The sequence below is a fragment of the Pseudomonas sp. YH-1 genome, assembly GCF_051990045.1.
Lineage (GTDB): Bacteria > Pseudomonadota > Gammaproteobacteria > Pseudomonadales > Pseudomonadaceae > Pseudomonas > Pseudomonas nicosulfuronedens.
On sequence record NZ_CP178184.1, the window covers coordinates 3,127,501 to 3,183,067 of the forward strand.

The 55,567-nt window shown below is 65.2% G+C and carries 49 protein-coding genes, 2 tRNA genes, 3 rRNA genes and 2 pseudogenes (1 of these 56 cut by a window edge); 34 read left to right on the plus strand and 22 right to left on the minus strand.

What is annotated here, in order from left to right:
• The first annotated feature begins 44 nt into the window (after positions 1–44).
• From ACKI1H_RS14650 to rrf (ACKI1H_RS14670), 5 genes are all read left to right on the plus strand, one after another.
• Positions 45–121 (plus strand) — tRNA-Ile (locus tag ACKI1H_RS14650).
• Positions 122–149: 28 nt separating this feature from the next.
• A tRNA-Ala gene (locus ACKI1H_RS14655) sits at positions 150–225 on the plus strand.
• 229 nt (positions 226–454) lie between these two features.
• Positions 455–3,346, plus strand: a 23S ribosomal RNA gene (locus ACKI1H_RS14660).
• 134 nt (positions 3,347–3,480) lie between these two features.
• Positions 3,481–3,596 (plus strand): 5S ribosomal RNA (rrf, locus tag ACKI1H_RS14665).
• A 105-nt stretch (positions 3,597–3,701) separates the two neighbouring features.
• Positions 3,702–3,817, plus strand: a 5S ribosomal RNA gene (gene rrf, locus ACKI1H_RS14670).
• Between the two features lie 207 nt (positions 3,818–4,024).
• Here the strand turns inward: rrf (ACKI1H_RS14670) and ACKI1H_RS14675 are convergent.
• The 6 genes and pseudogenes from ACKI1H_RS14675 to ACKI1H_RS14700 form a co-directional block, all read right to left on the minus strand.
• Positions 4,025–4,484: pseudogene (locus ACKI1H_RS14675) on the minus strand (GNAT family N-acetyltransferase).
• 118 nt (positions 4,485–4,602) lie between these two features.
• Positions 4,603–5,820 carry a beta-ketoacyl-ACP synthase I gene (fabB, locus tag ACKI1H_RS14680; protein ID WP_138525223.1) on the minus strand — a complete coding sequence of 406 codons (1,218 nt, stop codon included), beginning with the start codon at positions 5,818–5,820 and terminating at the stop codon, positions 4,603–4,605.
• A 10-nt stretch (positions 5,821–5,830) separates the two neighbouring features.
• The gene (fabA, locus tag ACKI1H_RS14685) at positions 5,831–6,346 is read right to left on the minus strand and encodes a 3-hydroxyacyl-[acyl-carrier-protein] dehydratase FabA (protein WP_017517389.1); all 516 of its coding nucleotides are present in this window, start codon (positions 6,344–6,346) and stop codon (positions 5,831–5,833) included.
• A gap of 231 nt (positions 6,347–6,577) precedes the next feature.
• Positions 6,578–8,494: an ATP-binding protein gene (locus tag ACKI1H_RS14690; RefSeq protein WP_440468708.1), complete on the minus strand. Its 1,917-nt coding sequence runs from the start codon at positions 8,492–8,494 to the stop codon at positions 6,578–6,580.
• Complete coding sequence (locus ACKI1H_RS14695) at positions 8,491–9,411, minus strand: ABC transporter substrate-binding protein (RefSeq protein WP_440468709.1); 921 nt, start codon at positions 9,409–9,411, stop codon at positions 8,491–8,493. Before ACKI1H_RS14695 ends, ACKI1H_RS14690 begins: the two co-directional genes overlap by 4 nt.
• A 1-nt stretch (position 9,412) precedes the next feature.
• Positions 9,413–11,521, minus strand: coding sequence for a TonB-dependent receptor plug domain-containing protein (locus tag ACKI1H_RS14700; protein ID WP_440468710.1), 2,109 nt, complete (start codon positions 11,519–11,521; stop codon positions 9,413–9,415).
• A 181-nt stretch (positions 11,522–11,702) separates the two neighbouring features.
• On the opposite strand from ACKI1H_RS14700, the gene ACKI1H_RS14705 reads away from it, so the two are divergent.
• The 11 genes from ACKI1H_RS14705 to ACKI1H_RS14755 all read left to right on the plus strand — a co-directional run bounded on the left by ACKI1H_RS14705 (position 11,703) and on the right by ACKI1H_RS14755 (position 21,556).
• Positions 11,703–12,725: an NAD(P)H-dependent glycerol-3-phosphate dehydrogenase gene (locus ACKI1H_RS14705; protein WP_440468711.1), complete on the plus strand. Its 1,023-nt coding sequence runs from the start codon at positions 11,703–11,705 to the stop codon at positions 12,723–12,725.
• Positions 12,726–12,737: 12 nt separating this feature from the next.
• The gene (locus ACKI1H_RS14710; RefSeq protein ID WP_440468712.1) at positions 12,738–13,094 is read left to right on the plus strand and encodes a DUF4389 domain-containing protein; all 357 of its coding nucleotides are present in this window, start codon (positions 12,738–12,740) and stop codon (positions 13,092–13,094) included.
• On the plus strand, positions 13,091–13,555 hold the full coding sequence (sixA, locus tag ACKI1H_RS14715) for a phosphohistidine phosphatase SixA (RefSeq protein WP_138525218.1): 465 nt from the start codon (positions 13,091–13,093) through the stop codon (positions 13,553–13,555). Before ACKI1H_RS14710 ends, sixA begins: the two co-directional genes overlap by 4 nt.
• Before the next feature lie 256 nt (positions 13,556–13,811).
• A complete protein-coding gene (locus ACKI1H_RS14720) occupies positions 13,812–15,479 on the plus strand; it encodes an AMP-binding protein (RefSeq protein WP_440468713.1) in 1,668 nt (555 codons plus the stop codon).
• 15 nt (positions 15,480–15,494) lie between these two features.
• On the plus strand, positions 15,495–15,920 hold the full coding sequence (locus ACKI1H_RS14725) for a hotdog fold thioesterase (protein WP_138525216.1): 426 nt from the start codon (positions 15,495–15,497) through the stop codon (positions 15,918–15,920).
• 197 nt (positions 15,921–16,117) lie between these two features.
• Positions 16,118–16,921: an AraC family ligand binding domain-containing protein gene (locus tag ACKI1H_RS14730; protein WP_440468714.1), complete on the plus strand. Its 804-nt coding sequence runs from the start codon at positions 16,118–16,120 to the stop codon at positions 16,919–16,921.
• Between the two features lie 45 nt (positions 16,922–16,966).
• A complete protein-coding gene (locus ACKI1H_RS14735; protein ID WP_440468715.1) occupies positions 16,967–17,614 on the plus strand; it encodes a LysE family translocator in 648 nt (215 codons plus the stop codon).
• A gap of 177 nt (positions 17,615–17,791) precedes the next feature.
• Positions 17,792–18,592 (plus strand): alpha/beta fold hydrolase, encoded by an 801-nt coding sequence (locus ACKI1H_RS14740; protein ID WP_440468716.1) that lies wholly within the window; start codon positions 17,792–17,794, stop codon positions 18,590–18,592.
• Positions 18,593–18,601: 9 nt separating this feature from the next.
• The gene (locus ACKI1H_RS14745) at positions 18,602–19,462 is read left to right on the plus strand and encodes an alpha/beta fold hydrolase (protein WP_138525212.1); all 861 of its coding nucleotides are present in this window, start codon (positions 18,602–18,604) and stop codon (positions 19,460–19,462) included.
• A gap of 176 nt (positions 19,463–19,638) precedes the next feature.
• Positions 19,639–20,433 (plus strand): DUF4892 domain-containing protein, encoded by a 795-nt coding sequence (locus ACKI1H_RS14750; RefSeq protein ID WP_440468865.1) that lies wholly within the window; start codon positions 19,639–19,641, stop codon positions 20,431–20,433.
• A gap of 67 nt (positions 20,434–20,500) precedes the next feature.
• A complete protein-coding gene (locus tag ACKI1H_RS14755; RefSeq protein WP_138525210.1) occupies positions 20,501–21,556 on the plus strand; it encodes an AI-2E family transporter in 1,056 nt (351 codons plus the stop codon).
• Positions 21,557–21,871: 315 nt separating this feature from the next.
• On the opposite strand, the gene ACKI1H_RS14760 is transcribed toward ACKI1H_RS14755, so the two are convergent.
• The 5 genes from ACKI1H_RS14760 to ACKI1H_RS14780 form a co-directional block, all read right to left on the minus strand.
• Positions 21,872–23,152, minus strand: coding sequence for a CynX/NimT family MFS transporter (locus ACKI1H_RS14760; protein ID WP_440468717.1), 1,281 nt, complete (start codon positions 23,150–23,152; stop codon positions 21,872–21,874).
• 61 nt (positions 23,153–23,213) lie between these two features.
• Positions 23,214–23,861, minus strand: coding sequence for a FadR/GntR family transcriptional regulator (locus ACKI1H_RS14765; RefSeq protein ID WP_138525208.1), 648 nt, complete (start codon positions 23,859–23,861; stop codon positions 23,214–23,216).
• Between the two features lie 123 nt (positions 23,862–23,984).
• Positions 23,985–24,770, minus strand: a complete 786-nt coding sequence (gene xopAW / locus ACKI1H_RS14770; RefSeq protein WP_440468718.1) for a XopAW family type III secretion system calcium-binding effector — start codon at positions 24,768–24,770, stop codon at positions 23,985–23,987.
• Between the two features lie 108 nt (positions 24,771–24,878).
• The gene (locus ACKI1H_RS14775) at positions 24,879–26,006 is read right to left on the minus strand and encodes a sensor histidine kinase (protein ID WP_440468719.1); all 1,128 of its coding nucleotides are present in this window, start codon (positions 26,004–26,006) and stop codon (positions 24,879–24,881) included.
• Entirely contained in the window at positions 25,987–26,742 is a 756-nt protein-coding gene (locus ACKI1H_RS14780) for a response regulator (protein ID WP_081520662.1), read from the minus strand. The genes ACKI1H_RS14775 and ACKI1H_RS14780 overlap by 20 nt, the downstream gene beginning before the upstream one ends.
• A 321-nt stretch (positions 26,743–27,063) precedes the next feature.
• Between ACKI1H_RS14780 and kdpF the strand changes: the two genes are divergently transcribed.
• From kdpF to ACKI1H_RS14810, 6 genes are all read left to right on the plus strand, one after another.
• Positions 27,064–27,153, plus strand: coding sequence for a K(+)-transporting ATPase subunit F (kdpF, locus tag ACKI1H_RS14785; RefSeq protein WP_009618573.1), 90 nt, complete (start codon positions 27,064–27,066; stop codon positions 27,151–27,153).
• Between the two features lie 8 nt (positions 27,154–27,161).
• On the plus strand, positions 27,162–28,856 hold the full coding sequence (gene kdpA, locus ACKI1H_RS14790) for a potassium-transporting ATPase subunit KdpA (RefSeq protein WP_138525204.1): 1,695 nt from the start codon (positions 27,162–27,164) through the stop codon (positions 28,854–28,856).
• Positions 28,857–28,866: 10 nt separating this feature from the next.
• Entirely contained in the window at positions 28,867–30,927 is a 2,061-nt protein-coding gene (kdpB, locus tag ACKI1H_RS14795; RefSeq protein WP_440468720.1) for a potassium-transporting ATPase subunit KdpB, read from the plus strand.
• A 203-nt stretch (positions 30,928–31,130) separates the two neighbouring features.
• A complete protein-coding gene (gene kdpC / locus ACKI1H_RS14800; protein WP_440468721.1) occupies positions 31,131–31,679 on the plus strand; it encodes a potassium-transporting ATPase subunit KdpC in 549 nt (182 codons plus the stop codon).
• A 154-nt stretch (positions 31,680–31,833) separates the two neighbouring features.
• Positions 31,834–34,491, plus strand: coding sequence for a DUF4118 domain-containing protein (locus tag ACKI1H_RS14805; protein ID WP_440468722.1), 2,658 nt, complete (start codon positions 31,834–31,836; stop codon positions 34,489–34,491).
• Between the two features lie 40 nt (positions 34,492–34,531).
• On the plus strand, positions 34,532–35,224 hold the full coding sequence (locus tag ACKI1H_RS14810) for a response regulator (protein WP_026078833.1): 693 nt from the start codon (positions 34,532–34,534) through the stop codon (positions 35,222–35,224).
• A gap of 72 nt (positions 35,225–35,296) precedes the next feature.
• On the opposite strand, the gene ACKI1H_RS14815 is transcribed toward ACKI1H_RS14810, so the two are convergent.
• The 3 genes from ACKI1H_RS14815 to ACKI1H_RS14825 all read right to left on the minus strand — a co-directional run bounded on the left by ACKI1H_RS14815 (position 35,297) and on the right by ACKI1H_RS14825 (position 36,974).
• Positions 35,297–35,623, minus strand: a complete 327-nt coding sequence (locus ACKI1H_RS14815; RefSeq protein WP_440468723.1) for a type II toxin-antitoxin system RelE/ParE family toxin — start codon at positions 35,621–35,623, stop codon at positions 35,297–35,299.
• Positions 35,620–35,856 (minus strand): type II toxin-antitoxin system ParD family antitoxin, encoded by a 237-nt coding sequence (locus ACKI1H_RS14820; RefSeq protein WP_017517363.1) that lies wholly within the window; start codon positions 35,854–35,856, stop codon positions 35,620–35,622. The genes ACKI1H_RS14815 and ACKI1H_RS14820 overlap by 4 nt, the downstream gene beginning before the upstream one ends.
• A gap of 80 nt (positions 35,857–35,936) precedes the next feature.
• Positions 35,937–36,974 carry a patatin-like phospholipase family protein gene (locus tag ACKI1H_RS14825; RefSeq protein WP_138525199.1) on the minus strand — a complete coding sequence of 346 codons (1,038 nt, stop codon included), beginning with the start codon at positions 36,972–36,974 and terminating at the stop codon, positions 35,937–35,939.
• 108 nt (positions 36,975–37,082) lie between these two features.
• On the opposite strand from ACKI1H_RS14825, the gene selD reads away from it, so the two are divergent.
• Positions 37,083–38,117 carry a selenide, water dikinase SelD gene (gene selD, locus ACKI1H_RS14830; RefSeq protein WP_440468724.1) on the plus strand — a complete coding sequence of 345 codons (1,035 nt, stop codon included), beginning with the start codon at positions 37,083–37,085 and terminating at the stop codon, positions 38,115–38,117.
• Positions 38,117–39,217, plus strand: a complete 1,101-nt coding sequence (gene mnmH / locus ACKI1H_RS14835) for a tRNA 2-selenouridine(34) synthase MnmH (RefSeq protein WP_440468725.1) — start codon at positions 38,117–38,119, stop codon at positions 39,215–39,217. The genes selD and mnmH overlap by 1 nt, the downstream gene beginning before the upstream one ends.
• A 215-nt stretch (positions 39,218–39,432) precedes the next feature.
• Here the strand turns inward: mnmH and ACKI1H_RS14840 are convergent, their stop codons facing one another.
• Positions 39,433–39,780, minus strand: coding sequence for a GFA family protein (locus tag ACKI1H_RS14840; RefSeq protein WP_138525196.1), 348 nt, complete (start codon positions 39,778–39,780; stop codon positions 39,433–39,435).
• 151 nt (positions 39,781–39,931) lie between these two features.
• Here ACKI1H_RS14840 and ACKI1H_RS14845 point away from each other — a divergent pair, with 151 nt between their 5' ends.
• Positions 39,932–40,210, plus strand: a complete 279-nt coding sequence (locus tag ACKI1H_RS14845) for a hypothetical protein (RefSeq protein WP_138525195.1) — start codon at positions 39,932–39,934, stop codon at positions 40,208–40,210.
• Positions 40,211–40,286: 76 nt separating this feature from the next.
• A complete protein-coding gene (locus tag ACKI1H_RS14850) occupies positions 40,287–40,895 on the plus strand; it encodes a flavin reductase family protein (RefSeq protein ID WP_138525194.1) in 609 nt (202 codons plus the stop codon).
• A 24-nt stretch (positions 40,896–40,919) separates the two neighbouring features.
• Here the strand turns inward: ACKI1H_RS14850 and ACKI1H_RS14855 are convergent, their stop codons facing one another.
• The gene (locus ACKI1H_RS14855; protein WP_440468726.1) at positions 40,920–41,294 is read right to left on the minus strand and encodes a hypothetical protein; all 375 of its coding nucleotides are present in this window, start codon (positions 41,292–41,294) and stop codon (positions 40,920–40,922) included.
• 1,239 nt (positions 41,295–42,533) lie between these two features.
• Here ACKI1H_RS14855 and ACKI1H_RS14860 point away from each other — a divergent pair.
• Positions 42,534–42,665: pseudogene (locus ACKI1H_RS14860) on the plus strand (HAMP domain-containing protein); the annotation flags it as partial.
• Positions 42,660–43,523, plus strand: coding sequence for a methyl-accepting chemotaxis protein (locus ACKI1H_RS14865; protein ID WP_425049026.1), 864 nt, complete (start codon positions 42,660–42,662; stop codon positions 43,521–43,523). The pseudogene ACKI1H_RS14860 and the gene ACKI1H_RS14865, both read left to right, overlap by 6 nt.
• On the opposite strand, the gene ACKI1H_RS14870 is transcribed toward ACKI1H_RS14865, so the two are convergent.
• Both ACKI1H_RS14870 and ACKI1H_RS14875 read right to left on the minus strand, forming a co-directional pair.
• On the minus strand, positions 43,491–45,230 hold the full coding sequence (locus ACKI1H_RS14870; RefSeq protein WP_440468727.1) for a SulP family inorganic anion transporter: 1,740 nt from the start codon (positions 45,228–45,230) through the stop codon (positions 43,491–43,493). The genes ACKI1H_RS14865 and ACKI1H_RS14870 overlap by 33 nt on opposite strands.
• A 212-nt stretch (positions 45,231–45,442) precedes the next feature.
• Entirely contained in the window at positions 45,443–46,447 is a 1,005-nt protein-coding gene (locus tag ACKI1H_RS14875) for an NADP-dependent oxidoreductase (RefSeq protein ID WP_081520648.1), read from the minus strand.
• 226 nt (positions 46,448–46,673) lie between these two features.
• Between ACKI1H_RS14875 and ACKI1H_RS14880 the strand changes: the two genes are divergently transcribed.
• Entirely contained in the window at positions 46,674–47,435 is a 762-nt protein-coding gene (locus ACKI1H_RS14880; RefSeq protein WP_081520647.1) for an SDR family oxidoreductase, read from the plus strand.
• Between the two features lie 360 nt (positions 47,436–47,795).
• A complete protein-coding gene (locus ACKI1H_RS14885; RefSeq protein WP_440468728.1) occupies positions 47,796–48,686 on the plus strand; it encodes a bile acid:sodium symporter family protein in 891 nt (296 codons plus the stop codon).
• A 45-nt stretch (positions 48,687–48,731) separates the two neighbouring features.
• On the opposite strand, the gene ACKI1H_RS14890 is transcribed toward ACKI1H_RS14885, so the two are convergent.
• From ACKI1H_RS14890 to ACKI1H_RS14900, 3 genes are read right to left on the minus strand one after another with little or no spacing between them, the layout of a single operon-like run.
• Positions 48,732–49,895, minus strand: coding sequence for an AAA family ATPase (locus tag ACKI1H_RS14890; protein WP_138525188.1), 1,164 nt, complete (start codon positions 49,893–49,895; stop codon positions 48,732–48,734).
• Between the two features lie 48 nt (positions 49,896–49,943).
• Positions 49,944–51,143, minus strand: coding sequence for a benzoate/H(+) symporter BenE family transporter (locus ACKI1H_RS14895; RefSeq protein ID WP_138525187.1), 1,200 nt, complete (start codon positions 51,141–51,143; stop codon positions 49,944–49,946).
• 13 nt (positions 51,144–51,156) lie between these two features.
• Positions 51,157–51,759 carry a LysE family translocator gene (locus ACKI1H_RS14900; RefSeq protein ID WP_138525186.1) on the minus strand — a complete coding sequence of 201 codons (603 nt, stop codon included), beginning with the start codon at positions 51,757–51,759 and terminating at the stop codon, positions 51,157–51,159.
• A 166-nt stretch (positions 51,760–51,925) separates the two neighbouring features.
• On the opposite strand from ACKI1H_RS14900, the gene ACKI1H_RS14905 reads away from it, so the two are divergent.
• The gene (locus ACKI1H_RS14905; protein ID WP_440468729.1) at positions 51,926–52,567 is read left to right on the plus strand and encodes a hypothetical protein; all 642 of its coding nucleotides are present in this window, start codon (positions 51,926–51,928) and stop codon (positions 52,565–52,567) included.
• On the opposite strand, the gene ACKI1H_RS14910 is transcribed toward ACKI1H_RS14905, so the two are convergent.
• Positions 52,564–53,007 (minus strand): MarR family transcriptional regulator, encoded by a 444-nt coding sequence (locus tag ACKI1H_RS14910; protein WP_138525184.1) that lies wholly within the window; start codon positions 53,005–53,007, stop codon positions 52,564–52,566. The genes ACKI1H_RS14905 and ACKI1H_RS14910 overlap by 4 nt on opposite strands.
• Positions 53,008–53,088: 81 nt before the next feature.
• Here ACKI1H_RS14910 and ACKI1H_RS14915 point away from each other — a divergent pair, with 81 nt between their 5' ends.
• The 3 genes from ACKI1H_RS14915 to ACKI1H_RS14925 form a co-directional block, all read left to right on the plus strand.
• A complete protein-coding gene (locus ACKI1H_RS14915) occupies positions 53,089–54,246 on the plus strand; it encodes a PLP-dependent aminotransferase family protein (protein WP_440468730.1) in 1,158 nt (385 codons plus the stop codon).
• Positions 54,247–54,256: 10 nt separating this feature from the next.
• Entirely contained in the window at positions 54,257–54,859 is a 603-nt protein-coding gene (locus tag ACKI1H_RS14920) for a glutathione S-transferase family protein (protein ID WP_138525182.1), read from the plus strand.
• A 368-nt stretch (positions 54,860–55,227) separates the two neighbouring features.
• A protein-coding gene (locus ACKI1H_RS14925) for a bacteriohemerythrin (protein ID WP_138525181.1) crosses the window boundary here: on the plus strand, positions 55,228–55,567 show its 5' portion. 122 nt of this gene lie beyond the right edge of the window; the window shows 340 of its 462 coding nt (coding positions 1–340); the start codon lies at positions 55,228–55,230; the stop codon falls past the right edge of the window.

Sequence of the window (55,567 nt, forward strand, 5' to 3'; positions counted from 1 at the left end):
CATAAGCTCCCACACGAATTGCTTGATTCACTGGTTAGACGATTGGGTCTGTAGCTCAGTTGGTTAGAGCGCACCCCTGATAAGGGTGAGGTCGGCAGTTCGAATCTGCCCAGACCCACCAATTGTTGTGGTGTGCTGCTGATCCGAATGGGGCCATAGCTCAGCTGGGAGAGCGCCTGCTTTGCACGCAGGAGGTCAGGAGTTCGATCCTCCTTGGCTCCACCATTAATCGTCGAAAGCTCAGACATGAATGTTCAGGTTGAACGAACATTGATGTCTGGTCTTTGTGCCAGAACTGTTCTTTAAAAATTTGGGTATGTGATAGAAGTAGACTGAATAATCTCTTTCACTGGTGATTATTCAAGTCAAGGTAAAATTTGCGAGTTCAAGCGCGAATTTTCGGCGAATGTCGTCTTCACGTTCGAGACAATAACCAGATTGCTTGGGGTTATATGGTCAAGTGAAGAAGCGCATACGGTGGATGCCTTGGCAGTCAGAGGCGATGAAAGACGTGGTAGCCTGCGATAAGCTTCGGGGAGTCGGCAAACAGACTTTGATCCGGAGATCTCTGAATGGGGAAACCCACCCGGGATAACCTGGGTATCTTGCACTGAATACATAGGTGTAAGAGGCGAACCAGGGGAACTGAAACATCTAAGTACCCTGAGGAAAAGAAATCAACCGAGATTCCCTTAGTAGTGGCGAGCGAACGGGGATTAGCCCTTAAGCTTCTTTGAATCTAACAGAACGCTCTGGAAAGTGCGGCCATAGTGGGTGATAGCCCCGTATGTGAAAGGTTCTTTGAAGTGAAATCGAGTAGGACGGAGCACGAGAAACTTTGTCTGAATATGGGGGGACCATCCTCCAAGGCTAAATACTACTGACTGACCGATAGTGAACCAGTACCGTGAGGGAAAGGCGAAAAGAACCCCGGAGAGGGGAGTGAAATAGAACCTGAAACCGTATGCGTACAAGCAGTGGGAGCCTACTTTGTTAGGTGACTGCGTACCTTTTGTATAATGGGTCAGCGACTTATATTCAGTGGCGAGCTTAACCGTATAGGGAAGGCGTAGCGAAAGCGAGTCTTAATAGGGCGTTTTAGTCGCTGGGTATAGACCCGAAACCGGGCGATCTATCCATGAGCAGGTTGAAGGTTAGGTAACACTGACTGGAGGACCGAACCCACTCCCGTTGAAAAGGTAGGGGATGACTTGTGGATCGGAGTGAAAGGCTAATCAAGCTCGGAGATAGCTGGTTCTCCTCGAAAGCTATTTAGGTAGCGCCTCACGTATCACTCCAGGGGGTAGAGCACTGTTTCGGCTAGGGGGTCATCCCGACTTACCAAACCGATGCAAACTCCGAATACCTGGAAGTGTCAGCGTGGGAGACACACGGCGGGTGCTAACGTCCGTCGTGAAAAGGGAAACAACCCAGACCGTCAGCTAAGGTCCCAAAGTTATGGTTAAGTGGTAAACGATGTGGGAAGGCTTAGACAGCTAGGAGGTTGGCTTAGAAGCAGCCACCCTTTAAAGAAAGCGTAATAGCTCACTAGTCGAGTCGGCCTGCGCGGAAGATGTAACGGGGCTCAAACCATACACCGAAGCTACGGGTGCATCGCAAGATGCGCGGTAGAGGAGCGTTCTGTAAGCCTGTGAAGGTGAGTTGAGAAGCTTGCTGGAGGTATCAGAAGTGCGAATGCTGACATGAGTAACGACAATGGGAGTGAAAAACTCCCACGCCGAAAGACCAAGGGTTCCTGCGCAACGTTAATCGACGCAGGGTTAGTCGGTCCCTAAGGCGAGGCTGAAGAGCGTAGTCGATGGGAAACAGGTTAATATTCCTGTACTTCTAGTTACTGCGATGGAGGGACGGAGAAGGCTAGGCCAGCTTGGCGTTGGTTGTCCAAGTTTAAGGTGGTAGGCAGAGATCTTAGGTAAATCCGGGGTCTTAATGCCGAGAGCTGATGACGAGTCATCTTTTAGATGATGAAGTGGTTGATGCCATGCTTCCAGGAAAAGCTTCTAAGCTTCAGGTAACTAGGAACCGTACCCCAAACCGACACAGGTGGTTGGGTAGAGAATACCAAGGCGCTTGAGAGAACTCGGGTGAAGGAACTAGGCAAAATGGCACCGTAACTTCGGGAGAAGGTGCGCCGGCGAGGGTGAAGTATTTACTACGTAAGCCCATGCCGGTCGAAGATACCAGGCCGCTGCGACTGTTTATTAAAAACACAGCACTCTGCAAACACGAAAGTGGACGTATAGGGTGTGACGCCTGCCCGGTGCCGGAAGGTTAATTGATGGGGTTAGCGAAAGCGAAGCTCTTGATCGAAGCCCCGGTAAACGGCGGCCGTAACTATAACGGTCCTAAGGTAGCGAAATTCCTTGTCGGGTAAGTTCCGACCTGCACGAATGGCGTAACGATGGCGGCGCTGTCTCCACCCGAGACTCAGTGAAATTGAAATCGCTGTGAAGATGCAGTGTATCCGCGGCTAGACGGAAAGACCCCGTGAACCTTTACTGTAGCTTTGCACTGGACTTTGAGCCTGCTTGTGTAGGATAGGTGGGAGGCTTTGAAGCGTGGACGCCAGTCTGCGTGGAGCCATCCTTGAAATACCACCCTGGCATGCTTGAGGTTCTAACTCTGGTCCGTTATCCGGATCGAGGACAGTGTATGGTGGGCAGTTTGACTGGGGCGGTCTCCTCCTAAAGAGTAACGGAGGAGTACGAAGGTGCGCTCAGACCGGTCGGAAATCGGTCGTAGAGTATAAAGGCAAAAGCGCGCTTGACTGCGAGACAGACACGTCGAGCAGGTACGAAAGTAGGTCTTAGTGATCCGGTGGTTCTGTATGGAAGGGCCATCGCTCAACGGATAAAAGGTACTCCGGGGATAACAGGCTGATACCGCCCAAGAGTTCATATCGACGGCGGTGTTTGGCACCTCGATGTCGGCTCATCACATCCTGGGGCTGAAGCCGGTCCCAAGGGTATGGCTGTTCGCCATTTAAAGTGGTACGCGAGCTGGGTTTAGAACGTCGTGAGACAGTTCGGTCCCTATCTGCCGTGGACGTTTGAGATTTGAGAGGGGCTGCTCCTAGTACGAGAGGACCGGAGTGGACGAACCTCTGGTGTTCCGGTTGTCACGCCAGTGGCATTGCCGGGTAGCTATGTTCGGAATAGATAACCGCTGAAAGCATCTAAGCGGGAAACTAGCCTCAAGATGAGATCTCACTGGGAACTTGATTCCCCTAAAGGGCCGTCGAAGACTACGACGTTGATAGGTCGGGTGTGTAAGCGCTGTGAGGCGTTGAGCTAACCGATACTAATTGCCCGTGAGGCTTGACCATATAACACCCAAACAATTTGTGTGTTGTACGGTGAAGACGTAACGAACCGAAAGTTCGTGTGAACCGCAAATACCTGTCACATACCCGAATCTGGATGAGCGTGTGCATCTGCCACGAGCATCCATAAAGAATTGCTTGACGACCATAGAGCGTTGGAACCACCTGATCCCATCCCGAACTCAGTAGTGAAACGACGCATCGCCGATGGTAGTGTGGAGTTTCTCCATGTGAGAGTAGGTCATCGTCAAGCTCCTATCCCAAGACCCCTGGTCAGCTTCGCTGGCCGGGGGTTTTGCTTATTAGTGTAAGCAACCCGAATTCGGATGAGCGCCAAGGCGAGCATCCAACCGAATTGCTTGACGACCATAGAGCATTGGAACCACCTGATCCCATCCCGAACTCAGTAGTGAAACGATGCATCGCCGATGGTAGTGTGGAGTTTCTCCATGTGAGAGTAGGTCATCGTCAAGCTTCTAATTCCAAAACCCCTGATCAGCGAAAGCTGATCGGGGGTTTTGTTTTTGGGGAAGGGAAAATACTCGCTGTGCCATGGGATGCTTCCGCTTGGCGCGCCGCCCTCTCCCTAACCCTCTCCCTGAAGGGAGAGGGGACCGATTGGCACGGTGAACAGTTCTGGCGTTAGTCGGAGAACGATGCTGTTCGCGAGCAAGCTCGCCCCTACAGCGGGCTGAGGGGCTTGGTCATGATGAGGGTGCGCTCTTCACCGTGGAGTTGTTCGCGCAGCACGCGATAGCCCAGGCGAGTGTAGAAGCTCTCAGCAGTGATGGAGGAGGGGACCAGCAGGGCCTCTATGCTGCGCTCCAGAGCGGCTTTCTCGATTCGGCTCATAAGGGACTGGCCGATGCCTTTGCGTTGCTGCGCAGGGGGCTATGAAGAGGCTGTGCACGACATCGCCATCCAGGGCGCCAGTGCCCACGATCTTGTCGTTCAGCAGGGCGAAAAAGACCAGGCGTTGCTCCAGCAACTCGATCACCCGCCCAGGCGTGAAATTCGCCACCACTGATGCGATAACGCTCTCCGGATAGTCCTGGCTGTTGCTCTCTCGGACGGCCGCTACGATCACCTGGCTGATGGCCTTGGCGTCGTTGCTGTGGGCTTGCCTGATCGTCAATTCCATCCGTGCGCTCCCTGTTATCAGCCCGCTCATCCTGACGGGATCGGTAGCGCGAGGATAGAGCGAAATCGCAGGCAACAAAAAAGGCGCCCTGGGGCGCCTTTCTTGTTTGGATCACCGGTCAGCCGTTGTGGCGTTTCAGGACCAGGGTGGCGTTGGTGCCGCCGAAGCCGAAGCTGTTGCTCATGACGGTGTCGATCTTCGCGTTCTCGCGGGTCTCGCGCAGGATCGGCAGGTCAGCGACCTCCGGGTCCAGCTCGTCGATATTCGCCGAACCGGCGATGAAGTTGCCTTCCATCATCAGCAGGCAGTAGATCGCCTCGTGAACGCCGGCGGCGCCCAGGGAGTGGCCGGACAGGCTCTTGGTGGAGCTGATGGCCGGAGCCTTGTCGCCGAACACTGCACGTACGCCACGGATCTCGGCGACGTCGCCGACCGGAGTGGAGGTGCCGTGGGTGTTCAGGTAGTCGATCGGGGTGTCGACGGTGGCCAGGGCCTGCTGCATGCAGCGGATGGCGCCTTCGCCGCTCGGAGCAACCATGTCGTAGCCATCGGAGGTGGCGCCGTAGCCAACGATTTCGGCGTAGATCTTGGCGCCGCGCTTGAGGGCGTGCTCCAGTTCTTCGACCACGACCATGCCGCCGCCGCCGGCGATGACGAAACCGTCACGCTTGGCGTCGTAGGCGCGGGAGGCCTTTTCCGGGGTGTCGTTGTACTGGGTGGAGAGGGCGCCCATGGCGTCGAACAGGCAGCTCTGGCTCCAGTGTTCTTCCTCGCCGCCGCCGGCGAAGACGACGTCCTGCTTGCCCAGCTGGATCTGCTCCATGGCCTGGCCGATGCAATGTGCGCTGGTGGCGCAGGCCGAGGAGATGGAGTAGTTCACGCCCTTGATCTGGAAGGGGGTGGCCAGGCAGGCGGAAACGGTGCTGCCCATGGTGCGGGTGACGCGGTATGGGCCGATGCGCTTGACGCCCTTCTCGCGCAGGGTGTCGATGGCTTCCATCTGGTTCAGGGTGGAAGCACCGCCGGAGCCGGCGATCAGGCCGGTGCGCGGGTTGGAGATCTGCTCGGGGGTGAGGCCGGAGTCCTTGATCGCCTGTTCCATTGCCAGGTAGGCATAAGCGGCGGCGTCGCCCATGAAGCGGAAGACCTTGCGGTCGATCAGCTCTTCCAGGTTCAGGTTGACCGAACCGGACACGTGGCTGCGCAGGCCCATCTCGGCGTAGCTCGGGTTGTGGCGGATGCCAGCACGGCCTGCACGCAGGTTGGCGGAGACGGTGTCTTTGTCATTGCCCAGGCAGGAAACGATGCCCAGACCGGTGATCACGACGCGACGCATGCGGATACCCTTAGAAGCTGTCAGTGGAAGTGAACAGGCCGACGCGAAGGCCTTCGGCGCTGTAGATTTCGCGGCCATCGACGCTGACGGTGCCGTCGGCGATGGCCAGGATCAGCGAACGATTGATCGTACGCTTGATGTGAATGTTGTAGGTGACTTTCTTGGCGGTCGGCAGGACCTGGCCGAAGAACTTCACTTCGCCCGAACCCAAGGCGCGGCCGCGGCCGGGGTTGCCCTGCCAGCCAAGGTGGAAGCCGACCAGCTGCCACATGGCGTCGAGGCCCAGGCAGCCCGGCATGACGGGGTCGCCTTCGAAGTGGCAGGCGAAGAACCACAGGTCCGGGTTGATATCCAGCTCGGCGACCAGTTCGCCCTTGCCATACTTGCCGCCGACATCACTGATGTGGGTGATGCGGTCGATCATCAGCATGTTCGGGGCGGGCAGTTGCGCATTACCCGGGCCGAAGAGCTCGCCGCGGCTGCAGCGCAGCAGGTCTTCTCGGGTGAAGGCGTTTTGTTTGGTCATGCGAGCTCCTCAAAAATCCTGGATAGCAGGCGTTGTTTGGCTTGTGCCTGCGGCGCCGCGTTCCGTTGTTCTTGTCACGGTGTCATGCGGCAGCCTAGTCATAGACTATTGCCTTTAAGTGAAAGTCACAGCAATCGGCGAACGCTTGTTCACTTTTCGCCAACGCCAGGTTTCCCCGTCGGGACGCAGGCCCCGGGCCGGTCCGCAGTTTGCGGGCAAGCGCTCCGTCGATCAACGACCTGGAGCAACCCAGCGCTGCAGAATCCGCTGCAGCTCCGCGCGTTTGAACGGCTTGGCGAGGTAGTCGTTCATTCCTGCCTCAAGGCACGCCTCGCGGTCGCCCTGCAGCGCGTTGGCGGTCAGGGCGATGATCGGTACCTGCTCGCCGCCCGGTTTTGCACGGATCTGCCGGGTGGCTTCGTAGCCGTTGAGCACCGGCAGGCGGCAATCCATCAGGATGGCCGCGAACTCGCCGCGTTCCGAGGTCCGCACTGCCTGGGCGCCGTCACCCACCAGCGTGACGCGATAACCCAGGCTGCGCAACATAGCTTCTATGACCGTTTGATTCACCGGGTTGTCCTCCACCAGCAGCACGGACTGACCAGTGGCAAGCGCGTCACCGCCGTTCGTCCCGTTGTCTGCGGCACTCTGACGCTCCCGGAAGGGCAGGGGTATCTCCAGGGTGAAGGTCGAACCACAACCCTCCTCGCTGACCGCGCCCAGAGTGCCGCCCATCCGTTCGGCCAGAGTGCGCGCGATGGACAGCCCCAGCCCGGTGCCGCCGTAGCGTCGCGAAGTGGACGAGTCGGCCTGCTGGAAGGCCTCGAACATGTGCTCCAGGCGCTCGCGGGAGATGCCGATGCCGCTGTCCTGCACCGAGCAGCTGAGCCATAGCACTTCGTCGTCCAGCGCCTGCCAGGTGGCTTCCAGGCGCACGCCGCCTTCTTCGGTGAACTTCAGGGCGTTGCCCAGCAGGTTGACCAGGATCTGCCGGATGCGCGTCGGGTCGCCCTGCACCTCGAGGTTATCGAGGCCGTCCTGCACGTTCATTTCCAGTTCCAGCCCGCGCTGCTGGGCACTGTGCTGAAAGACCTGGATCGAGCTCTGGATCAGCTCCAGCAGGTTGAACGGGATGCGCTCCAGTTCCAGTGCGCCGCGTTCGACGCGGGAGAAGTCGAGGATGTCGTTGATCACCTTGAGCAGGTGCTCGGTGGATTCGGTGGCCAGCGCGCTGTACTCGGCCTGCTCCTGGTTCAGCTCGGTGGTTTCCAGCAGCTGCAGCATGCCCAGCACGCCGTTCATCGGAGTGCGCAGCTCGTGGCTCATCATCGCCAGGAAGTCGGATTTGGCGCGGTTGGCCTCTTCGGCTTCCTCCCGCGCGGCCACCAGTTGGGCGATGCTGCGCTCCTGCTCGAGGCTGGCCTGCTGCAGGCCGCGGGCAAGGTTGTTGATGTGCCGGGCCAGGTCGCCGACTTCGCCGTCGTCCGGCACCGGCAAGATGGTGTGGTAGTCGCCGGTCTGGATCGCCTGCACGGCGCGGCCCATGGTGCGGATCGGCGCGGCCAGGCGGCGGGCGAGGCGGCGCGCCAGCAGGTAGGTGAGGATCAGCGCGAACAGCGCAAGCAGGCTGGCCTTGAGCAGGATTTCCTGCTGTCGTTCGCTGAAGGCGTCACTGGCCATCCCGACCACCACGCGGCCGAGATAGTCCCCGCTGGGCGTCGTGGCGGCCGGCAGCATGTCGTTGGAGCTGGCCAGGTCGCTGCCGTTGAGGGCGATGTTCTCGCGCTGGATCGAGGCGTGGAAGATTTCCACCTTGGTGCTCGACTGCGCGGGATCGGCGGCGTGCTCGACGTAGACAAGGATGTTGTCACCGCGGTCGCGCACTTCGATGAAGCGTACGTGGGCGGTGCTCAGGGTCGCCCGCAGCAGGCTCTGCAGCACCGGCAGGTTGCCGGAGATCACTCCGTATTCCGCCGCCGGGGCGAGCTGGTTGGCGATCAGCTGACCGGTGTGGTTGGACTCCAGGCGCAGGTCCTGCAGACGCGAATAGGTGAAATATCCGGTCAGCAGCACGGTCAGCAGCAGCGCCGGGCCGAGACTGATGGCCAACATGCGCGTCTGGATGTTCCAGCTCTTGCGGGAACTCATGGTTTTTCTCCTTCGGCCAGGCGCTGCGCGAGTTCCGCGTCGCCTTGCAGGTCGATACCGAGCGAGCGCGCCACCTGGCGGTTGCTCTGCACCTTGAAGCGTTCGGGGGAGAGGCTGCGGGGCCATTGCTCCGCCGGCTCGTCGAGCAGGGTGTCGAGGGTCTCCAGCCAGTCGCTCTGGTCGCTGTAGGTGCTGGCCAGGCTGCCGGCCTTGACGAAGGCGGCGGTGGGACCGATCAGCGCCCGGTTCTGTGCGTAGGCGCTGAGGAGGATGCCCTTGATGGTCTGCGCGTTATAAAGCTGTTTGTCGTCCAGCCCGAGCAGCAGGTCACTGCGACCGAGCAGTTCTCGCAGTGGGCGACTGTCTTCGGCGCGGGTTTGCAGTTCGCTGACCAGCTCGATGCCGAGCCGTTCGGCGGTGCGCTGAAGCTCCTCCAGGAGGAACTCGCTGCTGGGGCCGACCAGCACGCCGATGCGTTGCGGGCGCGGGCTTAGCTGCAGTGCCAGCTGCAACTGGCGGGCCGGTGGCGGGTCGCTCCACAGCAGACTCAGGTGCGGTGGCTCGCGCTCGCCCAGCACCTGCCGGGCTTCGACACGGCTGACCAGCAGGGTCAGCGCCGGCGGTGCGTCATGGCTGGCCAGGCGCCAGTTCAGCGCGCCACTGCCGAGCAGTAGCAGGCGGGTTTCGCTATCGAGTCTGGCGGCTGGCGGAAGGTTCTCCGGGGACTCCAGCCGCACCTGGTCATGCGGTCGACGTCGCGCCAGCGCTTCGGCGAAGTCTTGCAGCGCAGCGCTCTGTTCGGTGCTGACCAGCAGGATGTCGCGCGCCTGGGCTGGTAGCGCAAACAGGCAGGCGAGCCCAAGGAGCAGGGCAGTGAGGAAGGGGCCAGGGCTCGTCCATGAGCGGCGGGCAGGCATGCTAGAAGTCCACCTCGGCGCTAAAGTAGAGCAGGTGGCGGCTGTCGTAGCGGTTTTCCGGCCAGGTCAGGGGCTCGTCGTCCAGTCGCTGTTGCAGAACCCCGGCCAGTTCCAGCGCCGCGCGACCAAGCGGGATGCGCTTGGCTACGCGCAGGTCGACGCGCTCGAAGCGGTGTTCGTTCAGCGCATCGTCGCCGTAGTAGAAGACCGAACTCGACCAGCCGCGCCCCCAGTCGCGCATCCAGCCGGCCGAGCCGCTGTTGCGTGCGGTGAGGCGCTGGTCATAGCGGCTGCTGGCGTCGTAATCGACATAGGCGTAAGTCAGGCGCACACGGTCCTGCCGCGTCAGGCGCCAGTCGAGCTGAGTCTCGGCGCCGCTGAAGCGGATGTCGTTGTCGTTGGTCGGTTCGAAGTCGGAGACCTTCAAGGGATCGCTGATCAGCCCGTGGATTTCGTCGTAGTAGGCTTTGATGTCGACCGCGAGCCCGAGTTCGTCGAATTGGCCGTTGTAGCCGATTTCCCGCGAACGCATGCGCTCCTGGTCGAGGTCGCCGGGGCCGTGGGCACGAGCGAAGTAGTAGGCGCTGGACTGGCCGTAGACCGGCTCCGAAAGGTTGCGAACCCGGTAGCTCCAGTTCACATCGTTCTCGTACATGTCCGGCGAGCGCACCGCCTCGGAGTACACCGCTCGCAGGCTGTGGCGCGGGGTGATCAGGTAGTTGAGGGCGAGGCGCGGGCTGACCGAGCTGCCGGAGAGCTGATCGTCCTCCACCATCGCGCCGCCCTGCAGCAGCCAATGCGGCGTCAGGTGCCACTCCAGCTGGCCGAACAGGCGCCAGATGTCGTTGTTCACCGCGCCGTCGAAGTAGGTTTCCGAGGTGGCCTGGTCGTGGCGATAGCTCAGGCCGCTGACCAGCCGCACGCCGTCGGCGAGGCTCAGGGTGTCCTGGATTTCGAGGTCGTAGCGGGTCTCGCGGATGTTCTGGTTCACCTGCCCGCAGACCGGTAGATAGGCGCCGGCCGCCAGCTGCTGGACGACCTGCCGGGCCAGCGCCTGTTCCTGCGCAGTGCCGCGGGGAATGCGCGGCAGTGAGTCGGCGAAACTCTGCACGTACTTCGGATCCAGCGCCCACAATTGCGCGAGCTGTGGGCTGAAGGCGACCTGCGCCTCGCATGCGTCGAAATCCTGCAGGCGCTCCCAGTGCTCGGCGTAACCCTGCACGTAGAAGCTGTGCTCGGGGTTGACGTCGAAGGTCCAGCGCAGCGAGCCGGCGTAGTCGCGGGCGGTCAGGTCGGAGTTGTCGTCGCCGTCGGGAATCTTGCCGAAGATCGGCTCGTAGTCGTAGGGCCGCTGGTTGCTCCCTTCCTTGGCGGCGAGCTGCCAGTCCAGGCTGTTGCGCAAGTCAAGGTTGTGGCTGGCCACCAGGTTGAAGCGGCTCAGACGGCGACCGTCGCGGTAGTCACGACCGAACTGGTCGTGGTCGAAGCCGTCGTCTTCCTGGCCGGAAAGAGAGAGCCGGTAATCGCCGGAGCGGTCATGGATGCCCTGGCTGGCGTACCAGTCACGGACACCATTCTGTCCAGCGGTGTACTTCAGTCGCGTGCCCTGGCTGTCGGCGGGGTGGCGGGTGAGGATGTTGATCACGCCCATGAGTGCGTTGGCGCCGTAGCTCACGGCATTGGGGCCGCGGAAGACTTCGATGCGATCGATGTCCTCGATGGCCACCGGGATATCGCTCCAGTCCACCGTGGCCAGGCCCGGACGATACATCGAGCGGCCGTCCACCAGCACCTGCAGGCGCCGCGCTTCGGTGACGTTGGTACCGTGGTAGTTCACCGTCGCCTGGTTGCCCGACAGGTAGCCGACCATCATGCCCGGCACCAGCCGCATCAGTTCCGGAATGTCGCGGGCGCCGGAGGCCTTGATCAGGTCGCGGTCGAGCACCGTCATGCTGCCGGGAACTTCCGCCGGAGACTGTTTCAGCCGGGTCGCGGTCAGAACTTCAGGAACGTCGAGGCTGTCCACGAACAGGTCGCCCGCCACGGCTCTGCCCGCCAGCAAGGCGGCAAGCAGGGAGAGCGGCAGGGGAGCGCGGACGGGACGGTGCACGGAACGGCCTTGTTCTCGGTTTTTATGGGTTCGGTCAATGTCTACGGCTAGACGTTTTCCACACGACGGATGTTAAACGAGGCTGCGCTGATTACCAGTCCGCGATACAGGCTGGCCGCTCGCCGATGCGGCCTTATAATGGCCCAATCGCCGCCCCTGGGCGGCCACCAATGGAACAGACATGACACAGCAGCAACCGATCGCCGTCCTCGGCGGTGGCAGTTTCGGCACCGCCTTCGCCAATCTGCTGGCAGAAAACGGACAGCGCGTTCGCCAGTGGATGCGTGACGAGGAGCAGGCCGAGGCGATCCGTACCCGCCGCGAGAATCCCAACTACCTCAAGGGCGTGCGCATCCATGACGGCGTGGAGCCGACCACGGACCTTGCGGCGACGCTGGTCGAGTGCGAGATGATCTTCGTCGCGGTGCCCTCCAGCGCCCTGCGCAAGGTGCTCGACGGCCGCAGTGAGGAGCTGGCGGGCAAGATGCTGGTCAGCCTGACCAAGGGGATCGAGGCGCAGAGCTTCAAGCTGATGAGCCAGGTACTCGAAGAGATCGCGCCGAAATCCCGTATCGCAGTGATCTCCGGCCCGAACCTGGCGCGTGAGATCGCCGAGCACGAGCTGACCGCCACCGTGGTCGCCAGCGAGGATGAAGACCTCTGCGCCCAGGTGCAGCAGGCCCTTCACGGCCGCACCTTCCGCGTCTATGCCAGTGGCGACCGCTTCGGCGTGGAACTGGGCGGCGCGCTGAAGAACGTCTACGCCATTATCGCCGGCATGGCTGCCGCGCTGGGCATGGGCGAGAACACCAAGGGCATGCTGATCACCCGCGCCCTGGCGGAGATGACCCGCTTCGCCGTCCAGCTCGGCGCCAACCCCATGACCTTCCTCGGCCTGGCCGGTGTGGGCGACCTGATCGTCACCTGTTCGTCACCCAAGAGCCGTAACTATCAGGTGGGCTTCGCCCTGGGCGAAGGCCTGACCCTGGAAGACGCCGTAGCGCGCATGGGCGAGACCGCCGAGGGCGTGAACACCCTCAAGGTGCTCAAGGCCAAGGCCGATGAGCTGCAGGTCTACATGCCGCTGGTCGCCGGCCTCAACGCCATCCTGTTCGGCGGCCGCACCCTGGAGCAGGTCATCGGGGCGCTGATGAGCGGTGAGCCGAAGACCGATGTCGATTTCATTCCCACCACCGGTTTCTGAGGAGGTATCACCATGTCCGCTGAACGTCAGCCCGCTGGCCGTCTAGAGAAGGAGTCCCTGGTCTTGCGCGTCGTCTGGATGCTGGTCTTTGCGCTGGTCTGGTTCGTCGCCGAGATGATCCTCGGCGCCGTGGTGATCATCCAGCTGATCTACCGCATCATCTACGGCGCGCCCAGCGGCAGCCTGATGGGCTTCGGCGACAGCCTGAGCCAGTACTTCGCACAGATCGGTCGCTTCGGTACCTTCCAGACTGAAGCGAAGCCCTGGCCGTTCTCCGACTGGCCAACCGCGCACTCTCCCGAAGGCGAGACTCCGCACGACGTGCCGCCGGCACCGCACCCGGTGCGTGACGAGGAGCCGAAGCTTTGAAGCTCTGGCTGCTGCGCCATGGCGAAGCCGAGCCCCAGGCCCGCCGCGACTCGGAGCGGCGACTGACCGCCCACGGCATCAAGGAGGCGCTCAAGAGCGCTGCCCAACTCGCCGGCCACCCGCTCGATGGCATCCTGGCCAGCCCCTACGTGCGCGCCCAGGAAACCGCTGAACTGGTCCGCGAGGCACTGGGCTTCGAGGGCTCGGTCGGCACCGCACCCTGGCTGACTCCGGATGATGACCCCAAGGATGTGCTGCGCTTCCTCGATGGCCGCAACGAGCAAAACCTGCTGCTGGTCACCCACCAGCCGCTGGTGGGCGCCTTGGCCGGCCTGCTGGTACATGGCAGCCGCAGTGACGCCGTACCGTTCAGCACCGCCACCCTGGCGGAACTGGAGGGCGAAGTGCCGGTAGCGGGGCTGATGGAGTTGGTGTCGCTCTACCACCCACGGCATTCCTGAGTCGTCCGACTCCGAAAAAGGCCCCGAAAGGGGCCTTTTGCATTTCTGTCGCCGGCAAATCGTGCCCGGATGTTTCGGCGCGAGGCCCGTTGCAGAGCGGTCGAAGCCGATCCTTCGGCTAAATCCTACAAAAGTTCACACGACCAGCCTTGTCTGCCGCTGCGCTGCATGGAATATTCAACCAAGCAAGTGCTTGGTTGATCCATCGCTATATCCCTGAGCTACACCTCTGACAAAAAAAACAAAGGAGGGGCACGTGGTTAAAGCAGTCCGATTACCACTCGACCTGTTCTATCAGCGCGAGAAGAGCCACCCGAACAAACGCTACCTGGTGCAGCCGCTCACCGGCGGCGACGTGCAGACCCTGACCTGGGGCGACGTGGGCGACCAGGCCCGCCGCGCCGCCGCCTGGCTGCGCAGCCTGGACCTGCCCGAAGGCAGCCGGGTGGCGATCATTTCGAAGAACTGCGCGCACTGGATAGTCGCCGACATCGCCATCTGGATGGCCGGCCACGTTTCGGTGCCGCTGTATCCCAACCTCACCGCCGACTCCGTTCGCCAGGTGATGACCCACTCCGAAGCGCGGGTGGCCTTCATCGGCAAGCTGGACGACTGGCCGGCGATGGTCGACGGCATTCCCGAAGACGTGCCTACTGTGGCGCTGCCCTTGCACCCGGAAGGACGCTTTGACCATCACTGGAGCGACCTGCAGGCGCAATCGCCGATCCGCGATGATCCGCGCCCGGACGCCGCCACCCTGGCGACGCTCATCTACACCTCCGGTACCACCGGTACGCCCAAGGGCGTGATGCACACCTTCGGCAACTTCGCCTTCGCCGCCAGCCATGCCATCGACCTGTTCGGCGTTGGCGAAGAAGATCGCCTGCTGTCCTACTTGCCGCTGTGCCACGTGGCCGAGCGCATGTTCGTGCAGATGGCGTCGATCTACGCTGGACAGACGATCTTCTTCGCCGAAAGCCTGGATACCTTCGTTGCCGACATGCGCCGCGCGCGGCCCACGGTGTTCTTCGGCGTGCCGCGCATCTGGACCAAGTTCCAGATGGGCGTCTATGCGCAGATGCCGGCGCAGAAGCTCGACCGACTGCTGCGTCTACCGATCATCGGCCGTCTCGTCGGCCGTAAGGTGCTCGCCGGCCTCGGCTTGGATGCTGTGCGTTACGCCTTGTGCGGAGCTGCGCCAGTACCCGAGGCGCTGCTGAACTGGTACCAGCGCCTGGGCCTGAACGTGCTCGAGGTCTATGGCATGACCGAGAACTGTGGTTATTCCCACGTCTGCCGGCCGGGCGAGCAGCGGGTCGGCTGGATCGGCCGCAACAGCCCCGGCGTCGAGGTGCGTATCAGCGACGAGGGCGAAGTGCAGGTACGCAGTGGTGCGACCATGGTCGGCTACTTCAAGGACCCGGAGCGTACCGCCGAGACCATCACCGAGGACGGTTTCCTGCGCACTGGCGACAAGGGCGAGCAGGACGCCGAAGGTCACCTGCGCCTGACCGGTCGCATCAAGGAAATCTTCAAGACCGCCAAGGGCAAGTATGTCGCCCCGGCGCCCATCGAGAACCGCCTGGCCGTGCATTCGCGGATCGAGCAGATCTGCGTGGTCGGCGACGGCCTGATCGCCCCGTTGGGCCTTTGCGTATTGTCCGAGGTGGGCCGCCAGGAAGCCGCCAACGGCTCGCGCAGTCAACTGGAGCAGAGCCTGCAGGAACTGCTCGCGGAGGTGAACGACGCGCTGGACAAGCACGAACGCCTGGCCGGACTGGTGCTGGTCAAGGACGTCTGGACGGTGGACAACGGCTTCCTCACGCCCACCCTGAAGATCAAGCGCAACGTGGTGGAAGGGACCTACGGTCAGCGCTTCAATGAATGGGCGGAGCGCCGCGAGGCGGTGCAATGGCATGAATGACAGAAGGAATGATGAATGACCTGGCGCACCAAGCCCGACCTGGAAAAGCTCAACGCGAACCTGAAGAACACCATTGGTGAAGTGCTCGATATCCGCTTCGAGGCGTTCGACGACGACTCGCTGACCGCCAGCATGGTGGTGGATTCGCGCACCCACCAGCCCTATGGCCTGCTGCACGGTGGCGCTTCGGTGGTGCTGGCGGAAACTGTCGGCTCCACGGCGAGCTATCTGTGCCTGGATACCTCCAAGTACTACTGCGTCGGCCTGGAGGTGAACGCCAACCACCTGCGCGGCTTGCGCAGCGGGCGGGTGACGGCGGTGGCAAAGGCGGTGCACATCGGCCGCTCGACCCACGTCTGGGAAATCCGCCTGCACGGGGATGATGGCAAGCCAAGCTGCATCTCGCGACTGACCATGGCTGTGGTGCCGCTGGAGCGCTGACCAGGCCGTGATCTGGCTCGGACGTAGGATGGCGTGGAGCGAGGCGAGACCCATCAATACCCTGCACCGGCAGCATGGGTATCGCCTAGGCTCCACCTATCCTACAAAAGCGCTCCGCTGCAGCTGCCATGTGATGGGTGGCGACCGCTCGCAATTTTGTCCAAGACCCGCCGTTCCCGCGCCGGTACAGTAGGCCCATGGAACGCATCGAACACCACAGCAGCGGCCTGCCCGGCGTCCGTTTCATTGACGCCGAGTACCGCCGTTTCGCCTTTCCCCGGCATTTTCACCTCGACTACCACGTCGGGCTGATGCTGGACGGCTGCCAGCGCTACACCCATCGCGGTGAGCGCTCGCTGGCCGGGAATGGCGACATCCTGCTGATGAGCCCCGAAAGCATCCACGACGGTTCCAGCGAAGGCGAGGACGGCTACCGCATCCGCGTACTGTCCATCGACCCGCAATGGCTGGACGATGCCTGCCGCGCCTTCAGTGATGGCCGCCAGGGCGCGCCGCGCCTGACTGCTGCGCAGCTGCGCGATCCGCTGCTGCAGACCGAACTGCAGCGCGCCCACGCCCTGATGCTCGGTGGCGAGCGGCTGGCGCAGGAAGGTCAGCTCTGGCAGGCGCTGGCCGCGCTGCTGGAGCGTGCCTCCAGCCTGCGCATTCGCGAGCCGGGGCAGGGTTTTGATGCGCCGACCTGGACGCGCCTGCGCGAGTGGCTGGAATCGCGCCTGGAAACCCCACCGACCCTGGAAGAGATCGCCGAGTTCTGCGACCTCAGCCCCTGGCAGGTGTTGCGCCGCTTCAACCACCAGTGCGGGTTGCCGCCACACCAGTGGCTGACCCAGCTGCGCCTGGAGCGCGCCCTGCCACGGGTGATCAAGGGCCAGCCGCTGGCGGAAATCGCCCTGAGCCTGGGCTTCTACGACCAGGCTCATTTCAGCCGACTGTTCCGCCGGACCTACGGATTGCCGCCCGCTCGACTACGCCAGCGCTGATCCGATCCCACTTCCCGTTCCACTTTCCCACTGGAGAATCCCGCCATGCAGGAGGTTCACGTCTTGCTCATGCTCACTGCCGTGTTCGCAGTCGCCCTGGTCAGCCCCGGCCCGGACGTCGCGCTGGTGGTGCGTACTTCGCTGCACCAGGGCCGCCGCGCTGGCGTGCTCAGCGCCCTCGGTCTCGCCTGCGGCATCCTGGTTCACGGCACCCTGGTGCTGACCGGCGTGTCGCTGCTGCTGGCCCGCTCACCGCTGCTGTTCAGCGCCCTGCAACTGGTGGGCGCGGCGTACCTCGCCTGGCTCGGCGTCGGCGCGCTTCGTGCGTTGCGCAAGCCGGGCGGAGCAGGGCGGATCGACGGCGAGCTGCCGGACTCGACGCTCGGTCCCTGGTTGCGCGGGCTGGCGACCAACCTGTTCAATCCCAAGGCGCTGGTGTTTTTCCTTGCACTGTTGACCAGCCTGATTCCGGCGGACATGTCGGCGCCCGGCAAAGTCGCCGTGGCGGTGATGCTGTTCGGCACCGGCTTCGTGTGGTTCAGCCTGCTCAGCGTGATCCTCACCCGGCCGCTTTGGCAGCAGCGTCTGCTGCGCGCGGTGCCGGCGATCGATGGCGCCTGCGGCTTGGTATTCCTGCTGGTGGCCGGCGGCATCCTGTTCAGCGTGGTGAACCACGCGGCGCATTGGGTTTGACGGTGGTCGGCGGATAACCGTAAACGGTTATGCGTCAAACCGATGTCGAGCAGGGCAAATCCGCCGGAGCGCCATGGAGTTTGGCCGTAGTGCCGTCATTCGCGGGAGCGTGGGTCATTGCCGCGCCCCCGGTGCTGTCGGAAAATCCAGGCTGTCATTCCCCTGAGTTTCCCCAGCATGTCGCAAGCGGTCTTCTTCGCCCACGCCAACGGTTTCCCCTCGGGAACCTACGGCAAGTTGTTCGACGCCCTGGAGCCGGACTACCGGGTCCATCGGCTGGACATGCATGGCCATGACCCGCGCTTCCCGGTGAACGCCAACTGGGAAAACCTGGTGGAAGAGCTGTTGCATCACCTCGAGGCGCTGGACGAGCCCGTGTGGGGTGTCGGCCACTCCCTCGGCGGCGTACTGCATTACCACGCGGCGCTGCGCAAACCCGAGCTGTACCGCGGTGTGGTGATGCTCGACTCGCCGCTGCTGACCTTGGCCGACCAACTGGTGATCCGCGTCGCCAAGCGGCTGGGCTTCATCGATCGGCTAACGCCTGCCGGCCGCACCCTTGGCCGCCGCGAGGACTTCGACGATTTTGCCGAGGCGCTGGAATACTTCGCCGGCAAGCCACTGTTCAAGCGCTTCGACCGCGACTGCCTGGAGGCCTACGTGCGCCACGGGCTGGCGCCGGCGGACGCACGGGGCCTGCGGCTGAAGTTCGACCCGGCTACGGAAATCTCCATCTATCGCAACGTGCCGCACACCGCTCCTGGCCGCGCCAGGCAACTGGCCGTGCCGCTGACCATGGTGCGCGGCCGTCACAGCCGCGTGGTGCTGCCGCACCATGCTCGCCTGATTGGTCGCATCCCCATGGGCGAGAGCCTGTCGCTGCCGGGCGGGCACATGTTCCCGCTGGAGCGCCCGCAGGATACCGCCGCGCTGCTCAAGACCGTCTTCGCCCGCTGGCAACAGCGCGCCAATGTTTAAGGAATCGCCATGACCGCCCAAGTCCAGGAAATCCGCCTGAACCTGCCGCACATCGAACTGGCCGCGCACCTCTTCGGCCCGGAAGACGGCCGCCCGGTGATCGCCCTGCATGGCTGGCTGGACAACGCCATGAGCTTTGCCCGCCTGGCGCCGAAGCTCGAAGGCGTGCGCATCCTCGCCCTGGACTTCGCCGGCCATGGCCACTCCGGCCATCGCGCGCCGGGGGCCAGCTACCTGCTGTGGGATTACGCGCTGGATGTGCTGATGGTGGCCGACCAGATGGGGTGGGAGCGCTTCACCCTGCTTGGCCACTCCATGGGAGCCATCGTTTCGGTGCTGCTGGCTGGCGCGATGCCCGAGCGCGTCGAGCGCCTGGCGCTGATCGATGGTCTCGTGCCCTACACCGGGGAGCCGGAAACGTCGCCGCAGAAGCTCGGCGAAGCCCTGCGTGCGCAACTGGCGCTGCCGAACAAGCGCAAGCCGGTCTACGAAGCCATCGACCGCGCCGTGGAGGCCCGCATGAAAGGTGTCGGCGCGGTCAGTCGCGAAGCGGCGGAACTGCTGGCGTCCCGTGGACTGGTGCCGGTGCCCGGCGGCTACACCTGGCGCACCGACGCGCGCCTGACCCTGCCGTCACCGCTGCGCCTGACCCGCGCCCATGCGCGACAATTCGTCCAGTCAGTGCAATGCCCGACCAGCCTGGTGCTGGCGCAGCAGGGCCTGATGCTGGTCGAGCCGGCTACCCGCGAACTGCTGAAAGACCGGCCCTTCGAGGTCCATGAGTTGCCTGGCCAGCACCATCTGCACCTGGACGACGAGGCGGGTGCCGAAGCCGTTGCGGCGCTCTTCCGACCCTTCCTGCAGGCCTGAGGGAAACACCCGGTAGCGCCCCGCGGCTTGACTAAAGCGGGGCTGGCCGCGACGCTGCACGGATCGCTTCAGGGAGATAGTGCATGCTCGATATCCAGACCGCCGCGCGCCAGGACGGCAAAATCCTTTCGGTTGACGCGCAGAAGGCCCGGATCTCACGGCTCCTTCAGTCCCTGATGTTCAGTGCCGCCATGATGACAGGCGGCACGGCGCTCGCCGCCGACCTGCCCGACAGCCACGACCTGGAGATCCTCCCGCGCTTCCCGCGTTCGGAGATCGTCGACTTCAACCAGGCCTCCAGCCAGGAACGCATCTACCCGCAAGGCTCGATCAGCCGCATCAGCGGGCGCCTGCGCATGGAAGGGGAGGTGCGCGCCATCGGCGATCTGACCGCCGTGACCTACCGCCTGCCCGACGAGGACTCCAGCCAGAGTGCCTTCGCCGCCGCGCGCAAGGACCTGCTCAAGGCCGATGCCACGCCGCTGTTCTGGTGCGAGAGCCGTGATTGCGGCTCCAGCAACCTGCTGGCCAACTCGGTGTTCGGCAACTCGAAGCTGTTCGGCCCGGACGAGCAGCAGGCTTACCTGCTGGTGCGCCTCGCCGCGCCCCACGAGGACAGCCTGCTGGCGGTCTACACCATCACCCGTGGCAACCGCCGCGCCTACCTGCATGCCGAACAGCTGGACAGCACCTCCGCCCTCGGCGAGCTGCTGCCCAGTCCGGCAACCCTGATGCGCCTGCTCAAGGCCAACGGCGAGCTGACCCTGAGCCACGTGCCGGAAGAGCCGGGCGGCGCCTGGCTCGACCTGCTGGTGCGCACCCTGCGCCTGGACACCGGTGTGCGCGTGGAGCTGGCCGGCAAACACGCCGGCGACTGGCGCTCCGCACTGACCGCCCAGGGCGTGCGAGATGCGCGCCTGGAACAGGGCAAGGACGACAACGACGGCCTGCACCTGACCTGGCTGCGCTGATTCGCCTACGCTGAAAGGGTCGAAGCGCTCTACACTGGGCGCCTCACGAGCCTTTTGCGGAGTTCCGATGTTCGACAATGATCGCCTGTTGCTGCGCCTGCTGCTGCTCGGCCTGCTGGGCGCGAGTATCTGGGTGCTGTTGCCGTTCTGGTCGGCACTGGTCTGGGCCGCCGTGCTGGCTTTCGCCAGTTGGCCGCTGATGCGCCTGCTCACGCAACTGCTGGGCGGCCGCGAAGCCGCGGCGGCGGGTGTGCTGACCCTGTGCTGGATCGTGCTGGTGGCGCTGCCGCTGGTGTGGTTGGGCTTCGGCCTGGTGGACCGGGTGCGCGAAGGCGTCGAGCTGGTGAAGAACCTGCAGGTTTCCGGGCTGCCGCCGCCACCGGAGTGGATGGCGCGCGTACCGCTGGTGGGCGACCGTCTGATCGGCTGGTGGTACCAGGCTGACCAGCAGGGTGTGGCGATGTTCTCCGCACTCAAGCCGTACATGGGCGAAGTGGGCAACTGGGCCCTGGCGCGCAGCGCGAAGTTGGGCGCGGGTATCTTCGAGCTGGTGCTCAGCCTGGTGCTGATCTTCTTCTTCTACCGCGACGGCCTGCGCCTGCAGGCCTTTGCCCACGGCGTGCTGGAACGCCTGATCGGCGAGTCCGCGCAGCAGTACATGGACATCATCGCCGGCACGGTGCAGCGGGTGGTCAATGGCGTGATCGGTACGGCGGCCGCCCAGGCCGTGCTCGCCACCATCGGCTTCCTTATCGCCGGCGTCCCCGGCGCATTCCTGCTGGGGTTGCTGACCTTCATCTGCAGCCTGCTGATGGTGCCACCGCTGATCTGGGGGCCGGCCGTGCTCTGGCTGTTCTATCAGGAGAGCTATGGCTATGCGGTGTTCATGGCGATCTGGGGCTTCTTCGTCATCAGCGGCGTGGACAATATCTTGAAGCCCTACCTGATCAGCCGCGGCGGCAACCTGCCGCTGGTGGTGGTGCTGCTGGGCGTGCTCGGCGGGTTGCTCAGCTTCGGCTTCATCGGCCTGTTCCTCGGCCCGGTGCTGCTGGCGGTGGTGTACAACCTGGTCAGCGCCTGGGTGGCCAGTTCACACCGGCCGCCGCCTCCGCCGGTGGTTTGATGGTTAGGAGCGGGGTTTTGCTCTCTCCCCAGCCCTCTCCCTGAAGGGAGAGGGAGCCGTTCGGCGCAAGGTTTTTCTACGGATTTAGCCGGCTGGATTCGAGCTTTCAAAGCGCAGTAGACAGTCCCCTCTCCCTTCAGGGAGAGGGTTAGGGAGAGGGTGCAGCCGGCCACTTCGGTGTCCATCGTAAGCGCTGTTCGCGAGCAAGCTCGCTCCTACAGTAAAGCTCCGGCGTCGGGCCAATAACCCGGAACGGGGTATCCGCCGCCATGGCGGATAACGCCTGGGGCGTTATGCGCCCTGCGGCTGCTCGTATCAGACGTGTTCGCTCTTCACCTGCACCAGCTTGTCCCGCCCGGCGCCCAGGCCGAATACGATCCCCGCCACCGTCACCACCACGAAGATCACCCCGGTCGCTGCCCAGCCGCCAGTGACGTCATGCACCACGCCGACCAGGAAGGGGCCGCAGGCGGCCAGGGTGTAGCCCACGCCCTGGGCCATGCCGGAAAGGTTGGAGGCGACGTGGGCGTCCGGTGAGCGCAGCACGATCAGCGCCAGGGCGATGCTGAAGGTGCCGCCCTGGCCGAGGCCGAGCACCACCGCCCAGCCCCAGATGCCTGACAGCGGCGCGAACAGCAGGCCGAGCAGGCCGGCCAGGGTCAGGCCCATGACGATCACCACGGCGATACGCTGGTCCTTGCCTCGGGTTGCCAGCCAGGGCGCGGCCAGGGCGCTGAACAGCTGCACCATCACCGAGCCGGAGAGCACCAGCCCGGCTTCCACCGCGCTCAGGCCACGGTCGATGAGGATCGACGGCACCCAGCCGAAGACGATGTAGGCCAGCGACGATTGCAGGCCCATGTACAGGGTCACCTGCCAGGCCAGCGGGTCGCGCCACAGCCCCTTCACCTTGTACACCGCGCGGTGCGCGTGGTGGTTCTGGCGGGTCTGCGGCAGCCAGATCGCCGCCGCGACCACGGCCGGGATCGCCCAGAACGCCAGCGCCAATTGCCAGCTGTTATCCATCAGCTTTGCCAGCGGCACCGTGGAGCCCGCGGCAGTTGCAGCGCCCAGGCACAGGGCCATGGTGTAGACGCCGGTCATGGTCCCGGCGATGTGCGGGAAGTCGCGCTTGACGATGCCCGGCAGCAGCACGCCGATGATGCCGATGCTGGCGCCGGCCACCAGGCTGCCGAGGAACAGGCCGGCGACCGGGAACAGGCTGCGCAGGACGATGCCGCCGGCCAGGGTGAAGAGGATCAGCAGCACGGTGCGCTCGGCGCCCAGGCGGCGTGCGAGCATCGGCGCCAGCGGAGCGAACAGGCCCAGGCAGAGCACCGGCAGGGTCGTCAGCAGGCCGGCGGCGGCAGCGGACAGGCCGGTGCCGTCGCGCACGGTATTGAGCAGCGGTGACAGGCTGGACAGCGCCGGGCGCAGGTTGATTGCCACCAGCACCAGGCCCAGCAGCAACAGCCAGGTGCGCTGCGGGCGGGGCGCGGCTTCGGGCGTGCCGTCGTCTTCGGCGTCGATCAGCAGTTCTTCGGGTGGGCAGGACACCTTGTGCTCGGTGTCTTTCGGGTCATTGGGCAAGGACATGGTGGGCATTCCAGGGCAGCAAGGCACAAAGGCAGTAAGCGTTCGTAGAAGTCAATCGGAGTCAGATCAGCAGCGCACGGTTCGCTTTCGCGGCCGCGTCGGCGTCGCCACGGGCGATGGCATCCACCAGTTCGCGGTGCAATTCGAAGCTGGGTTGCGGCCGGCTCGGGTCGCCGATGGTGCGTTCCAGGCCGGCGCGGATCACCTGGGAGAAGTAGCGATACAGCTCGCTGAGCACCGGATTGTGGGCGCTGTCCACCACGCGCTGGTGAAAGGCCAGGTCGTGGGCGATGTACTCATCCAGCACGCCGCCGTGATGGACGGCGGAGGCCTCCAGCGCTTCGCGCAGGGCAGCGAGGTCGGCTTCGCTGCGGCGCTCGGCGGCCAACCGGCTGGCTTCCACCTCGATGATGCCGCGCGCTTCCAGCGCCTGCTCTACCGAGCTGCGGGCCAGCACCAGCATGGTGTCCAGCGGGTTGGCGCAGGCGCGCACATAGGTGCCGTCGCCCTGGCGCACTTCCAGCACGCCGGAGAAGGTCAGCACGCGTACTGCTTCACGCACGGTATTGCGGCTGATACCGAGGGACTCGGCCAGCTCGGGCTCCGGCGGCAGGCGCTGGCCCAATGGCCAGGTGCCATCGTCGATACGCAGGTGGATCTGCTCGAGGGCGATGTCCACCAGCGAGCGCTTTTGAAGGGGACTTGGCATGGAAACATCCAATCATCGGATGAATTTGTGAAGGCCAAGCCTAGGGCAGAATCAGGGAGAGATGCAAACGGGGGATGACCGCCGGAACGGGGGGCGTTCCGGCAGCCAGATTCACTGCCCGGATCAGGCGGCGATGTTCACCAGGCTACCGCTGGTAGCCTGGAGCGCGGTGACCTCGCTGCTCTGGTACTGCTTGAGCAGGTTGGCCACCAGTTTCTGGTAGGCGGCGCCGGTGTTGGCGCTGGTCGAGGACGTGCTGGAGGCGGTGGTCGTGGAGCTGTCCGAGGAACTGCCGGAGGAGTCACTGGACGAACCACTGGAAGCCGAAGGTGGCGGGGGCGGCGGTGGGCCGTCGCCACGCTGCGCCTGCATAGCACTGGAGAGCTCGTCGCTGCTGATGGAGCCGCTGCCGTCGGCGTCGAGCTGGCTGAACAGCTCGCTCAGGCGCTCGCTGTCGTCGCTGCTGCCCAGGGCGGAGAGTTCATCGCTGCTGATACTGCCGTCGCCGTCGCTGTCCAGGGCGCTGATCAGGTCTGCGGCGGAGTCGTCCATACCCATGCCGCCCATGTCGCCGGGTGGCGGGGGAGGCGGAGGCATGGCCGCCGACAGTTCGTCCTGGGAGATGCCGCCGCTGCTGTCGCTGTCCAGCTCGCTGAGCAGGGCGTCGATGTCGATGTCACTGCTGTCCGAGTCGTCGCTGGACGACAGCGCGCTGGTCAGTTCGTCCTTGCTGATGTTGCCGTCACCATCGCTGTCGATGGACTTGAACAGGTCTTCCTGGAATTTCGCCGCACCCTGGGAACCGCCAGTGCTACCGCTCTGCGCGGCCGTAGTGCTGCTGGCGGTCTGGGTCCGGGCGAGCGAGCTGGTGTAGTAGCTCGCATAGCTGCTGCTCACGCCGCTGATCATGGGAGAGTCTCCGTGGTTGCCGAAGCGGAGGGTTCTCCGCTGATGACAGCCTCGGGCCTGCCTGTGTCGCGGGTTTGTGCGCTTTGTTTGCTGGCGGCTACAACGGCGTTACGCCGTTATGCTTCTGGGCAGGCGTAGCACGGCAGTGGCGCCGCCACCGGGGGTTTCCTCGAAGTACAGGTCACCGCCCTGGCGCCGTGCGGCATCGCGGGCAATCGCCAGGCCCAGGCCGACCCCACCGGAGTTGCGGTTGCGCGAACCTTCCAGGCGGAAGAAGGGTTCGAACACCTGTTCGCGCAGCTCGGCGGGAATGCCGGGGCCGTGGTCGCGCACGCGGATTTCTAGTTCGCGAGTGCCGTCGCGCAGTTCGATGCTGACATCACCGGCGTAGCGCAGGGCATTGTCCAGCAGGTTGTTCAAGCACGAGCGCAGCGCCATGGGCTGGACCTTGAGCGGCGCGCAGAAGCCTTCCACGCCGACATCGGCGCCACGTTCGCAGGCGTCCTCGGCGAGCGAGTCAGCCAATGCCTTCACGTCGAACCACTGCAGCGGCTCGGTGGCGCGCTCCTGCTGCAGGTAGTGTAGGGTGGAGTCGAGCATGCTGATCATTTCGGCCAGGTCCTGGCTGATGCGGGTGCGCAGCTGTGGGTTGTCGACTTCCTCGACGCGCAGGCGCAGGCGCGACAGCGGGGTGCGCAGGTCATGGGACACCGCTACCAGCATGCGGCTGCGCTGCTGCACCTGTTCGCGGATGCGCTCGCGCATGCGGTTGAAGGCGTGGGCGGCCTGGCGTGCTTCGCGCGGGCCGGTTTCCGGCAGGGGCGGGCTGTCCAGGTCCTCGGAGAGGCGCAGTGCGGCATCGCCCATGTGTTGTACCGGGCGGGCCAGCAGGCGCGCGCCGACATAGGCGGCGAGGATCAGCGTCAGCAACTGGAAGGCGAACGGAACGCTCCAGAACGGCAGGCGCGGGCCGGGTGGTGGCGGCGGACGCATGCCCTCGGGGCCTGCCGGGAAGCCTTGCGGCGGCGGGCCGCGCTCGAACCCTTGCTCCGAAGGCGGCGGGGGCGGTGGCTCGTGTCGCGGGCCGTAATGATGGAACCAGACGAAGGCCAGCAGGTGCGCGACCACGATGGCCAGCAGGAATACCCCGAACAGCCGGGCGAACAGGCTGTCGGCGCGCTGCAGGGGTTTTTCCTTCGCGCGCTCGGGCGCGGAGTCAGGCGATATCGCGGACATCGAACAGGTACCCTTCGCCGCGCACGGTCTTGATCAGCCGGGGCGAGCGCGGGTCGTCGCCGAGCTTCTGCCGCAGGCGTGAGACCAGCAGGTCGATGCTGCGGTCGAAGGCCTCGATGGTGCGACCACGGGCGGCGTCCAGCAGCAGTTCACGGTTGAGCACCCGCCTTGGGCGTTCGAGGAACACCCAGAGCAGGCGAAATTCGGCGTTGGACAGCGGCACTACCAGGCCATCCGGCGCATGCAGCTGGCGCAGGACGCTATCCAGACGCCACTGGTCGAAGCGTACCTGGGCGCGCGGTTCGCCGCGGGCACCTTCCTCGCTGGTGAGGCTGGTGCCGCGCACGCGGCGCAGGATGGTCTGGATACGCGCCACCAGTTCGCGTGGCTCGAAGGGCTTGGCCATGTAGTCGTCGGCGCCCAGCTCCAGGCCAATGATGCGGTCCGCCGGCTCGCAGCGTGCGGTCAGCATGAGGATCGGGATGTCCGACTCGGCACGCAGGTAGCGGCACAGGGACAGGCCGTCTTCGCCGGGCAGCATCAGGTCCAGCACCACCACGTCGAAACTTTCGTTTTCCAGCGCGCGGCGCATTTCGACGCCGTCGGCGACGCCGTGGGTCTCGATGTTGAAGCGCGCGAGGTAGCCGCAGAGCAGTTCGCGGATCGGCTCGTCGTCATCCACCAGCAGAGCGCGGGTAGTCCAGCGGCGTGGGTCGTCGGTCGTGGTCGGGTACATGAAGAAACCTGTCGCGGGAAAACGTGGGGCAGGATGGCCAGGGGCCGCCAGGGGCATGCGACGTTCGCATGCTAACCCGTCATCGCGTGCGCGGGCCATGGTCGGCGAGGCTGCGGTGCGAGGGTGTCGTCAGCGTGTCCGCTCTGTATCGGCCTCGATACAAAGTCTGCCGATCACCGCGCCAGAGCGGTTTTTTACGCTTTCTTTATGCCGCTCGCCGGGGGCGGGAATCGCTCCTTTACGCGCTCCTTGCGGAAAATTTCCGTCAAGCGGCAACGGCCGCCCAAGCGATGGAGTCGCCCGCGTGAGGAGAGAGAAATCATGAGCGTGCTCGACGGTGTGTCACTGGTCCTGGCCACGGGACTGTTCATCTACCTGCTGGTGGCGCTGCTGCGCGCCGACCGTTCCTAGGAGTGGCCATGAACAGCCATGACGTATTGCTGATCGTTGCCTTCCTGGCGCTGGTGCTGGTGCCGGCGCCTTTCCTCGGGCGCTTCTACTACAAGGTGATGGAGGGGCAGCGCACCTTCCTCAGCCCCCTGTTCCTGCCGGTGGAACGGGCGATTTATCGCGCGTGCGGCATCCACCCCGAGGAAGAGCAGAACTGGAAGAGCTACACCCTGGCCCTGCTGGCGTTCAACCTGGTGGGGCTGGTGCTGCTGTTCGCTATCCTCGTGCTCCAGGGCCTGCTGCCGCTCAACCCGCAGCACCTGCCGGGCCTGGAGTGGACGCTGGCGTTCAACACCGCAGTGAGTTTCGTCACCAACACCAACTGGCAGGCCTACAGCGGCGAAGCCTCGCTCAGCTACCTGAGCCAGATGCTCGGCCTGACTGTGCAGAACTTCGTCAGCGCCGCCGTCGGCCTGGCCGTGCTGGTGGCGTTGGCCCGTGGCATCTCGCGCAAGTCGACGAACAACCTGGGCAACTTCTGGGTCGACCTGACCCGCGCCACCCTCTACGGGCTGCTCCCGCTGTGTCTGATCCTGGCGCTGCTGCTGGTCTGGCAGGGCGTGCCGCAGACCTTCCTCGACTACGCCCATGCGCTGACCGTGCAGGGCGCCGACCAGTCCATCCCGCTGGGACCTGCGGCCAGCCAGATCGCCATCAAGCAGCTGGGCACCAACGGCGGCGGCTTCTTCGGTGTGAACTCGGCGCATCCGTTCGAGAACCCGACCATCTGGAGCAACCTGTTCGAGGTCGTGTCGATCATCCTGATCCCCGCCGCGCTGGTGTTCACCTTCGGCCATTACGTGAAGGACCTGCGCCAGAGCCGCGCCATCCTCGGCTGCATGCTGGTGCTGTTCGCCCTGGGCCTGGGCGCCTCGCTGTGGGCCGAGTACCAGCCCAACCCGGCGCTCAGCGCGCTGCCGGTGGAGCAGGTCGCGCCGCTGGAAGGCAAGGAGAGCCGTTTCGGCACTACCGCCAGCGTGCTCTGGGCGGTGACCACCACGGCCGCTTCGAACGGCTCGGTGAACGCCATGCATGACAGCCTCAACCCGCTGTCGGGCATGGTGGCGATGCTCAACATGATGGTCGGCGAAGTGATCTTCGGCGGCGTTGGCGCGGGCCTCTACGGCATGTTGCTGTTCGTCCTGGTGGCGGTTTTCCTTGCCGGGCTGATGGTCGGACGCACCCCGGAATACCTCGGGAAGAAACTCGAAGCCCGCGAAGTCCGCCTGCTGGTGGCGACCCTGCTGGTGATGCCGGTCGGCGTGCTGGTGCTTGGCGCCATCGCCGCCAGCCTGCCTGGCCCGGCCGCCTCGGTGAGCAACCCCGGCGCGCACGGTTTCAGCCAGTTGCTTTACGCCTACACCTCAGGCACCGCGAACAACGGCTCGGCCTTCGGTGGCTTTAGCGCCAACACGCCGTTCCACAACCTGATGATCGCCCTGGCCATGCTGATCGGCCGCTTCGGCTACATCCTCCCGGTGCTGGCGATCGCCGGCAGCCTGGCGGCGAAGAAGGCCACACCCGTAGGCCCCAACAGCTTCCCGACCCACGGACTGCTGTTCGTCAGCCTGCTGACCGCCACCATCCTGCTGGTGGGCGGCCTGAACTTCCTGCCGACGCTGGTGCTGGGCCCGGTGGCCGATCACCTGACGCTCGGTTTCTGAGGAACCTGCAATGAACGCGAAAACCCAGGAACTGGCCTTGAACAAGGCCGTCGAGAAACGCCCGACCACCGCGCTGTCCGCCCTGTGGAAGCCGGCGCTGCTGCAGGCCTTCGTCAAGCTCGACCCGCGCCAGTTGCAACGCTCGCCGGTGATGCTGGTGGTGGCCCTGACCGCCGTGCTGACCACTGTGCTTTGCGTGGTCGGTGGTGAAGCTGTACCGACCTTCGTTGCCGCGCAGATCGCCGTGTGGCTCTGGTTCACCGTGCTCTTCGCCAACTTTGCCGAAGCCCTCGCCGAGGGCCGCGGCAAGGCCCGCGCCGACAGCCTCAAGGCTGGCACCCAGGGCTTGCAGGCGATGCGTCGCACGGCCAGCGGCAATTTCGAGAAAGTCGCCGCCAGCAGCCTGCGCAAGGGCGACGTGGTGCGCGTCGAAGCCGGTGAGCTGATCCCCGGCGACGGCGAGGTGATCGAAGGCGTGGCGGCGGTCAACGAGGCCGCGATCACCGGCGAATCCGCGCCGGTGATCCGCGAGTCCGGCGGCGACCGCTCGGCCGTGACCGGCAACACCCGGCTGGTCTCCGACTGGCTGCTGGTAAAGATCACCGCCAACCCCGGCGAATCCACCCTCGACCGGATGATCGCCCTGGTGGAAGGCGCCAAGCGCCAGAAGACCCCCAACGAAGTGGCGCTGGACATCCTGCTGATCGGCCTGACGCTGATCTTCCTGCTGGTGGTCGTCACCCTGAAGCCCTTCGCCCTGTTCGCCGGCGGCAACCTGCCGCTGGTGTTCCTGGTGGCGCTGCTGGTGACGCTGATCCCCACCACCATCGGTGGCCTGCTCTCGGCCATCGGCATCGCCGGCATGGACCGCCTGGTGCGCCTGAACGTCATCGCCAAGTCCGGCCGCGCCGTGGAAGCGGCGGGGGACGTGCACGTGCTGATGCTCGACAAGACCGGCACCATCACCTTCGGCAACCGTCGTTGCAGTGCGCTGCACACTGCCCCCGGCGTGCAGCCGCTGGAGCTGGCCGAAGGCGCCTTCCTTGCCTCGCTGGCTGACGACACGCCGGAAGGCAAGTCCATCGTCGAGTTCCTCCGCGCGCAGATCATCCTGCCGGAGCCGGACCGCAACCGCGTGACCCCGGTGGCCTTCACTGCCGAGACGCGCCTGTCGGGCATCAACATCGACGGTCACGTGTACCGCAAGGGCGCGGTGGACGCCGCACTGGCCTTCGTCGGCATGGACCGTGCGCAGATGCCCGAAAGCCTGGCCAAGGAGATCGAGCGCATCGCCCAGAGCGGCGGCACGCCGCTGCTGGTGGTGGCCGACGGCAAACTGCTGGGTGCCATCCACCTGAAGGACGTGGTCAAGCCGGGCATCCGCGAACGCTTCGCCGAGCTACGCCGCATGGGCATCCGTACCGTGATGGTGACCGGCGACAACCCGTTGACCGCCGCCGCCATCGCCGCCGAAGCGGGCGTGGACGACGTGATCGCCGAAGCCACGCCGGAGAAGAAACTGGCGCGCATCCGCCAGGAGCAGGGCGAGGGCCGCATGGTTGCCATGTGCGGCGATGGCGCCAATGACGCTCCCGCTCTGGCCCAGGCCGACGTCGGCATGGCCATGAACGACGGCACCCAGGCCGCCCGCGAGGCCGCCAACCTGGTGGACCTGGACAGCGACCCGACCAAGCTGCTGGACGTGGTGCAGGTGGGCAAGGAGCTGCTGGTGACCCGCGGTGCGCTGACTACGTTCTCGGTAGCCAACGACGTGGCCAAGTACTTCGCCATCCTCCCCGCGCTGTTCGCCGGTATCTACCCGCAACTGGGCGTGCTCAACGTGATGAAGCTGGCCAGCCCGCAGAGCGCCATCCTCTCGGCCATCGTATTCAACGCGCTGATCATCGTTGCGCTGATCCCCCTGGCCCTGCGTGGCGTGCGCGTGCAGGCCAGCGACGCCTCGCAGCTGCTGCGGCGCAACCTGCTGATCTACGGCGTGGGCGGGTTGGTGGCGCCGTTCGTGGGGATCAAGGTGATCGACATGATCCTCGTTGCCATCGGCCTCGCCTGACTGCTCTTCGTAGGAGCGAGCTTGCTCGCGAACCGCCCCAACACCAGCGCAGCCGGGAAACGCATTCGCGAGCAAGCTCGCTCCTACAGGTGCGGCCTGACGCCGAGCCGGCCGGACACGCCAAACAACTCCCTCTCCCTTCAGGGAGAGGGCGGGGGAGAGGGTAACCGGCCCTGCTCCCGACCCAACAGAGGAACACCCACATGCTCAACCAACTCCGCCCCGCCATTGCCTCGCTGGTCCTGCTCAGCGCCGTCACCGGCGTCGCCTATCCGCTGGCCATCACCGGCATCGCCCAGGTGGCCTTCCACGACCAGGCCAACGGCAGCCTGGTGCGCGACGAGAACGGCAACGTCCGCGGCTCGGCCCTGATCGCGCAGAAATTCGACGGCGCCCAGTGGTTCCACTCGCGCCCCTCGGCGGGCGACTTCGCCACCGTCTCCAGCAGCGCCAGCAACCTCGCGCCCGGCAACCCAGCGCTGGCCGAACGCATCGCCAAGGATGCCGCCGCCCAGCAGATCGGTGCGCAGCCGGTGCCGCTGGCGCTGGTCACCACCTCCGGTAGCGGCCTGGACCCGCAGTTGCCGCCAGCCGCCGCGCTGTACCAGGTACCACGTATCGCCCTGGAGCGCGGCGTACCGGCGGCGAGCCTGGAGAAACTGGTGGAAGCCAACACCGAACGTCCGCTGATCGGCCCCGCCGTGGTCAATGTGCTGGCGTTGAACATGGCCCTGGCCAGCCTGCCTCGCTAGACTCCAGCGCCAGAGCCGTCCAGGCCGGTGCGCGAAGTCGCCGACCTGCAGCGGACAGCTCCCTCTCCCTCTGGGAGAGGGTTGGGGTGAGGGGCTTTTCCCGCACTCCGGCAACCTGTGAAACGAGCGCCCGAAGCGCTCCGAGGATAGCCCCATGACCGACCCCAACCGCGCCGACGCCCTGCTGGCTGACCTGCCCCCCATGGGCCGTGGCCGCCTCAAGGTATTCCTCGGCGCCGCGCCGGGGGTCGGCAAGACCTACGCCATGCTGCTGGCCGCCCAGAGCCAGCTGCGCCAGGGCGTGAAGCTGCGCGTCGGCGTTGTCGAAACCCACGGCCGCGCCGAGACCGAAGCCTTGCTCGCCGGCCTGCCGCAGCAAGCGCTCAAGCGTTCCGTGTACCGGGGCATCACCTTGGAGGAAATGGACCTCGACGGCCTGCTGGCCGACCCGCCGACGCTGGCGCTGGTGGACGAACTGGCCCACAGCAACGCCCCCGGCAGCCGCCACGCCAAGCGCTGGCAGGACATCCAGGAGCTGCTCTCGGCCGGCATCGACGTGTACACCACGGTCAACGTCCAGCACCTGGAAAGTCTCAACGATCATGTCCGCGACATCACCGGCGTGCAGGTGCGCGAAACCGTACCCGACTGGGTGCTGCAGGAGGCCTTCGAACTGCTGTTGGTGGACCTGCCGCCGCGCGAATTGCTGGAGCGCCTGCGCGAGGGCAAGGTCTATGTGCCCGAGCAGGCCCGCGCCGCCATCGACGCCTTCTTCAGCCAGACCAACCTCACCGCACTGCGCGAGCTGGCCATGCAGACCGCCGCCGCACGGGTGGATGCCGACCTTGCCCATCGCTACCGCCAGCAGGGCGGCGAAGCACCGGCCGTGCGTGGGCGCCTGCTGGTCGGCGTGGATGGCGAGCACAACGCCGAGCGCCTGGTGCGCCACGCCTGCCGCGTGGCCGAGCGCCGGCACCTGCCCTGGTCGCTGGTGCATGTGGATACGGGCGATGCGCGCAGCGAAGAGTCGCGCATGCAGTTGCAGAACGCCCAGCAACTGGCCGAGCGCCTGGGGGGCGACGTGGTCGAGCTGCGCGGCGGAGAGGTCGCACGAACCCTGGTCGAACATGCCAAGGAACGTCGCGCCACACTGCTGCTGGTCGGCCGCTCGCGGCAGCGCTGGTATCGCCAGCTGTTCGGCGGCGGGCTCGCCGCGCGCCTGCTGCGCCTGGGCGACGGCCTGGAGATCAGCGTGCTCGATAGCGAGGCCGACCTCGCGCCGCTCAAGGCTCGCCCGCAAACGCCGTGGCCCTGGGGCAACTACGCGCTGGCCGCGCTGGCCGCCGGCTGCGCCAGTGCCCTGGCCTGGGCGGTGGCCAGCGTGCTGGAGCTGCCGAACATTTCCCTGGTGTTCCTCGCCGCCGTATTGCTGGTAGCGGTGCGCAGCAGCCTCGGTCCGGCGCTGGCCTGCGCGGTGCTGTCGTTCCTGGCCTATGACTTCCTGTTCATCCCGCCGCACTTCTCCTTCTCCATCCAGCGCGAAGAGGACGTGCTGACCCTGCTGTTCTTCCTGCTCATGGCCGGCCTCACCGGCAACCTCGCGGCCCGTCAGCGCCGGCAATTGCAGGCGCTGCGCGAGACGCAGGAAGAGACCAGCCAGATGCTCGACCTGTCGCGCAAGCTCACCGCCGCCACCGACCGCCAGGCCGTGATGGCGGCAGCCGCCCAGCAGTTGAGCGGCTGGGAAGAGCTGGACATCTGCCTGCTCGGCCGGGTCAATGGCGAGTGGAAGCTCGAGGGTGGGCTGAACCGTCCGCTGGAAGACCAGGAGCGCGCCGCCGCCGACTGGGCCTGGCAGCACGACCAGCCCGCCGGCCTGGGCACTGGCACGCTGCCGGGCGGGCGCTGGTGGTGGTGGCCGCTGTCCGGCGAAGACGGCCCGCTGGCGCTGCTCGGCGTCAGCTCACGCGATTCGCAACCTTTGTCCGGGTCGCGTCGTCGCCTGCTGGCCGCCCTCGGTCAGCCGCTGGCGCAGGCGCTGGCCCGCGCCCGACTGGCCGAAGACCTGGAAGCCGCGCGCCTGCACGGCGAAACCGAACAATTGCGCAGCGCGCTGCTGGCCTCGGTCAGTCATGACCTGCGCACGCCACTGACCTCCATGCGTGGCGCCATCGACAGCCTGCTGGCCCTGGGCGACGCGATCCCGCCGCCGGATCGCCGCGAGCTGCTGGAAAGCACTCGCGACGAGGCCGAACGCCTGGACCGCTACATTCAGAACCTGCTGGACATGACCCGCCTCGGCCATGGCGGCCTGAAGCTGTCGCGCGACTGGGTATCGCCCGGCGACATCGTCGGCAGTGCGCTCAATCGCCTGCGTGCCGTGGTTGCCCCGTATCGCGTGGAAACCCGCGTACCGCCGGAACTGCCGCTGCTCTATGTGCACGCCGCGCTGATCGAGCAGGCGCTGGTCAATGTGCTGGAAAACGCCGCGCGCTTCTCGCCGCCGCAAGGCCGCCTGCGGGTCGCGGTGGAGCAGGGCGATGACGAGTTGCGCTTCCTGGTCAGCGACGAAGGGCCGGGCATTCCGCTGGCCGAGCGCGAGAAGATCTTCGACATGTTCTACACCGCCGCGCGCGGTGATCGCGGCGGGCAGGGGACCGGGCTGGGCCTGGCGATCTGCCAGGGCATGGTCGGTGCCCACGGCGGGCGGATCACCGTCGAGGATGGCATCGACGGGCGTGGCACCACCCTCGTGCTGCACCTGCCGCTGCAACAACAGCCGGATCTGGAGCAGCTTGATGCTGCTGTCTGAAAGGCTCAAGCTGGACGCCCCCAGCCAGACCGGACTGCCGATGAACGCCAGCGCCGCCACCATCCTGGTCGTCGACGACGAACCGCAGATCCGCAAGTTCCTCCGCATCAGCCTCAGCGCTGGCGGCTACAAGGTGCTGGAGGCCGGCACCGGCGAAGAGGGCCTGGCCCAGGCCGCGCTGGGCCGCCCGGACCTGGTGGTGCTCGACCTCGGCCTGCCGGACAAGGACGGCCAGGACGTGCTGCGCGAACTGCGCGAGTGGTCGCAGGTGCCGGTGCTGGTGCTCTCGGTGCGGGCCAGCGAAAGCGAGAAGGTGCTGGCGCTGGACAGCGGCGCCAACGACTACGTGACCAAGCCCTTCGGTATCCAGGAGTTCCTCGCGCGCATCCGTGTGCTGCTGCGCCAGGGGGCGAGCGGCGAGACGCAGGAGGCGGTGGTTGCGGTCGGTCCGCTGAGCGTGGATTTCTCCTACCGCCGCGTGCTGCTCGATGGCGAAGAAGTCTCGCTGACCCGCAAGGAGTACGCGGTGCTTTCGACTCTGGCGCGACATATCGGCCGGGTGGTTACCCAGCAGCAACTGCTCAAGGACATCTGGGGGCCGACGCACACCGAGGACACGCATTACCTGCGGGTGGTCGTTGGCCATCTCCGCCAAAAGCTTGCTGACGACCCGGCGACACCGCGATTCATCGTGACCGAAGCCGGCGTCGGCTACCGTTTGCGCGAGGCCTGACCTCGCGCATTCCTCTGCTGCGCGGGCAATGCCCACGATCGCGCCCATGGGGCGCTCCTACGAGTTGCGACATTAGCCTTCATTGGTCAGCAGCCAGTCGGCGATATCCCGTTTGCCATTAAGCACTCGCCAGACATCGATGTGGTCGGCTCGCTCAATGAAGAACACCAAGTGTGGACAGCGTTTCAGAGGCCAACTGCGCAGGCCTGGAATGTTCAGTTCGTGGGCATATCGTGAAGAGGCTGCTGAGGGGTTTCGTGCAATCAACTGATAGGCGCGTTGTAGCTCGTCAATGAAGCCGAAGGCGGCCTTCTCGCCACCTTCGCTCAGATAGTATTCCAAGGACTCTGCGACATCCCGCCGGGCTATGGCCCGGGGTCTGACCGGGCGAGCTTTCACGAATCGCGCCTGCGCACGCGGTCACGCAGCGCTTCGAAGTAACCATCATCCACGGCTTCACCTGGCTCGGATGCAGCACCGGCCAGAAGTAGCTCACGCAGGTGCTGGCGGTCCTGGTCCTTGCGGATCAGCTCGCGTACATATTCGCTACTGGTGCCGTAGCCGCGTTGGCTGACCTGATCATCGACGAAGCCTTTCAATGCTTCAGGCAGGGAAATATTCATCGTGCTCATGCCGGCTCTCTTGGAAATGGCAAAATTTGCCAAAGCATACGCCGTTTACCTCGCGTGGCAAAAGCCTTCCGCTGGGTCGGTCAATACGGATTCTCCGCCTCATACCGATCCAGCGTATCGCTGGCGATCTGCCGGCCGAGGGCGATGAGTTCGGGGGCTTTGTAGAATTCGAAGAAGCGGCACACGCGCTTGGGCACGTTGATCAGGATGTCCGGCGGGTAACCGGCGATCTTGTATTGCGCCAGCGACGTCTGCATCACCTCGAAGCTCTGGTTCACCAGTTCCAGCAGCGAGGCCGGGCTGCTGCTGTCGATCACGTGGCTGCCGGTGGCCGAGCGTGGCGAGCCCTTGGCCTGTGGGGCGGCGGCGGGTTGCTGCATTTCCGGTTCGGCGGGTTCTTCGGAGGCGGCCGGCACCGGGTGCAGCAGGGCGTCGGCGATCAGCTCGGGTGGCGGCTCGACGTCGCCGCGGCGGAAGAAGCTCAGCTTGTTCGACAACCCGGAGATCACTGAATCGAAACGGCCCTTGAGCGCCGGCGGGCGTTCGATCACCGGTAGCGAGTACTGGCGCTGGTTGGTGGCGTTGAGGTTGACCGCGACGATGAGGTCGGCGTGGGTCGAGACCACCGGGACGATCGGCAGCGGGTTGAGCAGGCCGCCGTCCACCAGCATGCGGGTGCCCTGCATGACCGGGGTGAACAGGCTGGGGATCGCCGCCGAGGCGCGCATGGCCTGGTGCAGGCAGCCTTCCTGGAACCAGATTTCCTGCTGGTTGGTGAGGTCGGTGGCCACCGCCGTATAGGGGATCGGCAACTGTTCGATGTCGATCTCGCCGAGAATTTCGTGGATCTTGCCGAATACTCGCTCGCCGCGGATGGCGCCGAGACGGAAGCTGACGTCGAGCAGGCGCAGCACATCGAGGTAGTCCAGGCTTTCCACCCAGTCGCGGTACTCGCCCAGCTTGCCAGCGGCGTAGATACCGCCGATCACCGCGCCCATGGAGCAGCCGGCGATACACACCACTTCATAGCCGCGCCGTTCGATCTCCTCGATCACTCCGATATGCGCATAACCGCGCGCGCCGCCGGAACCGAGTACCAGCGCGATCTGTTTTGACATAGGGCAACTCCGCGTTACGAACTGCCCGACGATACGCCGGGGGCACCGGCCCCGCCAAGCCGGGCTTTGCTAGAATCGCCGTTTGATTTCCCTGCCCGGAGCCTCCCGATGAGCGAACCGATCCGCCTGACCCAGTACAGCCATGGTGCCGGCTGTGGCTGCAAGATTTCCCCCAAGGTTCTGGAGGTCATCCTCGCTGGCAGCGGCGCGCAGAACCTCGACCCCAAGCTGTGGGTCGGTAACGCCTCGCGCGATGATGCCGCCGTCTACGAAATCGACGCCGAGCGCGGCGTGGTGTCCACCACCGATTTCTTCATGCCGATCGTCGATGATCCCTTCGACTTCGGCCGTATCGCCGCCACCAACGCCATCAGCGATATCTACGCCATGGGTGGCGATCCGCTGATGGCCATCGCTATCCTCGGCTGGCCGGTAAACGTGTTGGCGCCGGAAATCGCCCGCGAAGTGATCGCCGGTGGCCGCAAGGTCTGCGACGAGGCCGGCATCCCGTTGGCCGGCGGGCATTCCATCGACGCTCCCGAGCCGATCTTCGGCCTGGCTGTCACCGGTCTGGTGGAGAAGCGCTTCATGAAGCGCAACGACACCGCCACTGCCGGCTGCAAGCTGTACCTGACCAAGCCGCTGGGCATCGGCATCCTCACCACCGCCGAGAAGAAGGCCAAGCTGCGCGCCGAGGACGTGGGCGTCGCCCGCGACTGGATGTGCACCCTGAATAAGCCCGGCGCGCGTTTCGGCAAGCTCGACGGCGTGAAGGCGATGACCGACGTCACCGGTTTCGGCCTGCTCGGCCATCTGGTCGAGATGGCCGATGGCAGCGGCCTGACTGCCCGGGTTCGTTACGACGCGGTACCACGCCTGGCCAGTGTCGAGTACTACCTCGAGGCCGGCTGTGTGCCCGGTGGCACCCTGCGCAACTTCGACAGCTACGGCGAGCGCATCGCTCCGCTGCCGGAACTGCACAAATTGCTGCTGTGTGACCCGCAGACCAGCGGCGGCCTGCTGGTGGCGGTCGAGCCTGCGGGTGAGGCCCAGTTCCTCGCCGCGGCCAGGGAACTGGGCATGGACCTGGCGCCCATCGGCGAACTGGTGGGCCGACAGAACCACGCGGTCGAGGTGGAGTGATGCGCGACAACACCCGCCACTACCGCGAGCTGTTCCTCGGTGATGTGAAGATGATGGACGTCCGCGCCCCGGTCGAATTCGGCAAGGGCGCGTTCCCCAACGTGATCAACCTGCCGCTGATGAACGACAGCGAGCGGCAGAAGGTCGGTACCAGCTACAAGCAGCACGGCCAGCAGGCGGCCATCGCCCTGGGCCACGAGCTGGTCTGCGGTAAGCTCAAGGCAGAGCGCATCGAGGCCTGGGCGAACTTCGCCAGGGCCAACCCTGAGGGCTACCTGTACTGCTTCCGCGGCGGGCTGCGTTCGCAGATTACCCAGCAGTGGCTGAAGACCGAAGCGGGCATCGAATACCCGCGGGTAGTCGGCGGCTACAAGGCGATGCGCGGCTTCCTCTTCGACACCACCCGCGCCGCTACCGAGGAGTGCCAGTTCGTGCTGGTGGGAGGGCTGACCGGCACCGGCAAGACCGAGGTCATCGCCCAGTTGGCCAACAGCCTGGACCTGGAAGGCCATGCCAACCATCGCGGCTCCGCCTTCGGTCGCCGCGCCACGCCGCAGCCGGCGCAGATCGATTTCGAGAACCGCCTGGCCATCGACATCCTGAAGAAGCGCCATGCGGGCATGGAGCAGTTCGTCCTGGAAGACGAGGGGCGCATCGTCGGCAGCTGCTCGGTACCACTGGAACTGTACCAGGGCATGCAGCACTACCCGCTGGTGTGGCTGGAAGACAGCTTCGAGCAGCGCGTGGAGCGCATCCTCAAGGACTACGTGGTGAACCTGTGCGCCGACCATGTGCAGGTGGTGGGCGAGGAGGGCGGCTTCGATTCCTTCGCTGCGTACCTGCGCAAGAGCCTGTCTGGCATCGTCAAGCGTCTGGGCGGCGAGCGCTACCAGCGCCTGGCCGCGATCATGGACGAGGCGCTGGACGAGCAGAAACGCAGCGGCGCAGTGGACCTGCATCGCGGCTGGATCGAGGGGCTGCTGGGCGAGTATTACGACCCGATGTATGCCTTCCAGCGCGAGAGCAAGGGTGAGCGCGTGGAGTTTCGCGGAACACAGGACGAGGTCGTGGAGTACCTGAGGTTCCGCGCCGAGCGCTGATCCCGGCGCTCCCCTTGTGGGGACTTGCACCGGCGCCACGATGGAGCATTACCGTAGGATGGGTGGAGCTTGCGATACCCATGCTGCTGTCGGCGCATGAGAATGATGGGTATCGCTGCGCTCCACACCATCCTACGCAAGCGTTTGCGGGAAGGGTGGCGGAGCTTCGTGGGGCGCATAACGCGGCAGCGTTATCCGCCCGACGAGTTGGAGCGTCACCGGCTCTTGCCGTCGTACTCCTTCACGGTCAGCCCCGCCAGGTCTACCCCCGGCAGGCAGCGCACATTGATCGCCGCCATCGGCGTGCCGTCCGGCGCGCTGGCGTAGGCCAGCGGGGCACAGCCGCAGGTGGGGCAGAAACGGTGCTCGATGCGGTGGGTGTTGAACGTATAGGTGCTCATCGCACTCTCAGGAGTCGTCAGCTTCAGCTTGCCGCGCGGCACGAACCACAGCAGCGACCCCTTGCGCCGGCAGATCGAGCAGTTGCATGACACGACTTCACCGACATCCCCTTCCACTTCGAACGCGATCTGCCCGCAATGGCAACTGCCCTGGTGCACCATGATCCTTCTCCTGTCGGGATATCCCGTGGTCAAACAGTGTAGTAGTCGCTTGAACGCCATCCGTCCGATGGCATACTGCGGCGCCGTCCGGCAGGCCCCTGCGCCGCGTTCTAAGCTGGATTCACCCCCGACTATCTCCAGGAGTTCCGTCATGCCGCGCATCCCCCTGATCATCGCCCTGGTGCTGGCCGTCGCAGGCTGTTCGGGCAAGACCGTCAACCGCGACAGCTGCGCTTCGCAACTGGATGCCGCCTGGCACGAACTGGACCTGGCCAAGGCCGAAGGTTTTGCCGGCACCGTCAGCTACTCCAAGGCCCTGGGTCTGCTGACGGCCGCCAAGACCCAGCAGCAGGTCGAGGCCTACACCGGCTGCTCCGACAAGGCCAGCCGAGCGCGCTTCTACATCAAGGAATCCCGCGCCGGCCGCTGAGCCGCGCACTGCCGGGCCGCCTGAAGCGGCCCGCGCCTTCTCGCCGTATCTCCCACCGTTTTCTCCGGATCAGCCCATGCAACTCGACTTCACCCAACTGTCCAAGGCCGAGGCCTACCGCTGGCTGGCCTCCACCGTCACGCCGCGGCCCATCGCCTGGGTTACCACCTTGTCCGAGGACGGCCAAAGCAACCTCGCACCGTTCAGCTTTTTCCAGGTCATCAGCGATTCGCCGCCAACTCTGCTGATCAACACCAGCGTGCGTGAGGACGGCAGCGTCAAGGACACCCTGCGCAACGTGCGTGAAACCGGCGAGCTGGTGATCCACCTGGTCAGCGCCGCCCAGGCCGAGGCCATGAATGCCACCGCCGCCTGGCTGCCCCACGGCGTCAGCGAGATCGAGCACGCCGGCATCGCCACCGTGCCCAGCGAGCGCGTGGCACCGCCCCGAGTGGTCGCCGCGCCGGTGGCCTTCGAATGCCAGCTGGCGGAAATCATGCCGTACCCGGCCGAGAACCCTTCCAGCCTGCTGATCTTCGCCCGCGTGCTACTGGCGCATATCGATGAGTCGGTGATGCAGGACGAGCGCCATGTCGACCCGGCGAAGCTGGATCTGGTGGGGCGTCTGGGCGGCACCCAGTACAGCTACACCCGCGACACCTTCAGCATGATTCGTCCGAAGTAATGCATCGCGCCTGGCGCCGGGGCGTCAGGCGAACTCCAGCTCCAGCCCGAGCTGCCAGTGGATGCCGCCCATGCGCGCCACGTCCAGCCGTTCGCCAAGGGCGAAGAGTTCCGAGAGCAATGCGTCGCGCTGCGGAAATTCCAACGTACCGCCGTGAACCAGACCGACGATGCCATGCACCAGACGCAAGCCGGTCTGGGCATCGAACCAGCAGTCCAGCCATTCGCCCTTGACCTCATCGCAGGCCAGAGGGCAGACGAAGCGGCGAATCGGCAACTGCCCGCGGGCCAGCAGCAATGGATCGAGGCGGCGCTGTTCGCGGTACAGCACGGGAAGCCGTAGTTGGTGGGCGAATCCCGCCAGCGGGCGCTGCAGGACCAGTTGGTAGTGGGCGTTCATCCGAGCACCGGGAGTGGACAGTCAGGTGTCGGAATCTGAACGTTCAAGCCACCAGGTCGCTGTCGGCGATTTCCGTTTACGTGCCAGGAAAGTTCTGTTCAGTGTTCTGGATACGACCTCCGCGTATCTCTGTGCAGCATCACCGTGCCATCACCGTCGTGCCCTCTATCCAGTCGGTGTGCGGCGCTCCTAATGTTCCGTCCAAAAGCAGCGATAACGATCAGGAGACCTTCGGGGATTTCCTGAAACGCCATTGCGGATGGGGGAGAAGCCATGGTTGCCTTCGTGCAGCGTCGTCTGGCCGATATGGGAACGGCGAAGAAACTGGCCATAGGGTTCGGCCTGGTGCTGTTGCTCACCGCTCTGGTGGCGGTGATCGGCGTGACTTCGCTACGGGCGATTTCCCAGCGCTTCGACCTGCTGGGCGACATGTCGACCATCAACCGCGAGTTGCTGGAGATGCGCCAGAGCGAGAAGGATTTCGTGATCGACGCCAGCGATGCTTCCGCCAAACGCCTGCGTGAGCACGCCGGCAACCTCGGCGAAGCGGTGGCGCGGCTCAAGGCCCAGCCGGATCAGGCAGCGGCCATGACCCGCGTGGAGCAGGGCGTCGCCGACTACCTCGCTGCCTTCGCCAATTTCGAGAAGTCCAGCAAGAGCCGGCGCCTGTCGCTGGACGCCGCCACCTGGTCGGTGAGTGGCGCGTCCAACAGCCTGGACATCCTGCAATCCAGCCTCGCCGATGACGGCGCCTACGAACTCAAGGAGTCCCAGGGCCAGAAAGGCGAGGAACTGCTGCAGCAGGCCGCCCAGGTCAGCCAGCTCTATCGCTTGGTGCTGCAGGGTTTGAACGAGGCCCGCTCACGCCTGGAGTCTGGTGGCGAGGAGAAGGCCGAGGGCGGCCGTATCAAGTCTGCTGCCGAGGCGCTGGAGCTTTCCGCCAAGCTGCAGGAGGCGATCACCGACCCGACCTACGTCTCGGTGCTCAAGGACGTCATCACCAACATCAACGCCTTCGTCGAGAAACTCGACGAATACACCGCCAGCCTCGAACAGGAAAAACAGGTCCATGCGCAGATGAACGACCGCGCGGCCCAGGTCATGCAGCAGGTCGACGACGCCTATGCCGCGCAGCGCGCCGCCATGCAGACGCAGCTGCGCACCAATACGCTGCTGATTGTCGGCTCCGCAGTATTGGCACTGCTGGTGGGCGCGCTGGCTTCGTTGCTGATCACCTGGATGATCGTGCGGCCGCTGCGCCAGGTGATCGGCATGGCTCGCCGCATCGCCGAGGGCGACCTGAGCGTGAGTATCGACGTGCGCCGCAAGGATGAGGTCGGCCAACTGATGGGCGCGGTAGGCAGCATGGCCGACAGCCTGCGTGGCATTGTCAGCCGCCTCAGCGATGGCGTGGGGCAGATCACCGCCTCGGCGCAGGCGCTGTCCAGCGTCACCGAGCGCACCCAGCACGGGGTGAACAGCCAGAAGGCCGAGACCGATCAGGTCGCCACGGCGATGAACCAGATGGCCGCCACCGTCCACGACGTGGCGCGCAATGCCGAGGAGGCCGCCAGCTCCGCCGAACAGGCCGACGGCAAGGTGGCCAGCGGGCAGGATGTGGTGCGCCAGACGCTTGGCCGCATCGAGCAATTGGCAGCCGCCGTACGCGCGGCCACCGAAAGCATCGAGCAGCTCGGCCGCGAGAGCCAGAGCATCGGCAGTGTGCTGGTGGTGATCAAGAACGTCGCCGAGCAGACCAACCTGCTGGCGCTCAACGCTGCCATCGAAGCGGCGCGGGCCGGCGAGCAGGGCAGGGGCTTCGCCGTGGTGGCCGACGAGGTGCGGGCGTTGGCGCGGCGCACCCAGCAGTCCACTGCGGAGATCGAGACGCTGATCGCCGCCCTGCAGAACGGTGCGACGACTTCTGTTCAACGCATGCAGCGCAGCCACGCCCTGGTGGAGATGACCGTGGGCGATGCGGTGCAGACCGAAGCGGCGCTGGGCACCATTGCTTCGGCGGTAGCGGTCATCCACCAGATGAACCAGCAGATCGCCGCCGCCTCCGAGCAGCAGAGCGCGGTTGCGGAGGAAATCAGCCGCAGTGTCAGCAGCATCCGTGGCATCGCCGACGAGTCGGCGCAGGCCATGGAGTCCACCGCGTCTTCCAGTGTCGAGCTAGCACAGCTCAGCCGCGAGCTACAGGGGTTGGTCGGGCAGTTCCGCCTGTGAGGCCTGGGCGTTCGTCGCCTGCTCGCGCTTGCGTTGCAGGTGCCAGCGCCGGTAGGCGTTGACGCCCGCGCGCACCGAACTGAACACCAGGGGGGGCTTTACTTCGCCCAGCAGTTGCGAGCGCTTGAGCAGGGCCAGCGTCTCGCCCGTCACTCGCGCCAGGGACAGGTGTACGCCCTGGGCCTCCAGGGTCTGCTGCACTTCCCGCAGCGTGGTCAGGCCGCTGATGTCCAGGTTGAGGATGCCTTCGGCATTGAGCAGCACGGCGCGAGCGTTCGGCGTCTGTGTCACCACTTCGAGGATGCGCTGCTTGAAGTAGTCGGCGTTGAAGAACAGGATCGGCGCGTCGAAGCGGTAGATCACCAGCCCCGGCAAGGTGCGCGCGTTGGGGAACTGCTCGACTTCCACCTGGCCGTCGATGCCGTACACCCAGCCCATCACCGCATCATGTGGGCGGTAGGTGAGGTAGAGCAGGCGCAGCAGGGCGAGCATGATGGCGACGAAGATGCCCGGCAGCACGCCGACGCTGAGCACGCCGGCGGTGGTCAGCACGCACAGGCCGAACTCGAACCGGCTCAGCGCCCAGAAGCCGCGCAGGGCGCGGAAGTCGATCAGCCCCCAGCCAGCCATCAGCAGCACCGCGCCCAGCGCCGGCATCGGCACCCAGCCCAGCGGCTTGCTGAACAGCAGCAACACCAGGCCGATCACCAGCGCAGCGACCACGCCGACCAGCTGGCTCTTGCCGCCGACCATGTCGTTCACCGCGGTGCGCGAATCCGCGCCGCTGATGACGAAGCCCTGGGAAATCCCCGCGCCGATGTTGGCCATGCCCAGCGCCATGAATTCGTGGTTGGCGTCGATGGCATAACCGTGGCGGGCGGCGAAGCTGCGCGCGGTGAGCATGGCACTGCAGAAGCTGACGATGGTGATACCCATGGCATCGCGGAACAGGCTGCCCAGTTCCTCGACGCTGGTTTTCGGCCAGCTCAGGTGGGGCAGGCCCTGCGGTACTTCGCCAAGCAGCTTGATGCCGTACTGGTCCAGGCCGAACAGTGCGGCGATCACCGAGGCGAACAGCACGCCGACCAGGGCACCGGGAATCTTCGGGTAGCGGCGTGGCAGCAGGATCATCAGTGCCAGCGTGCCGACACCCAGTGCCAGCGTCGGCAGGTGGGTATCGGCGAGGTTGCGCACCAGGGCGATCAGGCCGCGGACAAACCCGCTGGTTTCGCTGTGGTAGCCGAGAATCTTGCCCAGCTGGCCGGCGATCAGGCTCAGGCCGATGCCGTTCAGATAGCCCACCAGCGTGGGCCGCGAGAGGAAACTGGCAACGAAGCCGGCGCGGGCGAAACCGGCAGCGATGGACATGGCACCCACCAGCACGGCGACGATCATCGACAGCTGCAGCAGCCGTTCCGGGTTGCCGGCCGCCAGTGGCGTGATGGCCGCAGCGACCATCGCGGCGGTGGCGGCGTCCGGCCCGACCATCAGCTGCCGCGAGCTGCCGACGACGGCGTAGATCAGCATCGGCAGGATGCAGGCATAGAGCCCGACCTGCGGCGGAAAGCCGATGATCTGCGAATAGGCGATGGCGGTGGGAATCTGCACCGCAGCCACCGACAGGCCGGCCTGTACGTCGCGCGGCAGCCAGTCGAAACGGTAGTGCAGCAGGCTGTCCAGACCGGGCAGCCAACGGGCGAGGGACATCGGGGGATCTTCCTTGGAGTCGACCAAGGGAAATCCTAGCTGGAAAGGCGGTTCAGGGCTTGTCGGAAATCATCGAGTTAGAGCATGCAAGCAACGCAGCCGGCCTGACCCGACCTGTAGGAGCGAGCTTGCTCGCGAACTGCCCAGCATTGCAATCACCGGGAAGAGCGTTCGCGAGCAAGCTCGCTCCTACAAGAGCATTGCGCGGGTCGTCAGACCTTCAGCACCAGCTTGCCGAAGTTCTCGCCGCTGAACAGCTTGGCCAGGGTCTCGGGGAAGGTTTCCAAACCTTCGACGATATCTTCCTTCGACTTCAGCTTGCCTTCGGCGATCCAGGTCGCCATGTCCTTGAAACCTTCCTGGAAGCGGTGGGCGTAGTCCATCACCACCATGCCTTCCATGCGTGCGCGGTTGACCAGCAGCGACAGGTAGTTGGCCGGGCCGCGCACCGCCTCCTTGTTGTTGTACTGGCTGATTGCACCGCAGATCACCACCCGCGCCTTGGGTGCCAGGCGGGCCAGGACGGCGTCGAGGATGTCGCCGCCGACGTTGTCGAAGAACACGTTCACGCCCTTGGGGCATTCGCGTTTGAGACCGGCGTTGACGTCTTCGGCCTTGTAGTCGATCGCGCCGTCGAAGCCCAGTTCGTCCACCAGGTAGCGGCACTTGTCGGCGCCACCGGCGATGCCGACCACACGGCAGCCTTTGATCTTCGCGATCTGCCCGACCACGCTGCCCACCGCGCCGGCGGCGCCGGAGACGACCACGGTGTCACCAGCCTGGGGCAGGCCGACATCGAGGAAGCCGAAGTAGGCGGTCATGCCGGTCATGCCCAGCGCCGAGAGGTACAGCGGCAACGGCGCGCGCTGGCTGTCGACCTTGTAGAAGCCCTTGGGCTCGCCGAGGAAGTAATCCTGCACGCCCAGCGCGCCATTCACTTCATCGCCGACCTTGAAATCCGGGTGCTGCGAGGCGATTACCTTGCCCACGCCCAGAGCTCGCATCACGTCGCCGATGGCCACCGGGGCGATGTAGGACTTGGCGTCGTTCATCCAGCCGCGCATGGCCGGGTCCAGCGACAGGTACTGGTTCTTCACCAGGATCTGACCAGGGCCGGGCTCGCCGACCGGGGTTTCCACGTAGGCGAAGGTGTCGCGGGTGGCAGCGCCGACCGGGCGCTGGGCGAGCTGGAATTGACGGTTGATCTGGGCAGACATGGCAGTGGACTCAGTCAGGGGAAAGCCTAGGTGATAGTCCGCCTGCCGCCTCGGGGCAAGTTCCGTCCGCCGGAGGAATGTTCGTCTATCGGTTCCAGTGATCCGGCCTCGACTGAATCATCATCAGCATGGATGCAGTGACGTCGCCCCGCCTGATAGTGCTTCGCGCCCGCAACGCGCTGGCTAGACTGCGACGGTTATCTCCCCATCGCTTCGAGGATCGCTCATGAGTCAGCTGCTTTCCGGCCAGGTCGCCCTGGTCACCGGCGCCGCCAACGGCATCGGCCGCGCCACAGCCCAGGCCTTCGCCCAGCAGGGCGTGAAGGTCGTGGTTTCCGACGTCGACGCCAAGGGCGGCGAAGGCACCGTCGAGCTGATCCGCGCGGCGGGTGGCGAGGCGACCTTCATCCGCTGTGACGTGACCCGCGACGCCGAGGTCAAGGCGCTGGTGGAAGGCACCGTGGCCGCCTACGGTCGCCTGGACTACGCCTTCAACAACGCCGGTATCGAGATCGAGAAAGGCAAGCTGGCCGACGGCGAGGAGAGCGAGTTCGACGCCATCATGGGCGTCAACGTGAAGGGCGTCTGGCTGTGCATGAAGCACCAGATTCCGGTGATGCTGGAGCAGGGCGGCGGCGCCATCGTCAACACCGCCTCGGTCGCCGGCCTGGGCGCCGCGCCGAAAATGAGCATCTACGCCGCCTCCAAGCACGCGGTGATCGGCCTGACCAAGTCCGCCGCCATCGAGTACGCGAAGAAGAAAATCCGCGTCAACGCGGTGTGCCCGGCGGTGATCGACACCGACATGTTCCGCCGCGCCTACGAGGCCGACCCGAAGAAGGCCGAATTCGCCGCCGCCATGCACCCGGTGGGCCGCGTTGGCCGTGTCGAGGAAATCGCCTCCGCCGTGCTCTACCTGTGCAGCGACCACGCCGGCTTCACCACCGGTATCGCACTGCCGGTGGATGGTGGCGCCACGGCGATCTGACGCTTTCGTAGGGCGCATAACGCACCAGTGTTATCCGCCGCCGGTTTGGCCGGCGGATAACCTGTTCCAGGTTATGCGCCCTACAGACTAAGCCCCACGCTGCGATTGCAATGGAACACCTGTAGGAGCGAGGGAGACGCCCAGTTCTTGCTCGCGAACGGGGTTCCCGGCCGATTCCTCGCTGGGCGGTTCGCGAGCAAGCTCGCTCCTGCGAAATGCCCGCTCGCCTCACGATCCCGCCCTGTTCGCTACAAACCTTCGCATTCTGTTACACGATGAAGTGGTTTTGGCCTGCAAGGCCAGTTACAAGCGCCCAAGAGGCCGAAACAATCGGCCCATTCCAGTTGGAGAATAATGACAATGACCAACGATCCCTTGCTGACGCTCTTCATGCCCATCGCCCTGGGCATCATCATGCTGGGCCTCGGCCTGTCCCTGACGGTCGCTGATTTCGCCCGCGTAGTGCGCTATCCCAAACCCGTGCTCATCGGGCTGGTGTGCCAGATCATCCTGCTGCCCCTGGCCTGCTTCCTCATCACCGTCGGCTTCGCCCTTGAAGCTGCGCTGGCCGTGGGCATGATGCTGCTCGCCGCGTCCCCTGGCGGCACCACGGCGAACCTCTACAGCCACCTGGCCCACGGCGACGTGGCGCTGAACATCACGCTGACCGCGGTGAACTCGGTGATCGCCATCCTCACCATGCCGCTGATCGTCAACCTGTCGCTGCTGTATTTCATGAACGACGGCCAGACCATCCCGCTGCAATTCGGCAAGGTGCTGCAGGTATTCGTCATCGTGCTGGGCCCTGTGGCCATCGGCATGATCGTGCGCCGGCTGCTGCCGGGCGTGGCGGCGGCGCTGCAGAAACCGGTGAAGATCCTTTCCGCGCTGTTGCTGGCGGTGATCATTGGCGTGGCCGTGACCAAGGACTGGCAGACCTTCCTCACCTACGCGCCTATCGTCGGTGCGGCGGCGCTGAGCTTCAACCTGCTGAGCCTCGCCGTGGGCTACTGTGTGCCGCGCCTGCTCAAGCTGTCCAAACCGCAATCCATCGCCATCGGCATGGAGATCGGCATCCACAATGGCACCCTGGCGATTGCCCTGGCGCTTAGTCCCATGCTGCTGAATAACAGCACCATGGCGATTCCCGCAGCGATCTACGGCGTATTGATGTTCTTCACCGCCGGGCTGTTCGGCTGGTGGGTCAGCCGGGGTGTAGCCAAGACAGCGCCGGAGCAGGCACCCGCCTGATATTGGTTCGCGACGCCGGTCAGATGAAGGTCTGACCGCTGGCGATCAATCCGCCCAATGCCACGCGGGCGCGTCGAACATGCCCTGGTCGCGGATGCGCGTCTGGCCCAGTTCCTTGTCCAGGTGCAGGCAATTGCACTCGGGGTGTTCCTCCAGCGTGGCGATCAGCCGGCTGGCGTGGGACACGACCCAGACCTGGGTGTGCTTCGAGGCGGCGATGATCAGGCGTCCCAGCGCCGGCAGCAGGTCCGGGTGCAGGCTGGTTTCCGGTTCGTTGAGCACCATCAGTGACGGTGGGCGCGGGGTGAGCAGGGCGGCGACCAGCAGCAGGTAGCGCAAGGTGCCGTCGGACAGCTCCGAGGCACTCAGCGGGCGTAGCAGGCCGTGCTGCTTCAGCGCCACGGCGAATCGCCCGCCGGGCTGGCAGTCGATCTGCAGTTCGGCGCCGGGGAAGGCATCGCTGATGGCATTTTCCAGTGCGCCGGCGTCGCCGATTTCACGGATGGTTTGCAACGCGGCGGCGAGGTCGCGGCCGTCATGGTGCAGCACCGGGGTGCGAGTCCCCAGTTGCGGCTGACGCGCAGGCGCGTCGGCGTCGGTGCGGAAGTGGTCGTAGAAGCGCCAGCCGCGAATCTGCTCGCGCAGCAACAGGGCTTCGGGGCAGTCGGAGCCACTGCCGATCTGAGTGAACAGGCTGTCGAAGGTCGGGATGTGCTGCTCCAGCACCTGCCAGCTGCGGCCTTCGCGGGCGCGCAGCATCGGGCCGTTGCGCTCCACCAATTGCGAGGCGGGGCGATACCAGGGGCCGGCCCAGATGCTTTCGTGCTTGATCTCCGGGTCCAGGCCGAAGGCGCTGACCACTGGCGGTGGCGGCAGGCCGAGGGCGATGGCGTAGCCGAAATCTTCACCGGCAAAACCCAGGCGTAGGCGTTTCACTTCGTTGCGCGGGCCGCCCTGGACCTCGACTTCGCCCGTCCGCATACGCCGCGAATGGCTTTCCGGCCCGGCCCAGAAGGTGGACTCCAGCCCGCCCTCGCGCGCCAGTGCGTTGACCACGCCGCCTTGGGCGGTTTCGGCGAGCAGGCGCAGGGCGCGGTAGAGGTTGGACTTGCCGCTGCCGTTGGCGCCGGTGATCAGGTTCAGCCGGCCCAGCGGCAGCACCAGTGAATTGATCGAGCGGTAGTTGGCGACGGCCAGGGTGTGCAGCATGCGGGGCGATCCGTGGGCGGGAAACGCCCGCATGCTAGCAGAAGGGTCTTACGGCGCGCGGCGCCAGTTCAGCACCAGTTGGGTCAGCAGGCCGGCCACCAGTCCCCAGAAGGCCGAGCCCACGGAGAACAGGGTGAAGCCCGAGGCGGTCACCAGGAAGGTCACCATCGCCGCTTCGCGCTGGCGGGCGTCGGCCATGGCGTTGGTCAGGCCATTGGTGATCGAGCCGAGCAGGGCCAGTGCGGCGATGGACAGCACCAGCGCCTTGGGGAGCGCCGCGAACAGCGCGGCCAGGGTGGCGCCGAAGATACCGGCGATGCCGTAGAACAGCCCGCACCAGAGCGCGGCGGTGTAGCGCTTGTGCGGGTTCTCGTGGGCTTCCGGGCCAGTGCAGATGGCTGCGCTGATGGCCGCCAGGTTGATGCCGTGGGAGCCGAAAGGCGCCAGCAGCAGCGAGGCGATGCCAGTGGTGGAGATCAGTGGCGAGGCGGGTACCTGGTAGCCATCGGCACGCAGCACGGCGAGGCCGGGCATGTTCTGCGAGGCCATGGCGACGATGAACAGCGGGATGGCGATGCTGATGGTGGCGGCCAGGGAGAAGCTCGGCGTGGTCCACACCGGGCGGGCGATCTCCAGCTGGAAGTGGCTGAAGTTCAGCAGGCCGAGGAAGCCGGCCAAGGCAATGCCCACCAGCAACGCAGCGAACACCGCATAGCGCGGCGACAGGCGCTTGGCAACGAGGTAACTGACAAACATTGCCACCACCAGTGCCGTCTGCTGCTGCGCGGCGTTGCAGATCTCGATGCAGATGCGGAACAGCACGCCGGCCAGCAAGGCCGAGGCCAGCGAGCCGGGCACCTGGCGCATCAGGCGGTCGAAGCTGCCGGTGATGCCGCAGATCGTGATCAGCGCGGCGCAGACGATGAACGCGCCGATGGCCTCGCCATAAGGCACGCCGGGCAGGCTGCTGATCAGCAGCGCGGCGCCGGGGGTGGACCAGGCGATGACGATGGGGGTGCGGTAGCGCAGGGTCAGGCCGATGGTAGTCAGGGCCATGCCGATGGACAGCGCCCAGATCCACGAGGAGATCTGCGCGGTGGTCAGCCCTGCCGCCTGGCCGGCCTGGAACATCAGCACCAGCGAGCTGGTGTAGCCGGTGAGCATGGCGACGAACCCGGCGACGATGGCGGCGGGGGAAGAGTCGGCCAGCGGGCGCAGGGGCGCAGAGGCGGGTGTGGTGTCAGTCATGCACGAATTTCCGTCAGGTGCGGGTAAGCAGAGGGTAGAGCGAAGCGACCAGCAGTGCCGCCATGCCGAAGTTGAACAGGCGCAACCGTAGCGGATCTTCCAGCCAGCGCCGCAGCAGACTGCCGAGCACCGTCCAGACGCCCACGCTGGGCAGGTTGACCACGGCGAACAGGGTGGCGATCAGCACCACGTTGCCGATCCAGCTGTTGGCCGGCAGGTAGGTGGCGATGGCGCCCACGGCCATTACCCAGGCCTTGGGGTTGACCCACTGGAAAGCGGCAGCCTGGAGGAAGGTCATGGGGCTGGCGGCGTTCTCGCCTTTCGCCTCAGGCGCGCCGGAGCGGGCAATCTTCCACGCCAGATAGAGCAGGTAGGCGCCACCGGCATAGCGCAGCGCCGCGTAGGTCGCCGGGAAACGCTCGAACAGCTGGTGCAGGCCCAGGCCCACGGCGACCACCAGCAGCAGGAAGCCGATGCTGATACCGAGCATGTGCGGAATGGTGCGGCGGATGCCGAAGTTCACGCCCGAGGCCAGCAGCATCATGTTGTTGGGGCCGGGGGTGATGGAGGTGACGAAGGCGAACAGCACGAAGGCGCCGAGGAGTTCGAGGGGCATGGCGGTATACCGGTCTAGTTGTCGGGCCAGACTAATCCCGCAGGCTCCGGGCTGTCCCATAACAGCCAGCGGCCGAGTGGCCCGTACAGTGCGAGCAGCAGTGGCGTGCGCGGAAGTGCGTCGGTATGGTGCGGGAAAGCCGTACGACTGATGGAAGATCGCCAGCATGGAACAGAATCCCTACGCCGCCCCCAAGGTCGAGCTGGTGGATCAGAGCGCTCCGGGGGCATTCCTCGCCGGGCGCTGGAGTTCCGGCCGCCTGCGCCTGCTCGCTGGCCTGAGTCTGGCGCTGTTACTGTGCAATCTGGTGCTGTTCGTCCTGTCTTTTGCAGCCGCGCTGCAGGAGTCGAGCACCTGGCAGCGCTATGAACTCTGGGTCGGCGTGCTCAGTACGGTGCTCGGCTGCTTCCTGCTGTGGCGCACCCGACATTTTCTCGAGGATCGCTTCAGTGCCCGCGGACTGGGCTGGCCGGTTGGGCTGTCGATCGCCATCGCGCTGGTGATGCAGACCTACAGTCTGGTTTTCGACGACCAGCTCAGCGGCGAACTCAACGGTGCGCTGATGGGCTTCATGGGGCTTTTCGTACCCACCGGCATCGTCACCCTGTGGTACGGCATCCGCCTGTTGAAGATCGAGTTGCCGTACCCGTCGGTGAAAATCATGGGCTGGCTGGAGGTCACCTCTGGCGTGTGCCTGCTCAGCGTCCTGCTGTTCCTGCCCGGTACTGCGCTGGCCATGGCCAGCCTGCTGCCGCTGGCGCTGATGTTCCTGCGCGCCGCCCGCGAGCTGGAAGCCGCCGCCGGCTAGTCTTCGTCCTGTGACCAGGCGATGGCCTGGTTGACCGCCAGCCAGCCGCGAACGGCGTCCTCTCCGGCCTCGTCGAAGGCCCGTTGCAGCAGGCGCCCCTGTTCCTGGCGCAGGGCCTTTTCCAGCTTGCCGCCCTCGGTCGTCAGCTCCAGCAGGCGCCGGCGCTTGTCGTTGTCGCAGGCTTCACTGCGGATCAGGTCGCGCTCCAGCAATTGGCGCAGCGGCACGTTCAGTGCCTGCTTGGTCACGCCGAGGGCGGACAGCAGCTGGCTGACGCTCAGCCCCGGATTGCGCGCGATAAAGAACAGGATGCGGTGGTGAACCCGGCTCAGGCCGCGGCGCGCCAGCATCTCGTCGGGTTTCGCGGTGAAGGCCCGGTAGCTGTGGAAGAAGGCTTCCATGGCCTGGAGTTGCAGCGCATTTTTTATTAGGTCAGGCATATTGACGTATCCGTCTCGGGCGTCGTAGCTTCGGTCAACCAGTTTGACTCATTCTTCCGTGCTCCCGCTACCGGTGACCCCATGGCCTTCTCCGAACGCATCGCCCGACTGAAAAGCTCTCTGATCCGTGAAATCCTCGCCGCGGCGCAGCGCCCGGAGGTGATGTCCTTCGCCGGTGGCCTGCCCGCCGAGCCGATGCTGCCAAAGGTGAACTGGGATGACATGCCGGCGAGCATGGGTCAGTACGGCATGAGTGAAGGGGAGCCGGCGCTGCGTGAGGCCATCGCTGCCGAGGCGCGTGCGCTGGGCGTGCCCTGCGAGGCGAGCCAGGTGCTGATCGTCAGCGGCTCGCAGCAGACGCTGGACCTGGCGAGCAAGCTGTTCATCGACCCGGGCACCGAGGTGCTGCTCGAAGCGCCGACTTACCTCGCTGCGCTGCAGGCCTTCCAGCTGTTCGGCGCGAACTGCCTGACCGTGCCGCTGGGTGCCGAAGGTCCGGACGTTGTCGCGCTGCGCCAGCGTCTCGAAACCAGCAAACCAGCCTTTGCCTACCTGATCCCGACTTTCCAGAATCCGTCCGGTGTGCGCTACAGCGAACAACGTCGCGATGAAGTGGCCGCAGTGCTCGACGAGTTCGGCGTGACCCTGATCGAGGATGAACCCTACCGCGAGCTGGTGTTCGATCAGGGCGCCGCGACTCCGTTGGTCAGCCGCCTGAAACAATCCAGCTGGATCTATACCGGCACTGTCTCCAAGACGCTGCTGCCGGGCCTGCGGGTGGGCTTCCTGATCGCCACGCCCGACCTGTTCCCGCACCTGCTGCGCCTGAAACAGTCCGCCGACCTGCACACCAACCGCGTCGGTCAGTGGCAGGCGTTGCAGTGGTTCGGCACCGAGGCCTACCGTGGCCATCTGGCCGAACTGCGCGATTTCTATCGCATCCGCCGCGACGCCATGCAGAAGCAGCTGGAAGAGCATTTCGCCGAGCTGGCCGAGTGGAACGTGCCGCAAGGTGGGCTGTTCTTCTGGCTCAGGCTCAAGCAGCCGCTGGACACCCGCACGTTGCTGGATGCGGCGCTGGCGCAGAACGTGGCCTTCATGCCCGGTGAGCCTTTCTTCACCGAGCCGGATGCCAATCCCGGCTATTTGCGGCTTAACTTCAGCCACGTGGCGCCCGAACGCGCCGGCGAGGGGCTCCGTCGCCTGGCGGCGGTGATCCGTGAAGCCCAGGCCCAGTGAGGAGATGAGCATGTACACCGTCTACGGCGATCAACTGTCCGGCAATTGCTACAAGGTCAAGCTGGCCCTGCATCTGCTCGGCCTGCCTTACCAGTGGCACGAGATCGACATCCTCAAGGGTGAGACACAGACTGCCGAGTTCCTGGCGATGAACCCCAACGGCAAGGTGCCGGTGCTGAAGCTCGAGGACGGCACCTGCCTGTGGGAATCCAACGCCATCCTCAACTTCCTCGCCGACGGCAGCGATCTGCTGCCCAGCGAACCGCGCCTGCGCACCCAGGTGCTGCAATGGCAGTTCTTCGAGCAGTACAGCCATGAGCCCTACGTGGCGGTGGCGCGCTTCATCGAGTTCTACCTCGGCCTGCCCGAGGAGCGCCGCGAAGAATATGCGCGCTGCCAAAAGGGCGGGTACAAGGCGCTGAAGGTGATGGAGAAGCAGCTGGAGCAGACGCCTTATCTGGTGGGCGACTCGTACTCTATCGCCGATATCACCCTGTACGCCTACACCCATGTCGCTCACCAGGGCGGCTTCGACCTGTCGACCTTCCCGGCGATCAACGCCTGGCTGGCGCGGGTGGCGGATCACCCTCGGCATGTGGGGATGGAAGACTGACCTTCGCGCTCGCTCAGTGAAAACGCCGCTTCCCTGGAAGCGGCGTTTTTCATTGTGCGCCAGTTGCTCTTGGTAGGAGCGAGCTTGCTCGCGAACAGATTTTCCGGCCCCTCCGGCGCTGGGAGGTTCGCGAGCAAGCTCGCTCCTACAGGCGAAATCGTATATCGGAGCTGAAGGCCAGTAATTTGCCATCAGATGAATCCGAAAAAGCCGCTCTAAACCGCTGATTCCGGTGCTTTGGGGTTGACCGGCATCATGGCGGCGTTTTGTCGCCCTCCCTAATCTGGACGTGCTGCCATGCGGGAAGTACCGATGTGGCCGGGCGCGAGCGGCAGGCAGTGTCGTCGCCCGGCATGGGGAGGGGAAAGATGGCCTATCTGGTCTGGCAGGCGGATCTCGATACCGGGATCGGAGTAATCGACGCACAGCACAAGCGCATCGTCGAAATGATCAACCAGCTGCACGAGGCCCAGGCCCATCACGACCGAGCCATGCTCGGCGGCGTGATCGAGGAACTGGTCGACTACACCATCTCGCACTTCGCCTTCGAGGAGACCCTGCTGGAGGACTCCGGCTACCAGTTCACCCGCGCGCACAAGAAGGTCCACGAACTCTTCATCAAGCGCGTTTCCGACTACCGTCAGCGCTTTGATGCCGGCGAGGACGTTGCCGAAGAGCTCAAGGGGCTGCTCGGCCGCTGGCTGTTCA

Bases quoted from the DNA above. Each gene is read 5' to 3' on its own strand.
- ACKI1H_RS14820 (WP_017517363.1), bottom strand. From the start codon at position 35,856: ATGAGCACGATGAATATTTCCCTGCCTGAAGCATTGAAAGGCTTCGTC.
- xopAW (WP_440468718.1), bottom strand. From the start codon at position 24,770: ATGATCAGCGGCGTGAGCAGCAGCTATGCGAGCTACTACACCAGCTCG.
- ACKI1H_RS14750 (WP_440468865.1), top strand. From the start codon at position 19,639: ATGTTCAGTGCCGCCATGATGACAGGCGGCACGGCGCTCGCCGCCGAC.
- ACKI1H_RS14840 (WP_138525196.1), bottom strand. From the start codon at position 39,780: ATGGTGCACCAGGGCAGTTGCCATTGCGGGCAGATCGCGTTCGAAGTG.
- ACKI1H_RS14775 (WP_440468719.1), bottom strand. From the start codon at position 26,006: ATGTCCGCGATATCGCCTGACTCCGCGCCCGAGCGCGCGAAGGAAAAA.
- ACKI1H_RS14740 (WP_440468716.1), top strand. From the start codon at position 17,792: ATGTCGCAAGCGGTCTTCTTCGCCCACGCCAACGGTTTCCCCTCGGGA.
- ACKI1H_RS14745 (WP_138525212.1), top strand. From the start codon at position 18,602: ATGACCGCCCAAGTCCAGGAAATCCGCCTGAACCTGCCGCACATCGAA.
- ACKI1H_RS14805 (WP_440468722.1), top strand. From the start codon at position 31,834: ATGACCGACCCCAACCGCGCCGACGCCCTGCTGGCTGACCTGCCCCCC.
- ACKI1H_RS14855 (WP_440468726.1), bottom strand. From the start codon at position 41,294: ATGAACGCCCACTACCAACTGGTCCTGCAGCGCCCGCTGGCGGGATTC.
- ACKI1H_RS14880 (WP_081520647.1), top strand. From the start codon at position 46,674: ATGAGTCAGCTGCTTTCCGGCCAGGTCGCCCTGGTCACCGGCGCCGCC.
- ACKI1H_RS14920 (WP_138525182.1), top strand. From the start codon at position 54,257: ATGTACACCGTCTACGGCGATCAACTGTCCGGCAATTGCTACAAGGTC.
- ACKI1H_RS14730 (WP_440468714.1), top strand. From the start codon at position 16,118: ATGGAACGCATCGAACACCACAGCAGCGGCCTGCCCGGCGTCCGTTTC.
- ACKI1H_RS14725 (WP_138525216.1), top strand. From the start codon at position 15,495: ATGACCTGGCGCACCAAGCCCGACCTGGAAAAGCTCAACGCGAACCTG.
- ACKI1H_RS14890 (WP_138525188.1), bottom strand. From the start codon at position 49,895: ATGCTGCACACCCTGGCCGTCGCCAACTACCGCTCGATCAATTCACTG.
- ACKI1H_RS14905 (WP_440468729.1), top strand. From the start codon at position 51,926: ATGGAACAGAATCCCTACGCCGCCCCCAAGGTCGAGCTGGTGGATCAG.
- ACKI1H_RS14870 (WP_440468727.1), bottom strand. From the start codon at position 45,230: ATGTCCCTCGCCCGTTGGCTGCCCGGTCTGGACAGCCTGCTGCACTAC.
- ACKI1H_RS14825 (WP_138525199.1), bottom strand. From the start codon at position 36,974: ATGTCAAAACAGATCGCGCTGGTACTCGGTTCCGGCGGCGCGCGCGGT.
- ACKI1H_RS14875 (WP_081520648.1), bottom strand. From the start codon at position 46,447: ATGTCTGCCCAGATCAACCGTCAATTCCAGCTCGCCCAGCGCCCGGTC.
- kdpA (WP_138525204.1), top strand. From the start codon at position 27,162: ATGAACAGCCATGACGTATTGCTGATCGTTGCCTTCCTGGCGCTGGTG.
- selD (WP_440468724.1), top strand. From the start codon at position 37,083: ATGAGCGAACCGATCCGCCTGACCCAGTACAGCCATGGTGCCGGCTGT.
- ACKI1H_RS14695 (WP_440468709.1), bottom strand. From the start codon at position 9,411: ATGCCTGCCCGCCGCTCATGGACGAGCCCTGGCCCCTTCCTCACTGCC.
- ACKI1H_RS14705 (WP_440468711.1), top strand. From the start codon at position 11,703: ATGACACAGCAGCAACCGATCGCCGTCCTCGGCGGTGGCAGTTTCGGC.
- ACKI1H_RS14710 (WP_440468712.1), top strand. From the start codon at position 12,738: ATGTCCGCTGAACGTCAGCCCGCTGGCCGTCTAGAGAAGGAGTCCCTG.
- mnmH (WP_440468725.1), top strand. From the start codon at position 38,117: ATGCGCGACAACACCCGCCACTACCGCGAGCTGTTCCTCGGTGATGTG.
- ACKI1H_RS14755 (WP_138525210.1), top strand. From the start codon at position 20,501: ATGTTCGACAATGATCGCCTGTTGCTGCGCCTGCTGCTGCTCGGCCTG.
- ACKI1H_RS14690 (WP_440468708.1), bottom strand. From the start codon at position 8,494: ATGAGTTCCCGCAAGAGCTGGAACATCCAGACGCGCATGTTGGCCATC.
- ACKI1H_RS14845 (WP_138525195.1), top strand. From the start codon at position 39,932: ATGCCGCGCATCCCCCTGATCATCGCCCTGGTGCTGGCCGTCGCAGGC.
- ACKI1H_RS14900 (WP_138525186.1), bottom strand. From the start codon at position 51,759: ATGCCCCTCGAACTCCTCGGCGCCTTCGTGCTGTTCGCCTTCGTCACC.
- ACKI1H_RS14850 (WP_138525194.1), top strand. From the start codon at position 40,287: ATGCAACTCGACTTCACCCAACTGTCCAAGGCCGAGGCCTACCGCTGG.
- kdpC (WP_440468721.1), top strand. From the start codon at position 31,131: ATGCTCAACCAACTCCGCCCCGCCATTGCCTCGCTGGTCCTGCTCAGC.
- ACKI1H_RS14760 (WP_440468717.1), bottom strand. From the start codon at position 23,152: ATGTCCTTGCCCAATGACCCGAAAGACACCGAGCACAAGGTGTCCTGC.
- kdpB (WP_440468720.1), top strand. From the start codon at position 28,867: ATGAACGCGAAAACCCAGGAACTGGCCTTGAACAAGGCCGTCGAGAAA.
- ACKI1H_RS14765 (WP_138525208.1), bottom strand. From the start codon at position 23,861: ATGCCAAGTCCCCTTCAAAAGCGCTCGCTGGTGGACATCGCCCTCGAG.
- fabA (WP_017517389.1), bottom strand. From the start codon at position 6,346: ATGACCAAACAAAACGCCTTCACCCGAGAAGACCTGCTGCGCTGCAGC.
- ACKI1H_RS14915 (WP_440468730.1), top strand. From the start codon at position 53,089: ATGGCCTTCTCCGAACGCATCGCCCGACTGAAAAGCTCTCTGATCCGT.
- ACKI1H_RS14910 (WP_138525184.1), bottom strand. From the start codon at position 53,007: ATGCCTGACCTAATAAAAAATGCGCTGCAACTCCAGGCCATGGAAGCC.
- ACKI1H_RS14810 (WP_026078833.1), top strand. From the start codon at position 34,532: ATGAACGCCAGCGCCGCCACCATCCTGGTCGTCGACGACGAACCGCAG.
- ACKI1H_RS14885 (WP_440468728.1), top strand. From the start codon at position 47,796: ATGACCAACGATCCCTTGCTGACGCTCTTCATGCCCATCGCCCTGGGC.
- ACKI1H_RS14895 (WP_138525187.1), bottom strand. From the start codon at position 51,143: ATGACTGACACCACACCCGCCTCTGCGCCCCTGCGCCCGCTGGCCGAC.
- ACKI1H_RS14865 (WP_425049026.1), top strand. From the start codon at position 42,660: ATGGCCGACAGCCTGCGTGGCATTGTCAGCCGCCTCAGCGATGGCGTG.
- fabB (WP_138525223.1), bottom strand. From the start codon at position 5,820: ATGCGTCGCGTCGTGATCACCGGTCTGGGCATCGTTTCCTGCCTGGGC.
- ACKI1H_RS14780 (WP_081520662.1), bottom strand. From the start codon at position 26,742: ATGTACCCGACCACGACCGACGACCCACGCCGCTGGACTACCCGCGCT.
- kdpF (WP_009618573.1), top strand. From the start codon at position 27,064: ATGAGCGTGCTCGACGGTGTGTCACTGGTCCTGGCCACGGGACTGTTC.
- ACKI1H_RS14735 (WP_440468715.1), top strand. From the start codon at position 16,967: ATGCAGGAGGTTCACGTCTTGCTCATGCTCACTGCCGTGTTCGCAGTC.